The 47500-nt window shown below is 60.6% G+C and carries 39 protein-coding genes, 2 rRNA genes and 1 pseudogene (1 of these 42 cut by a window edge); 18 read left to right on the top strand and 24 right to left on the bottom strand.

Going from position 1 to position 47500, the window contains the following annotated elements; all coding sequences use genetic code 11:
• The 5 genes from F753_RS46735 to F753_RS46720 form a co-directional block, all read left to right on the top strand.
• Positions 1–1776, top strand: a 23S ribosomal RNA gene (locus F753_RS46735) (it extends 1115 nt beyond the left edge of the window).
• A 133-nt stretch (positions 1777–1909) separates the two neighbouring features.
• Positions 1910–2025 (top strand): 5S ribosomal RNA (rrf, locus tag F753_RS46730).
• A 332-nt stretch (positions 2026–2357) separates the two neighbouring features.
• On the top strand, positions 2358–2714 hold the full coding sequence (queD, locus tag F753_RS49380; RefSeq protein ID WP_014820063.1) for a 6-carboxytetrahydropterin synthase QueD: 357 nt from the start codon (positions 2358–2360) through the stop codon (positions 2712–2714).
• A 221-nt stretch (positions 2715–2935) separates the two neighbouring features.
• Positions 2936–4252 carry a Na+/H+ antiporter family protein gene (locus tag F753_RS46725; RefSeq protein ID WP_014820064.1) on the top strand — a complete coding sequence of 439 codons (1317 nt, stop codon included), beginning with the start codon at positions 2936–2938 and terminating at the stop codon, positions 4250–4252.
• Positions 4253–4374: 122 nt separating this feature from the next.
• Positions 4375–5424 (top strand): AI-2E family transporter, encoded by a 1050-nt coding sequence (locus F753_RS46720; protein ID WP_023446966.1) that lies wholly within the window; start codon positions 4375–4377, stop codon positions 5422–5424.
• A gap of 54 nt (positions 5425–5478) precedes the next feature.
• Here F753_RS46720 and F753_RS46715 read toward each other — a convergent pair whose 3' ends face one another.
• The 11 genes from F753_RS46715 to F753_RS46665 form a co-directional block, all read right to left on the bottom strand.
• Positions 5479–7473, bottom strand: a complete 1995-nt coding sequence (locus F753_RS46715) for a PhoX family protein (protein WP_031298400.1) — start codon at positions 7471–7473, stop codon at positions 5479–5481.
• Positions 7474–7665: 192 nt separating this feature from the next.
• Positions 7666–9261, bottom strand: a complete 1596-nt coding sequence (locus F753_RS46710; RefSeq protein WP_014820067.1) for an isocitrate lyase — start codon at positions 9259–9261, stop codon at positions 7666–7668.
• A 482-nt stretch (positions 9262–9743) separates the two neighbouring features.
• The gene (locus F753_RS46705; protein ID WP_023446964.1) at positions 9744–10553 is read right to left on the bottom strand and encodes a secretin N-terminal domain-containing protein; all 810 of its coding nucleotides are present in this window, start codon (positions 10551–10553) and stop codon (positions 9744–9746) included.
• Positions 10550–11179: a DUF7931 domain-containing protein gene (locus F753_RS46700; protein ID WP_023446963.1), complete on the bottom strand. Its 630-nt coding sequence runs from the start codon at positions 11177–11179 to the stop codon at positions 10550–10552. The genes F753_RS46705 and F753_RS46700 overlap by 4 nt, the downstream gene beginning before the upstream one ends.
• Positions 11180–11185: 6 nt before the next feature.
• A complete protein-coding gene (locus F753_RS46695) occupies positions 11186–11611 on the bottom strand; it encodes a GNAT family N-acetyltransferase (RefSeq protein WP_023446962.1) in 426 nt (141 codons plus the stop codon).
• A complete protein-coding gene (locus F753_RS46690; RefSeq protein WP_023446961.1) occupies positions 11604–12770 on the bottom strand; it encodes a ribosomal protein uL16 3-hydroxylase in 1167 nt (388 codons plus the stop codon). Before F753_RS46690 ends, F753_RS46695 begins: the two co-directional genes overlap by 8 nt.
• A gap of 76 nt (positions 12771–12846) precedes the next feature.
• Complete coding sequence (gene purB / locus F753_RS46685) at positions 12847–14217, bottom strand: adenylosuccinate lyase (protein WP_023446960.1); 1371 nt, start codon at positions 14215–14217, stop codon at positions 12847–12849.
• 87 nt (positions 14218–14304) lie between these two features.
• Positions 14305–14943: a high frequency lysogenization protein HflD gene (gene hflD, locus F753_RS46680; RefSeq protein WP_014820073.1), complete on the bottom strand. Its 639-nt coding sequence runs from the start codon at positions 14941–14943 to the stop codon at positions 14305–14307.
• Positions 14940–16067, bottom strand: a complete 1128-nt coding sequence (mnmA, locus tag F753_RS46675; protein WP_125898361.1) for a tRNA 2-thiouridine(34) synthase MnmA — start codon at positions 16065–16067, stop codon at positions 14940–14942. Before mnmA ends, hflD begins: the two co-directional genes overlap by 4 nt.
• Positions 16068–16135: 68 nt before the next feature.
• Complete coding sequence (locus tag F753_RS46670; protein WP_023446959.1) at positions 16136–16576, bottom strand: NUDIX hydrolase; 441 nt, start codon at positions 16574–16576, stop codon at positions 16136–16138.
• Positions 16577–16680: 104 nt separating this feature from the next.
• Positions 16681–18909: an NADP-dependent isocitrate dehydrogenase gene (locus F753_RS46665; protein WP_023446958.1), complete on the bottom strand. Its 2229-nt coding sequence runs from the start codon at positions 18907–18909 to the stop codon at positions 16681–16683.
• 362 nt (positions 18910–19271) lie between these two features.
• On the opposite strand from F753_RS46665, the gene icd reads away from it, so the two are divergent.
• On the top strand, positions 19272–20528 hold the full coding sequence (gene icd / locus F753_RS46660) for an NADP-dependent isocitrate dehydrogenase (RefSeq protein WP_014820077.1): 1257 nt from the start codon (positions 19272–19274) through the stop codon (positions 20526–20528).
• Between the two features lie 62 nt (positions 20529–20590).
• Here icd and cspD read toward each other — a convergent pair whose 3' ends face one another.
• Positions 20591–20854, bottom strand: a complete 264-nt coding sequence (gene cspD, locus F753_RS46655) for a cold shock domain-containing protein CspD (protein WP_003298830.1) — start codon at positions 20852–20854, stop codon at positions 20591–20593.
• Positions 20855–21072: 218 nt separating this feature from the next.
• Between cspD and clpS the strand changes: the two genes are divergently transcribed.
• Together clpS and clpA are read left to right on the top strand one after the other, a co-directional pair.
• Positions 21073–21435 carry an ATP-dependent Clp protease adapter ClpS gene (gene clpS / locus F753_RS46650; RefSeq protein ID WP_003298832.1) on the top strand — a complete coding sequence of 121 codons (363 nt, stop codon included), beginning with the start codon at positions 21073–21075 and terminating at the stop codon, positions 21433–21435.
• 29 nt (positions 21436–21464) lie between these two features.
• Complete coding sequence (gene clpA, locus F753_RS46645; RefSeq protein ID WP_023446955.1) at positions 21465–23735, top strand: ATP-dependent Clp protease ATP-binding subunit ClpA; 2271 nt, start codon at positions 21465–21467, stop codon at positions 23733–23735.
• A gap of 141 nt (positions 23736–23876) precedes the next feature.
• Here clpA and infA read toward each other — a convergent pair whose 3' ends face one another.
• The 4 genes from infA to trxB form a co-directional block, all read right to left on the bottom strand.
• Entirely contained in the window at positions 23877–24095 is a 219-nt protein-coding gene (gene infA / locus F753_RS46640; protein ID WP_002553999.1) for a translation initiation factor IF-1, read from the bottom strand.
• Between the two features lie 100 nt (positions 24096–24195).
• Positions 24196–24903, bottom strand: coding sequence for an arginyltransferase (locus tag F753_RS46635; RefSeq protein WP_014820079.1), 708 nt, complete (start codon positions 24901–24903; stop codon positions 24196–24198).
• A 52-nt stretch (positions 24904–24955) separates the two neighbouring features.
• Complete coding sequence (gene aat, locus F753_RS46630; protein ID WP_023446954.1) at positions 24956–25636, bottom strand: leucyl/phenylalanyl-tRNA--protein transferase; 681 nt, start codon at positions 25634–25636, stop codon at positions 24956–24958.
• Positions 25637–25687: 51 nt separating this feature from the next.
• A complete protein-coding gene (gene trxB, locus F753_RS46625) occupies positions 25688–26635 on the bottom strand; it encodes a thioredoxin-disulfide reductase (protein ID WP_023446953.1) in 948 nt (315 codons plus the stop codon).
• A gap of 161 nt (positions 26636–26796) precedes the next feature.
• Between trxB and ftsK the strand changes: the two genes are divergently transcribed.
• From ftsK to cysG, 6 genes and pseudogenes are all read left to right on the top strand, one after another.
• On the top strand, positions 26797–29250 hold the full coding sequence (gene ftsK / locus F753_RS46620; RefSeq protein ID WP_185745748.1) for a DNA translocase FtsK: 2454 nt from the start codon (positions 26797–26799) through the stop codon (positions 29248–29250).
• A 17-nt stretch (positions 29251–29267) separates the two neighbouring features.
• Positions 29268–29894 (top strand): outer membrane lipoprotein periplasmic chaperone LolA, encoded by a 627-nt coding sequence (gene lolA, locus F753_RS46615; RefSeq protein WP_023446951.1) that lies wholly within the window; start codon positions 29268–29270, stop codon positions 29892–29894.
• Between the two features lie 73 nt (positions 29895–29967).
• Positions 29968–31294 (top strand): annotated as a pseudogene (locus F753_RS46610) (replication-associated recombination protein A).
• Positions 31291–31665, top strand: a complete 375-nt coding sequence (crcB, locus tag F753_RS46605; protein ID WP_023446949.1) for a fluoride efflux transporter CrcB — start codon at positions 31291–31293, stop codon at positions 31663–31665. The pseudogene F753_RS46610 and the gene crcB overlap by 4 nt, the downstream one beginning before the upstream one ends.
• Positions 31666–31737: 72 nt before the next feature.
• On the top strand, positions 31738–33018 hold the full coding sequence (serS, locus tag F753_RS46600; RefSeq protein ID WP_023446948.1) for a serine--tRNA ligase: 1281 nt from the start codon (positions 31738–31740) through the stop codon (positions 33016–33018).
• 120 nt (positions 33019–33138) lie between these two features.
• On the top strand, positions 33139–34533 hold the full coding sequence (gene cysG, locus F753_RS46595) for a siroheme synthase CysG (protein WP_023446947.1): 1395 nt from the start codon (positions 33139–33141) through the stop codon (positions 34531–34533).
• A gap of 27 nt (positions 34534–34560) precedes the next feature.
• Here cysG and F753_RS46590 read toward each other — a convergent pair whose 3' ends face one another.
• From F753_RS46590 to F753_RS46555, 8 genes are all read right to left on the bottom strand, one after another.
• Positions 34561–35226: a response regulator transcription factor gene (locus F753_RS46590; RefSeq protein ID WP_023446946.1), complete on the bottom strand. Its 666-nt coding sequence runs from the start codon at positions 35224–35226 to the stop codon at positions 34561–34563.
• Positions 35227–35278: 52 nt separating this feature from the next.
• Positions 35279–35842, bottom strand: coding sequence for a PQQ-dependent catabolism-associated CXXCW motif protein (locus tag F753_RS46585; RefSeq protein WP_023446945.1), 564 nt, complete (start codon positions 35840–35842; stop codon positions 35279–35281).
• Between the two features lie 103 nt (positions 35843–35945).
• On the bottom strand, positions 35946–36737 hold the full coding sequence (locus F753_RS46580; RefSeq protein WP_020307413.1) for an ABC transporter permease: 792 nt from the start codon (positions 36735–36737) through the stop codon (positions 35946–35948).
• Positions 36734–37588 carry an ABC transporter ATP-binding protein gene (locus tag F753_RS46575; protein ID WP_023446944.1) on the bottom strand — a complete coding sequence of 285 codons (855 nt, stop codon included), beginning with the start codon at positions 37586–37588 and terminating at the stop codon, positions 36734–36736. The genes F753_RS46580 and F753_RS46575 overlap by 4 nt, the downstream gene beginning before the upstream one ends.
• Positions 37585–38562, bottom strand: coding sequence for a YVTN family beta-propeller repeat protein (locus F753_RS46570; RefSeq protein WP_023446943.1), 978 nt, complete (start codon positions 38560–38562; stop codon positions 37585–37587). The genes F753_RS46575 and F753_RS46570 overlap by 4 nt, the downstream gene beginning before the upstream one ends.
• An 18-nt stretch (positions 38563–38580) precedes the next feature.
• The gene (locus F753_RS46565; protein WP_023446942.1) at positions 38581–39069 is read right to left on the bottom strand and encodes a tetratricopeptide repeat protein; all 489 of its coding nucleotides are present in this window, start codon (positions 39067–39069) and stop codon (positions 38581–38583) included.
• Entirely contained in the window at positions 39066–40253 is a 1188-nt protein-coding gene (locus F753_RS46560) for an ABC transporter substrate-binding protein (protein WP_023446941.1), read from the bottom strand. Before F753_RS46560 ends, F753_RS46565 begins: the two co-directional genes overlap by 4 nt.
• A 138-nt stretch (positions 40254–40391) precedes the next feature.
• Positions 40392–42563: a methyl-accepting chemotaxis protein gene (locus F753_RS46555; RefSeq protein ID WP_023446940.1), complete on the bottom strand. Its 2172-nt coding sequence runs from the start codon at positions 42561–42563 to the stop codon at positions 40392–40394.
• Positions 42564–42954: 391 nt separating this feature from the next.
• On the opposite strand from F753_RS46555, the gene F753_RS46550 reads away from it, so the two are divergent.
• The 4 genes from F753_RS46550 to F753_RS46535 form a co-directional block, all read left to right on the top strand.
• A complete protein-coding gene (locus F753_RS46550) occupies positions 42955–43392 on the top strand; it encodes a cupredoxin domain-containing protein (RefSeq protein WP_014820096.1) in 438 nt (145 codons plus the stop codon).
• Positions 43393–43433: 41 nt separating this feature from the next.
• Positions 43434–44699 carry a HAMP domain-containing sensor histidine kinase gene (locus tag F753_RS46545; protein ID WP_023446939.1) on the top strand — a complete coding sequence of 422 codons (1266 nt, stop codon included), beginning with the start codon at positions 43434–43436 and terminating at the stop codon, positions 44697–44699.
• Positions 44696–45355 (top strand): response regulator transcription factor, encoded by a 660-nt coding sequence (locus tag F753_RS46540; protein WP_023446938.1) that lies wholly within the window; start codon positions 44696–44698, stop codon positions 45353–45355. Before F753_RS46545 ends, F753_RS46540 begins: the two co-directional genes overlap by 4 nt.
• A 367-nt stretch (positions 45356–45722) precedes the next feature.
• A partial coding sequence (locus tag F753_RS46535) for a TonB-dependent receptor (RefSeq protein WP_023446937.1) occupies positions 45723–47500 on the top strand: 1778 nt, incomplete at its 3' end.

The following is a 47500-nucleotide window of genomic DNA, read 5'->3' as shown; positions in this document are numbered from 1 at the left end:
AAGATGTAACGGGGCTCAAACCAGGTACCGAAGCTACGGGTTCAACGCAAGTTGAGCGGTAGAGGAGCGTTCTGTAAGCCTGTGAAGGTCAGTTGAGAAGCTGGCTGGAGGTATCAGAAGTGCGAATGCTGACATGAGTAACGACAATGCGAGTGAAAAACTCGCACGCCGAAAGACCAAGGGTTCCTGCGCAACGTTAATCGACGCAGGGTGAGTCGGTCCCTAAGGCGAGGCTGAAGAGCGTAGTCGATGGGAAACGGGTTAATATTCCCGTACTTCTAGTTACTGCGATGGGGGGACGGAGAAGGCTAGGCCAGCAAGGCGTTGGTTGTCCTTGTTTAAGGTGGTAGGCAGAGATCTTAGGTAAATCCGGGATCTTAATGCCGAGAGCTGATGACGAGCTTTCTTTTAGAAAGCGAAGTGGTTGATGCCATGCTTCCAGGAAAAGCCTCTAAGCTTCAGGTAACTAGGAACCGTACCCCAAACCGACACAGGTGGTTGGGTAGAGAATACCAAGGCGCTTGAGAGAACTCGGGTGAAGGAACTAGGCAAAATGGCACCGTAACTTCGGGAGAAGGTGCGCCGGTGAGGGTGAAGTATTTACTACGTAAGCCCATGCCGGTCGAAGATACCAGGCCGCTGCGACTGTTTATTAAAAACACAGCACTCTGCAAACACGAAAGTGGACGTATAGGGTGTGACGCCTGCCCGGTGCCGGAAGGTTAATTGATGGGGTTAGCGCAAGCGAAGCTCTTGATCGAAGCCCCGGTAAACGGCGGCCGTAACTATAACGGTCCTAAGGTAGCGAAATTCCTTGTCGGGTAAGTTCCGACCTGCACGAATGGCGTAACGATGGCGGCGCTGTCTCCACCCGAGACTCAGTGAAATTGAAATCGCTGTGAAGATGCAGTGTATCCGCGGCTAGACGGAAAGACCCCGTGAACCTTTACTATAGCTTTGCACTGGACTTTGAATTTGCTTGTGTAGGATAGGTGGGAGGCTTTGAAGCGTGGACGCCAGTTCGCGTGGAGCCAACCTTGAAATACCACCCTGGCAACTTTGAGGTTCTAACTCTGGTCCGTTATCCGGATCGAGGACAGTGTATGGTGGGTAGTTTGACTGGGGCGGTCTCCTCCTAAAGAGTAACGGAGGAGTACGAAGGTGCGCTCAGACCGGTCGGAAATCGGTCGTAGAGTATAAAGGCAAAAGCGCGCTTGACTGCGAGACAGACACGTCGAGCAGGTACGAAAGTAGGTCTTAGTGATCCGGTGGTTCTGTATGGAAGGGCCATCGCTCAACGGATAAAAGGTACTCCGGGGATAACAGGCTGATACCGCCCAAGAGTTCATATCGACGGCGGTGTTTGGCACCTCGATGTCGGCTCATCACATCCTGGGGCTGAAGCCGGTCCCAAGGGTATGGCTGTTCGCCATTTAAAGTGGTACGCGAGCTGGGTTTAGAACGTCGTGAGACAGTTCGGTCCCTATCTGCCGTGGACGTTTGAGATTTGAGAGGGGCTGCTCCTAGTACGAGAGGACCGGAGTGGACGAACCTCTGGTGTTCCGGTTGTCACGCCAGTGGCATTGCCGGGTAGCTACGTTCGGAAGAGATAACCGCTGAAAGCATCTAAGCGGGAAACTTGCCTCAAGATGAGATCTCACTGGAGCCTTGAGCTCCCTGAAGGGCCGTCGAAGACTACGACGTTGATAGGTTGGGTGTGTAAGCGCTGTGAGGCGTTGAGCTAACCAATACTAATTGCCCGTGAGGCTTGACCATATAACACCCAAACAATTTGGTTGTTAGACGGAAAGTCGACAAACAGACCGAAAATCTGCACGAACACGCAATACCGATTCATCACATACCCGATTGGCTGCAGCGGCTAAACCCCGAGGCAGCAACTGAATTGCTTGACGACCATAGAGCGTTGGAACCACCTGATCCCTTCCCGAACTCAGTAGTGAAACGACGCATCGCCGATGGTAGTGTGGGGTCTCCCCATGTGAGAGTAGGTCATCGTCAAGCTCCTTTCCCAAACCCCCGACCCGCGTAAGCTGGTCGGGGGTTTGCTTTTGGGGCAGAGAAAAGCACGAGGCGCTAAGGCGGTGCTGGAATTGCCGATAGTGCAACTGAACTGCAGTTATCTTGTGCTGTTTTCGTCTGCCTGGAGCCGGGGGGCGACCAACCACGTAGTCCTTTGCAGTTTTCCGGCTCCGCGTGCCGTTAGTGCTTCAGCACTTCCACAGCCATTCATTCGCTCATCGCCCAGCATCTACAGCTGGTGTAATGCATGTGCCACGCTGTCAAAATGCGTAAAATCGCCCCTCAATCTGGCGACCAGACTGTGAGTCTATCTAGTGGAAATATTCAAAGAGTTTACGTTTGAGTCAGCACATCGTTTGCCGAATGTACCGCAGGGACACAAATGTGGCCGACTGCACGGGCATTCTTTCCGGGTAGCGTTATATATCAGCGGTACGGTGGATCCGCATACGGGCTGGATCCGCGATTTTGGTGAAATCAAGTCTGTCTTCAAGCCGTTGTATGAGCTGCTGGATCATAATTATCTGAACGATATTCCTGGGTTAGAAAACCCCACAAGCGAGAATCTTGCGAAATGGATCTGGACTGAGCTCAAACCGCTTCTGCCTGAGCTTTCGCGCATCCGTATTCATGAAACCTGTACAAGCGGTTGTGAGTACTGCGGCGATTGAGCATTGCCCAGAGCGTGCGGTCTGATCATTCCTATGCTTGGCATCTATATCAGACAAAGTGGGCTAAGTAGGCATTTGGGTAAAGCATTCTCGTGCAGCGCGTTGCCCAGGTAGATACGTGTAAGTTGCTTATCGTGCAGATCTGCTTTTGACACCCCAGTTCCGTTATTGCAGAGTACGGCGTTTTTTTCGCGACGTTTGTCGTTTGTATGGAGAGTTCAATGAACGCAGTTGTTGCGGCTGTTGGCATCATGCTGATCCTGAGTCTTTGCCGCGTGCATGTAGTGGTCGCGCTCATCGCTGGAGCCATGGCTGGCGGTTTGATTGGTGGCTTGGGAATTGAGGGTAGCTTGGCGGCATTCAACAAGGGGCTAGGCGGTGGCGCAACAGTTGCCTTGTCTTATGCGTTGCTGGGTGCGTTTGCCGTTGCCATTGGAAAAAGCGGGTTGGCTCACGCCCTTGCTGACAAGGCGCTAGCTTTGGTTGGAAAGCAAGGAGCGCAAGGGGGCGGAGCGGTTAAGTGGATGATGATCGGCTTGCTGCTTGCCGTTGCTGTTTCATCACAGAATATCCTTCCTATTCATATCGCATTTATTCCCCTACTGGTTCCCCCGCTGCTTTTTGTGCTGTCGAAGATGAAGATCGACAGGCGTTTGATTGCATGTGTGCTCGCGTTCGGTCTGATTACCCCGTATATGTTTCTCCCGGTCGGGTTCGGCAATATTTTCTTGAACGAGATCTTGCTGGCAAACGTTGCTAAAAGTGGCGTGGATGTAACTGGGATCAAAGTCACGCAGGCAATGCTGATCCCCGCAATCGGGATGCTCGCGGGATTGCTGATTGCTTTTTATAGCTATCGAAAGCCCCGCGAATACGACCTCGTACGTGTCGAGCAGCTTGAAAAAACTACAGTGACCTACAGTCCCCTCACGCTGCTGGTGGCTGCTGTCGCAGTTGCAGCGGCCTTCGTGATTCAGCTTTGGCTGGACTCGATGATACTTGGCGCGCTTGCTGGGTTCGTGATCTTTTCCGTTTCCGGCGTGGTGCGCTGGCGCGAAGCGGATGACCTGTTCACCGACGGGATGAAGATGATGGCCATGATTGGCTTCATCATGATCGCGGCCGCTGGTTTTGCCGAGGTGATGCGTGAAACGGGCGAGGTCAAGTTGCTGGTAGACGCTTCGACTCAATGGATCGGCGACAGCAAGGCTGTCGGCGCGCTGTTGATGCTCTTGGTGGGATTGCTGGTAACCATCGGAATCGGGTCTTCTTTTTCCACAGTGCCGATCATTGCCGCGATTTTTGTTCCCCTAGGTGTCGAGCTGGGTTTTAGTCCGTTGGCGATCGTCAGTCTGGTCGGGACTGCCGGTGCTCTGGGCGATGGCGGTTCTCCCGCATCCGACTCCACTCTCGGTCCGACCGCCGGGTTGAATGCGGACGGCCAGCACAATCATATCTGGGATACTGTCGTGCCGACGTTTCTACATTACAACCTGCCACTTCTGGCATTTGGTTGGTTGGCGGCAATGACGCTGTAACGCATCAAATTCAGTGTCAGCTGTACGCCTAACTCCGGCCTGACACTGAATCATCTGCCAGACCCGCACTCGTACCGTCGCTCGTTGACTAAACAGAACCAAACGCAGCGACAGGGTCAACAATGGACAATTCGAGGCTCGAGCAGAAGGTCTTTCTTGCGCTGCTGGTGGTGGTGTCTCTGGCTTTTGGCTGGATCCTGCTGCCGTTCTATGGGGCAGTCTTCTGGGCGGTGATACTGGCGATCATCTTCGCCCCCTTGCAGCGCTATCTTTACAGACGGTTTAGCCAGCGACGCAACCTGACAGCTCTGATCACCTTGCTAGTTTCGTTGCTGGTCGCCGTACTGCCGGTGATTCTGATCGCCGGGATGCTGGTTCAAGAGGGGGCGATCCTCTACAAGCAGATCGAAAGTGGCGAGCTGGACATCGGCAGCTGGGTCGTCAACTTCCGCGAGCTCCTGCCTCAATCGATCCAGCTGCAGCTTCAGCGCTTCGGTTTCGGTGACCTCGATTCCATGCGTGACCGGCTGGCCTCTGGGGCGCTCGAGGGAAGTCAGTTCCTCGCGACAAAAGCGTTCAGTTTTGGCCAGGGGACATTCCAGTTCCTGGTCAGCTTCTTTGTCATGCTGTACCTGCTGTTCTTCCTGATTCGCGACGGGCGTGATCTGGTGGCGCGTATCAGGAAGGCCATTCCGCTCAGCGATGCTCAGAAGCGGCGCCTGTTCAGCAAGTTCACGCGAGTCGTACGCGCGACGGTAAAAGGAAACATTGTCGTCGCCGTTACCCAAGGAGCGCTCGGCGGAATCATCTTTGCCGTGCTTGGGATCTCCGGGGCGCTGCTGTGGGGCGTGCTGATGGCATTCCTGTCATTGTTGCCCGCTGTCGGGGCGGGCCTGATATGGACGCCGGTAGCCATCTATTTCCTGATGACCGGCGCGATCTGGCAGGGCGTGATACTCACGCTTTATGGTGTGTTGGTAATCGGCCTGGTGGATAACATCCTCAGACCGATTCTGGTTGGAAAGGATACAAAGATGCCGGACTACGTCGTGCTTATCTCGACGCTGGGGGGGCTGGCATTGTTCGGACTGAATGGTTTCGTGATCGGCCCGCTGGTCGCGGCGCTATTCATATCGACCTGGGGCCTTTTCACCTCACCAGATGAGCCTTGAGTGTGGTCAGTGGATTGATAGGGGGGCCAGCCTTGCGGCTTGGCCCCTCCGCAGTTACATCAGGCGCTTTCCGTCGTCCCGCGTGACGATGACGGTTGCTGAGCGGGGTCTGCGACCCGGCCCGTCCGGCCACGTGCTCGTGTAGTTCGTCGCGGTCGAGTCTTCGCCAGGGTGCTGGATGTTGACGAACAGGGTCCGGAAGTCCGGTGTAGCTGTGATTCCGGTTACCTCAGCGCCCTGAGGCCCGACGAGAAACCGTTTGGTCTCACCGGTTCTGGGGTCGGAAACCAACATCTGATTGTTACCAAACGGCCCGCTGCGCAGTTGGCTACCGCTCATGTCAGTCTGAATCCACAGTCGACCCTCGTCGTCGAACCACAACCCATCCGGGCTGGCCATGATGTTGCTTTCATCCAGCGCTCGACCCTTCGGCCCCCGGCTGTTGTCCTGTGGCCCGGCAAGCAAATAGATATCCCAGTTGAATCGCGTGCCTGCAAAGTCGCGGCTCGCTTCACGCCAGCGAATGATGTGACCAAATGCGTTTGGTGCACGCGGATTGGAGGCGTCGGTTTCCTTGCGTCCGCTGTTGTTGGTGAGGGTGAAGTAGACCTCACCGCTATCTGGGTTAACCGCCCCCCATTCTGGGCGGTCCATCTTGGTGGCTCCGACGATGTCGGCGGCCAGACGGGTGTTGATCAGGACTTCACCTTGATCTGCAAATTGAACGCCGGCGGTCTCGCAGGCCCGCTGGAAGGCCGGATCGGCATGATCGAGAGCGAGCCAGTCACCACTGCCGTCGGTGTTGAAACGCGCGACATAGAGAGTCCCCTCGTCCAGCAGCCGCCCATCGCTTCGCTGCGGCCGATAGCGGTCGCGGCTGACGTACTTGTAGATATATTCGTTCTGCGAATCGTCGCCGGAATAACAGACAACGGGGCGGCCCGGCCTGACGGGGGCAAACACCAGTCCTTCGTGGGCGAAACGGCCGAGGGCCGTGTGCTTGACTGGTGTTGAGTTCGGATCGAACGGATCTATCTCGACGATCCAGCCAAAGGTGTTGGGCTCGTTACGATAATCCGCTTGTGGATCGGTCGCGATGCGCGAGGCGTTGAAGCGCTCGAACTCATCGCCGGCAACTGTCTCCCAGCCATAACGACCGCTACCGCGCACACCATAGCGGCTAAGTTCACGAGGTAGGTCGCTGTCGGCGGTGGCGAAGTAACCTGCCCAGTTTTCCTCACAGGTGAGGTAGGTACCCCAAGGCGTATGCCCGTTGGCGCAGTTGTTAAGGGTTCCGCGGGTTGAGGTGCCGCTCGGGCTGTAGCGGGTGCGCATCAGCGCATGGCCGCGCGCGGGGCCTTCAATGCGCATCGGCGTGGCACCCGTAATGCGGCGGTTACGGGCTGTCGGCAAGACCGACCAATCGCCACGCGGGCCGCGGCGGATTTCTACTACCGAAACGCCGTGGGCGTTGATTTCCTTGCGGACCTCGTCGACATCGACACGCTTACCATCGACCACCGTCGGGCCGTTGGGGTGGAGCAGAGGCGCTTGAATGTATTCGTGATTTAGCACCAGCAAGCCGTGATCGCTCTGGCGCCCGCCGAGTTTTGCGTTCATCGGGAAGAAATGCATTCCGTCGTGATGCATGCCGACTTGTTGAGCCTGGTCTTCGGCGCTATTGCTCGCGTCTTCCATCCAGGTCGGATAGCTACCGGTAATCGGGGTGCCCCATGGAATGAAAGTGGTCGCGGAATAGCCAGCAGGAACGGTAATAGCATCGGCCCGCGTTACCGCCACTGGCGAAAACGGCAGACGGGTACGGCGTCGGAAGGGGAGGTCCTTGAGTCCTTGCGCGGATGGTTCAGCCGCTTGCGCAAGTCCGGGAATAGCCGCACCTAGAAAGGCCATGGCTCCCAGGGCTGCGCCGCCAACCACTACCTTTCGACGGCCAGCAGAGATCACATCCTGAATGTGTGGGTTCGTCGAGTGGTTACTGGGCAACTCGTCCCCGTTGCCAAACAAAATGTCGTTGTTCTCAGTAGTCACGGCGCAGCTCCATTACGATTTTTGTCGGAGCCATGACGCTAAATTCGATATGCGACAACAGAATGACAGGTAGGGGTCGTGCCGACGAAATGTGGCCTCGTCTACGCAGTCTGCTTGCTCGCAAAAAAAAGCCTCGGCAGATGCCGAGGCTTTTTGTTAACACCTGCGGCCGGTGAGGCCGCGAACCGATTTTTAGTGGAACTGGTTCATGGTGTTGTCTTTACCGCTTGCCTTCAGAGCGGCTTCGCCAGCGAAGTACTCCTTGTGGTTGTCGCCGATGTCGGAACCAGCCATGTTCTGGTGCTTGACGCAGGCGATGCCCTGACGCAGTTCCTGACGCTGAACGCCCTTCACGTACGCCAGCATACCCTGGTCGGCGAAGTAGCCCTTGGCCAGGTTGTCGGTGGACAGCGCGGCGGTGTGGTAGGTCGGCAGGGTGATCAGGTGGTGGAAGATGCCGGCGTGAGCTGAACCGTCGCGCTGGAAGGTGCGGATCTTCTCGTCTGCAACCTGGGCCAGTTCGGTTTCGTCATACTCGACGCTCATCAGCTTGGCGCGGTCGTAGGCGGAAACGTCTTTGCCTTCGGCGACGAACGCATCGAAGACCTGCTGACGGAAGTTCAGGGTCCAGTTGAACGACGGACTGTTGTTGTAGACCAGCTTGGCGTTCGGGATGGTCTTGCGGATTTCGTCAACCATGGCCGCGATCTGACCAACGTGCGGCTTCTCGGTTTCGATCCACAGCAGGTCAGCACCGTTCTGCAGCGAGGTGATGCAGTCCAGTACGCAGCGTGCTTCACCGGTGCCAGCGCGGAACTGGAACAGGTTGGACGGCAGACGCTTCGGACGCAGCAGCTTGCCTTCGCGGTTCAGAACCACGTCACCGTTGTTCAGATCGGCAGCGGAGACTTCTTCACAATCCAGGAAGGAGTTGTACAGGTCGCCCAGGTCGCCCGGCTCTTTGGTCACGGCGATCTGCTTGGTCAGGCCGGCACCCAGGGAGTCGGTACGAGCAACGATCACACCGTTGTCGATGCCCAGCTCGAGGAAGGCGTAACGCACAGCTGCGATCTTGGCGAGGAAGTCGGCGTGGGGAACGGTCACTTTACCGTCCTGGTGGCCGCACTGCTTCTCGTCGGAAACCTGGTTCTCGATCTGGATGCAGCAAGCGCCTGCTTCGATCATGCGCTTGGCCAGCAGGTAGGTGGCTTCCGGGTTACCGAAGCCAGCGTCGATATCTGCGATGATCGGTACGATGTGGGTTTCGTAGTTGTCGATCTGGTTCTGGATCTCGGCAGCCTTGGCGCTGTCGCCAGCTTCGCGAGCGGCGTCCAGAGCGGTGAACAGCAGGTCCAGCTCGCGGCTGTCAGCCTGACGCAGGAAGGTGTACAGCTCTTCGATCAGGTCGGAAACGGCAGTCTTCTCGTGCATGGACTGGTCCGGCAGCGGGCCGAACTCGGAGCGCAGAGCAGCAACCATCCAGCCGGACAGGTAGAGGTAACGCTTGTTGGTGGTCTTCAGGTGCTTCTTGATGGAGATCAGCTTCTGCTGACCGATGAAGCCATGCCAGCAACCGAGGGACTGCGTGTAGACGGACGAGTCGGCGTCGTACTCGGCCATGTCCTTGCGCATGATGTCGGCGGTGTACTGAGCAATTTCCAGACCGGTCTTGAAGCGGTTCTGGGCGCGCATGCGAGCGACGGACTCAGGGTTGATGGCGGCCCAGCTGCTGCCGTATTGCTCTTTCAGGGCGGCAACTGCCTTGATGTCGTCTTGATATGCGGACATGTTCAATCCTTCAAAAATGAGTGTGGTTGAGCACCGACTTTTCCCACCGAAACCTACGTGCTATCGCTGATCATTGCGGGCAACACGCGGCAGAGCGTCGAAATATCGACCGGGACGAGGATTGAACCAAGAGAAGGGGGATACGACCGCCGGGCTGGTTCCGGTTGCTGCGCCCACAGCCGGCGTGGCTGCCGTGTGCGCTACAACAACGAGAAGCTTTCAGTCTGGCTGATGCGTCAATCGCTACCCCGTCCCTCAGGACGACTCGTTCCAGTCGCAACCTCGTCAGTCCGCCTTGTGGGCAGTACAGTCACGGAACGGCTCGGCTGGTTGGCTTGAGCACGCCCCGGAGACCCTTGCCAGGGCCCCTGGTTAGCGGGAGCGGGGCAATAATGCTCCGCTGAAATTGCATCGTCAATCGTTTTGTAGTGTTTTTTTCGGGGCACTACATCGTGGCGTGGCTGTCAGGGACCTGCTGATGTTCAGTCCAGAACATCGACCTTGAGGCGCATCGACAGGTTCTGGCCGCCCTGGGTGGAATAGCGACGTAACGTGCCTTGCTGCTCGGAGCTCGCGCTTTCATCGACGCCGCCGATGGTGATCCATTCACCGATACGACCGCTTACCCGAGTGTCCGCGTTCTGAACCTCCACCACGCCACCACGGCCTTGCGCAAGCCGGTCTCGGGTACTGCTTATGGTGACTTGCACCCGGTCGCCGTGCACTGTGGCAGTGGCGTAGAAGCCGCGGAGAACGTCGCGATATTGCGTCTGCTGGTAGATCTGGCCGTAGCCATCTGTGCCCTGGGTGGTCAGCGGCACACTCTGGCCCACCTGAATCAGCGCCGGATAACCCTCGCTGGCCTGAACCTGCTGAACGCCGCCATCCCTGCTCTTCGTGCTGCGGCGGATGATTCGCACCCGATCACGCCCACCAATCTCTCCGCGTCCGGTTTCAAACTCCACGTCGCCGGAGCGTACCGAACCGTCCACCTGATAACCGCCTGCGGAGCTGCTGGCCGAGTCCTGAGTATCGACACTGATGAGCAGACGCTTGGGCTCGACGTCCAGCTGATCGATCACCTGCCGCAGTTCGCTGATGAGCGCGTCCGGTGCATTGACGATCAGCTGGCTGCCGTAGGCTGTGACCCGTCCCTGGCCACCGAGCACCGACTCCGCTACGGGAATAACGTCTTCGGCCATGCGGTTGTCGAGCTGAATGACTTCGGTCGCCGCTTGTAACGGAAGACAGATGCTGACAGCAACGGACAGCAGAAAGATTCGAGGGCTCATAGCAGAAAACTCCGCAGGTTTGCATCCGCTAATCCATGTTCCCAGGCCTTGTCGAATTCCGCTTGGCGTATGCGCACCCGGGCGAGGTCGTGGTACAGGGCATAGCCGGCGTATTGGTCAGCCTTGGGGCGTTGCAGCAGACCACAATCATCGGCGATCAGATAGGCGCCGCTCTGCTCGGGATAATCGGGGTTCAGCTTGCGGATATGTACATTGCTGGTCAATCGCCGAGCAAGCTGCAGAAGACGGTGGCCTTCTTTGATCGCTCGTGTCGGGTCGCCGACCAAGATACGCAGGCGGTTGCGCGGGTGGGCCAGCAGTAGGCGAGTGCAAGCCTGCTGAACGCTGCTGTGATGATAAAGCCAGGGTTCCAGATCCGTGCTGTAGATGCACAGCGAGCGAGTCGCCTGCTGCAGCATGGCCAAAGCATGCTGGCGAACCTCACTGGGTTCGCTGAAGCGTTGCAGTTCGGTGTCCTGTCCAAGCTCAAAGGCGGCCGCTCTCCAAGCGAGAGGCTCGGGAAGGTCGGCTTGGGGGTTGTGAACGGCAAAACGCCCCGGAGAGTGAAAGTCTATGGCCGGGAGTTCGGCCTGATCGCTACTTTCGTCAGGGGCGCTGTCGCTCATACGGCCTCAGTGGCTCCGGCGGAGCATGTCGACGTGGGGGATTCCGGCTTCGAGAAACTCATCGCTGACCACTTCAAAGCCAAGTCGCTCATAGAAGGCGGTGGCGTGAACCTGCGCAGTCAGTGTCTGCTCCGTCAGGCCCCGGCGCTCCGCCTCCGCAAGGACGGCGCGCATCAGCGCATCGCCCACGTTCATGCCGCGCCAGTCGCGCAGGACTGCTACCCGGCCAATCTGCCCGTCGGCCAGCAACCGTGCGGTACCGATCGGATAGTCGCCCTCGAGGGCGAGAAAATGCACGGCTTCGCTATCGTCGGCATCCCACTCCTGCTCGGGCGGAACGGCCTGCTCGGCAATGAACACGGCCTCCCGAATGCGCCGCAGTTCGGCGTTGTCCTGCTGCCAGTCGGCGATCCGTACCTGAACGCTATTCATCAGCAAACTCCAGACTTCCTTGTTTGACCAGTTCGCACAAAAGCCCCCGGCCATCGTCGTCGCTCAGCCAGTCGCCGATATTATCGGCGTGCAACGCATCAGCCGAGCAGATCAGTTTCAACAGTTCGCGCAGCTTGGAGGGAAGCAGGCGACTCTGGCCACTGGCGAACAGTAGCAGGCCGATGTCGACTTCGCTCCAGGCCAGGCGTGCCGCCGGGTTGCGGACCAGCAGGGCGCCATCTTCGATTGCCGAGCGCAGATCGATCTCCTCCAGCTCAGGCCCCTCCACCCGCTCCGGATAGCGCGGCTCGGTCATGAACTGGCCGAACCAGGTGAGCAACAAACGCTCGTCGCTCATGTGCTCGGCAAGCAGCGCTTTCAATCGGTCCAGTGCGTCGCTCTGGATCTGGTAGGGGTCGTCGCTCGGTTGCAGATCGGCGTCGCTGTAACGATCCTCGTCCGGCAGGAACTGCGCCAGGAAGTCGGTGAAGTGGGTCAGTACCTCGGCAGCGCTAGGGGCACGGAAACCGACCGAATAGGTCATGCAGGCATCCTCTGCGGTGCCGAAGTGGGCCAGGCGAGGCGGAAGGTAAAGCATGTCACCGGGTTCCAGCACCCATTCATCGGTGCCTTCGAATTCGGCCAGGATGCGTAGATCGCCGTGGCTCAGCATGGGGCTTTCGCTGTCGCACATCTGCCCGATGCGCCAGCGGCGCTGACCATGCGCCTGCAGCAGGAATACGTCGTAGTTGTCGAAATGCGGGCCGACACCGCCGCCCGGTGCGGCATAGCTGATCATCACATCGTCGATGCGCCAGTTGGGAAGGAAGCGGAAGTGCTCGATCAGATCGGCGACTTCCGGTACCAGCTGGTCGACGGCCTGGACCAGCAGGGTCCAGTCACGCTCGGGCAGCTGCTGGTAGGTGTCTTCGGCAAAGGGACCGCGACGCAACTCCCAGGGGCTTTCGCCGTGCTCGATGATCAGGCGGGATTCGACTTCCTCTTCCAGCGAAAGGCCAGCCAGTTCGTCCGGCGAGATGGGGCTCTGAAAGTCTGGGATGGCCTGGCGAATGAGCAGCGGTCTCTTCTGCCAGTAGTCGCGCAGAAATTCCCGGGCGCTGATGCCGCCCAGAATTTGAAGTGGAATATCAGAAGTCATGCGTAACACCTTGCTCTATATACAGAGCTGAAAATAAAAACGCCCGGCACAGCCGGGCGTGCATACATGGTCGTACTCAGATGCGCTTGGCCTGGGCAACGGCGTTGCCGATGTAGTTGGCCGGCGTCAATTTGCGTAGTTCGGCCTTTGCTTCGGCAGGAATATCCAGACCGTCGATGAAAGACTGCAGGGCTTCGGGCGTAATTCCTTTGCCGCGGGTCAGGTCCTTCAGTTTTTCGTAGGCGTTTTCCACGGCGTAGCGGCGCATGACCGTCTGTACCGGTTCGGCCAGCACTTCCCAGCAGGCGTCGAGGTCTTCGGCGATGCGGGCGATGTTGAGCTCCAGCTTGCCGATACCCTTGAGGCTCGCTTCGTAGGCTATGACGCTGTGGGCAAAGCCGACGCCAAGATTGCGCAGCACGGTGGAGTCGGTCAGGTCACGCTGCCAGCGGGAGATCGGGAGCTTGCTGGCCAGGTGCTGGAACAGTGCATTGGCGATACCCAGGTTGCCTTCGGAGTTCTCGAAGTCGATCGGATTGACCTTGTGCGGCATGGTCGACGAGCCGATCTCGCCAGCAACGGTCTTCTGCTTGAAGTAACCGAGCGAGATGTAGCCCCAGACGTCGCGGTCGAAATCGATGAGGATGGTGTTGAACCGGGCGATGGCATCGAACAGTTCGGCAATGTAGTCGTGCGGCTCGATCTGCGTGGTGTAGGGGTTCCATGTCAGGCCGAGGTCGCCTTCGATGAACTCGCGGGCGTTGGCTTCCCAGTCGATCTCGGGATAGGCGCTCAGGTGGGCGTTGTAGTTGCCCACTGCGCCGTTGATCTTGCCCAGCAGCGGAACGGCGGCGACCTGGGCGATCTGGCGCTCCAGACGGTACACCACGTTTGCCAGCTCCTTGCCGAGCGTCGTCGGCGACGCCGGCTGGCCATGCGTACGCGAGAGCATCGGTACGTCGGCGAATTGCACGGCCAGGCTGCGGATCGATTCGGCAAGTTGGCGCATCAGCGGCAGCAGAACGCTGTCGCGGCCTGCACGCAGCATCAGCGCGTGGGAGAGGTTGTTGATATCTTCGCTGGTGCAGGCGAAGTGGATGAATTCGTTGACCTTGGCCAGTTCCGGCAGCTGCTTGGCCTGCTCCTTGAGCAGGTACTCAACGGCTTTTACGTCGTGGTTGGTGGTTCGCTCGAATTCCTTCACGCGCTCGGCGTGCTCCAGCTGGAAGTTCTCGGCCAGCTGGTTCAGCACCGAGTTGGCTTCGGCGGAGAAGGGGGGGACTTCCGGAATGCCTGGGTGGGCTGCCAGGCGCTGGAGCCAGCGGACTTCGACCTGGACGCGGCAACGAATCAGGCCGAATTCGCTGAAGATCGGGCGCAGGGCGCTGGTTTTGCCGGCGTAGCGGCCGTCGACGGGGGAAACCGCCGTGAGCGAGGAAAGCTGCATAGAGGGCATTCTCGGACAGTCAGGCAACGAAAAGAGGGCGCAGATTATACACGAATGGACCGGGTGGGCCCGGTACATTCGCCACCGTTAGCGGTCGTCATCCTGGGTCGAGCGCAGCCGTGGATAGAGCGCATCGAGCAGCTTGCGGCGGCTGAAGATCATTTGCCAACGGTGCCCGCCGAGCTGGCGCCACAGACGTGCCGAGCGAATTCCGGAGAGCAGCAGGGCGCGAATCTTGGCTGCATTGTCCGTCTGCTGCAGGTGCCGCATGTCGCCTTGAACCTGAATGCGCTGGCGAAATGTGCTCAGGGTGTCCTGGTACAAACCGCCGAACGAGGCCACGACATTTTCGTGGGTGATGCCGAAGTGCTCGACCTGCTGTTGAATCTGATCCAGACGGCTGCCAATGACCTGAAGCATGTCGTCGCGCTTGTCCAGCTGGCGCTCCAGACCGATCATCGCCAGTGCGTAACGCAGTGGTTCTCGCTGCAACGCGCTGCTGTCGCGCTCCAAGGCACCGACCAGAGCGCGATAGCCATCACGTAGATTGAGGTCATCACCGCCGTAGATTTCCAGTGTGGTTTCCGGATTGCGGGCCAGCAGGCTGCCCAGCATGCAGCCGAGCGAGGCGTTCGGAACCTGGCCGGTGCGAGCGATGCGGTCCACCAACGTTGCGGCTTCGAACACTGCGCCGAGTGCAATCAGTTGTTCGTCGAGCGTATTCATGCTCGACCCTCGAACCAGGGTTCGGCCTGCTCGATCACGCCGCCGCCAAGGCAGACTTCGCCGTCGTAGAACACGACCGACTGGCCCGGTGTCACCGCCCGTTGTGGCGCTTCGAAGACGGCACGATAGCCGTCTGCCGTCTTTTCCAGCGTGCAGGCCTGATCGCTCTGGCGATAGCGGACCTTGGCGGTCAGCTGGAGCGGAGCGCTGAGGTCGATGGGGTTCACCCAGTAGATTTCCGATGCCAGCAACGCGCGCGAGAACAACCACGGATGATCGTTGCCCTGGCCGACCACCAGCACGTTGCGCTGCAGGTCCTTGCTCAGCACGTACCAGGGCTCGTCGGAAGCATCCTTGAGGCCACCGATGCCCAAGCCCTGGCGTTGACCGATGGTGTGATACATCAAGCCGTGATGACGGCCGATCACTTCACCATCGATGGTTTCGATATTGCCGGGCTGGGCCGGAAGGTATTGCTTGAGAAAGTCGCTGAAGCGCCTTTCGCCGATGAAGCAGATGCCGGTGGAATCCTTTTTCTTCGCCGTGGCAAGCCCGTACTTTTCGGCGATCGCCCGTACTTCGGGCTTTTCCAGCTCGCCGACAGGAAACAGCGTCTTGCTCAGCTGTTCACCGCCGACCGCATGCAGGAAGTAGCTCTGATCCTTGTTCGGGTCCAGTCCTTTGAGCAGCTCGCTACGATCATTCACGTCGCGACGACGCACGTAATGGCCGGTCGCGATGAGGTCCGCCCCCAGCATCAATGCGTAGTCGAGAAAGGCTTTGAACTTGATCTCCCGGTTGCAAAGGATGTCCGGGTTCGGCGTGCGTCCCGCCTTGTATTCGGCAAGGAAGTGTTCGAAGACGTTGTCCCAGTATTCGGCTGCAAAGTTCGCCGTATGCAGCTTGATACCGATTCGATCGCACACCGCTTGGGCGTCGGCCAAGTCTTCCTTGGCGGTGCAGTATTCCGTGCCGTCGTCCTCTTCCCAGTTCTTCATGAACAGGCCTTCGACCTGATAGCCCTGCTCGAGCAGCAGGAGGGCGGAAACGGAAGAGTCCACTCCGCCGGACATGCCGACGATGACACGTGTTTTTTCCGGGGCGGTGAGGGTGGTTACAGACATAGGAACACGCTGAGGCTCTGCAAAGGGGCGAATTCTATCAGGCTGCAGCAGGCATGACGAAGCCGCGTTCAGTTGCGAATCACGTCAAGCGAATGCAGCGGCCCGGTCAGATAATCATCGATGCAGCGGGGCACCAGTTCGCTGCGCCAGCGTTCAGGTTGCGCCTCCAGCTCGTCGCGGCTCAGCCACCGAGCCGCGACAATGCCCTCGTCGAGCTGACGCTGCGGATCATGCTGCAGGGCTCTGGCGGCGAAGCATACGCGCTGATAGGTCACGCCATTGCTGGGCGCGGTGTACAGATAAATTCCCACAACGCCAATGAGCTCGACCTCCCAGCCGGTTTCTTCGAGGGTTTCCCGTACAGCCGCCTGGCGCAGATTCTCATTGGCTTCGAGATGCCCGGCAGGCTGATTGAGTACGAGTCGGCCCGCCTTGAGCTCTTCTACCAACAGAAAGCGCCCCTGGTCTTCGATAACGGTCGCGACGGTGATATGCGGTTGCCAGTCCATAAGAGCTGCCTTGTGTAAATGACGGGATGATAACAGTCACCTCCGTTCAGAAAGCACGAACCCCGGCACCAGGCCGGGGTTCGTGATAACACTCAAGCGTCGATTCAGGCGTTCAGCGCGGCCAGGGCTGCGTTGAAGGTTGCGCTGGGGCGCATCACCTTGCTGGTCAGTTCCGGGTTGGAGCGATAGTAGCCACCGATATCCACCGGCTTGCCTTGCACCTCGGCCAGTTCGGCGACGATGGTCGCTTCCTGCTCGGTCAACTGCTTGGCCAGCGGGGTGAAGTGGGCCTTCAGTTCGGCGTCTTCGTCCTGCGCGGCCAGAGCTTGCGCCCAGTACAGAGCCAGGTAGAAGTGGCTGCCGCGGTTGTCCAGCTGACCAACCTTACGCGCCGGTGACTTGTTGTTGTCCAACAGTTTGCCGGTGGCCTGGTCAAGGGTCTTGCCGAGGATCTTGGCCTTGATGTTGTCGGTCTTGATGCCGGTTTCTTCCAAGGACACAGCCAGAGCAAGGAACTCACCCAGGGAATCCCAGCGCAGGTAGTTCTCTTCTACAAGCTGCTGCACGTGCTTTGGTGCGGAGCCGCCGGCGCCGGTTTCGTACATGCCGCCGCCCGCCATCAGCGGAACGATTGAGAGCATCTTGGCCGAAGTGCCCAGTTCCATGATTGGGAACAGGTCGGTCAGGTAATCGCGCAGAACGTTGCCGGTCACCGAAATGGTGTCCTGGCCACGAATCATGCGCTCCATGCTGACGCGGATGGCTTCGTTGTAATCCATGATGCGGATGTCCAGACCGCTCAGGTCGTGATCCTTGAGGTAGGTTTCGACCTTGTTCTGCAACTGACGATCATGGGCGCGCTCCGGGTCAAGCCAGAAGATCGCCGGGGTGTTCGACTGGCGAGCACGGGTCACGGCCAGCTTGACCCAGTCGCGGATCGGAGCGTCCTTGGTCTGGCAAGCACGCCAGATGTCACCTTTCTCGACTTCGTGCTGCATCAGCACGGTGCCGTCGGCCAGAACGACGCGCATGGTGCCGTCGGCCTGCATCTCGAAGGTCTTGTCGTGCGAACCGTATTCCTCGGCTTTCTGTGCCATCAGGCCGACGTTCGGGACGCTACCCATGGTTACCGGGTCGAAGGCGCCGTTGGTCTTGCAGAAGTTGATCATCTCCTGGTAAATGCGGGCATAGGTGCTCTCCGGCATTACCGCTTTGGTGTCCTTCTGCTTGCCGTCCTTGCCCCACATCTGACCGGAGTTACGGATCATCGCCGGCATCGAGGCGTCGACAATTACGTCGCTCGGGATGTGCAGGTTGGTGATGCCCTTGACCGAGTCGACCATCGCCATTTCAGGGCGGTGGCTGTAAACCTCATGGATGTCATGCAGGATTTCTTCCTGCTGCGAGACCGGCAGCGACTTGATCTTGTCGTAGACGCTGCTGATACCGTTGTTCGGGTTGACGCCCAGTTCCTTGAACAGCTCGCCGTACTTGTCGAACACATCCTTGTAGTAAACGCTGACCGCATGACCGAAGACGATCGGGTGCGAGATCTTCATCATGGTGGCCTTGACGTGCAGGGACCACATCACGCCGGTTTCCTTGCAGTCCTGCAGGGTGTCTTCGAAGAAGGCGCGCAGCTTGTTGCAGCTCATGAACATGCCGTCGAGCACTTCGCCTTCCTGCAGAGACAGCTGCTTCTTGACCTCGACCTTGCCGTCCTTGCCGACGAACTCAATGCGCACATCACCAGCTTTGTCCATGGTGATCGACTGCTCGCTGGAGAAGAAGTCGCCACCACGCATGTAGTCGGCATGGGACTGCGAAGCCTTGCTCCACTTGCCCATCGAGTGCGGGTGCTTGCGAGCGTAGGCTTTCACGGCGGCCGGAGCGCGGCGGTCGGAGTTGCCTTCGCGCAGCACGGGGTTCACGGCGCTGCCGAGTACCTTGCCATAGCGGGCGCGGGTATCTTTCTCCGCATCGGTCTGCGGGTCTTCCGGGAAGTTGGGGATGTTGTAGCCCAGGGCCTGCAATTCGGCGATGGCGGCCTTGAGCTGCGGCACGGAAGCGCTGATGTTGGGCAGTTTGATGATGTTGGCATCGGGCTGAACGGTCAGCTCGGCAAGCTTGGCCAGGTCGTCGTCGACTTTCTTGTCGGCGTCGAGCTGGTCGGCAAAGCTCGCAAGAATGCGCCCTGCAAGAGAGATGTCACGTGTTTCGACGGCTATGTCAGCGGAGGCGGCGAAGGCTTCTACAATAGGAAGAAGCGAATAGGTAGCCAGCGCAGGGGCTTCGTCGGTGAAGGTATAGATGATCTTCGAAGGGGTGGACATTTAGCGATAACTCTCTTCTTGCAGGGCGTGCACAGAATCCCGAGTGCGCCGGGTAGGCGCTCTGGCTCTCCGTCTAGATGAAACCAGAAGGGGGATTCGCCGCGGTGATGATGGATGCACCAATAGAGTGTCGAGCATTTGAACCGCCGAGCCGCGGTAGCGACTCTGAGGTTTCAAGGGGCGGGACTTGTACAAGACAGGTTCGTCCCTTATGACTTGTGAGTCATCGCGGCAGTATACCATCGAGCCAGCCTCGGGCAGAACGGCATTGCGCATACGACGAACGAACATGTAGTTTCAGGCAATTCGAGTGGGTTACCCTCAAAGATGATCGATGTCTAACCACGAAGACGGAGTCCAGCATGGGATACCAAAAGATCCAGGTGCCATCCAGCGGTGACAAAATTACCGTTAACGCCGATAACACCCTGAACGTCCCCGACAACCCGATCATCCCTTATATAGAAGGGGACGGTATCGGCGTCGACATCAGCCCGGTGATGATCAAGGTCGTGGATGCCGCTGTTCAGAAGGCCTATGGCGGCAAGCGCAAGATTGCCTGGATGGAGATCTACGCGGGCGAGAAGGCTACGCAGGTCTACGATCAGGACACCTGGCTGCCGAAGGAAACCCTCGAAGCTGTCCGCGATTACGTCGTGTCGATCAAAGGCCCCCTGACCACTCCGGTCGGCGGTGGCATCCGCTCCTTGAACGTTGCGCTGCGCCAGGAGCTTGATCTCTATGTCTGCCAGCGTCCGGTTCGCTGGTTCACCGGTGTGCCGAGCCCGGTCAAGAAGCCGGGCGACGTGGATATGGTGATCTTCCGGGAGAACTCCGAAGACATCTACGCCGGTGTCGAGTGGAAGGCAGGCTCCCCGGAAGCGGAGAAGGTCATCAAGTTCCTTACCGAGGAAATGGGCGTCAAGAAGATCCGTTTTACCGAAAACTGCGGAATTGGGGTCAAGCCGGTTTCACTGGAAGGTACGAAGCGTCTCGTTCGCAAGGCGTTGCAGTACGCCGTCGACAATGACCGCAGCTCCGTCACCATTGTCCACAAGGGCAACATCATGAAGTTCACCGAGGGTGCCTTCAAGGAGTGGGGCTATGAAGTGGCCCGCGACGAGTTTGGCGCCGAGCTGCTGGATGGCGGGCCCTGGATGCAGTTCAAGAACCCTAACACCGGCAAGAACATAGTAGTCAAGGACGCCATCGCCGATGCCATGCTTCAGCAGATCCTGCTGCGCCCGGCCGAGTACGACGTCATCGCAACACTCAACCTGAACGGTGACTACCTGTCCGACGCGCTTGCCGCTGAGGTCGGCGGTATCGGTATTGCCCCCGGGGCAAACCTTTCTGACACGGTCGCCATGTTCGAAGCTACGCACGGTACCGCGCCGAAGTACGCCGGTCAGGACAAGGTCAATCCGGGCTCGCTGATTCTCTCGGCTGAGATGATGCTGCGCCATATGGGTTGGGTGGAAGCGGCAGACCTGATCATCAAGTCGACCGAGAGCGCTATCGCCGCCAAGACCGTCACCTACGACTTCGAGCGTCTCATGGAGGGCGCCCAGTTGATGTCATGCTCGCAATTTGGCGACGCGATGATCAGCCATATGTAAGGTGTGGAATGAAAAAGGCCGATCAGATGATCGGCCTTTTTTTTGTTTTGTTTCAGGACAAATCAGGCATCTACCGTCGAGACGCCTTGGGCAGCAGCAGGGGTCGTCGCCTCGGACACGGCCTGCTGTGGCCTGATGTCGGTTGCGTGAAGGCCTTTCGGACCCTGCAGGATGTTGAACATGACCGCTTGCCCAGCTTTCAGAGTTCGATAGCCTTCCATCTGGATGGCCGAGTAGTGGGCGAACAGGTCCTCATCGCCGCCGTCTGCTACGATGAACCCGTAGCCTTTGGCGTTGTTGAACCACTTGACCTTACCGCTTAGCATGCTGTTATCCCTCTGCAAAGGAGTCCATTACTGGAGTAACATCCATTTCATTCCGCGCTTATGCAGCCCGAGGCCTCATGTTGCGCAACCCGTTTGCCCTTGTAGGCACATACTGTTTGTATCACCGTTTTGCCGATAGTCAAGGCGACTCGTCAGCTGGCTGCGAAGCTGTCCATATTTATCTGGCCCCCGCGCCACGACCTAGAACCGTTATGCGCATGCATGCATTTGCTCAGATTCGACTAACATTCAATCAGGACCGGCCTCAACGGGACGAAGACGACGCGTCTGGTCTCGCTGTCCAGGAGGCCAAGCCGGAATTAAAGGCACCACCGATGTATAAAGTTGTCATGTTCAATGACGACTACACACCGATGGATTTCGTCGTCGAGGTGCTGGAAGGCATTTTCAATCACAGCAGGGAGCAGGCCACCAAGATCATGCTGGCCGTCCATACCGAGGGGCAGGCCGTCTGCGGGCTCTATACGCGCGACGTAGCCGAAACCAAAGCGATGCAAGTGAATCAATATGCAAGGGAATGCCAGCACCCGCTGCTCTGTGAGATCGAGAAGGACGGTTAACTCCGACTGCTGGAGAAGAGGTGAAAGCTATGTTGAACCGTGAGCTCGAAGTCACTCTGAATCTGGCTTTCAAAGAGGCACGTACCAAACGTCATGAATTCATGACGGTTGAACACCTCCTGTTGGCCCTACTGGACAATGAAGCGGCAGCCACCGTGCTGCGGGCCTGTGGCGCGAGCCTGGACAAGCTGCGCCATGATCTGCAGGAGTTCATTGATTCCACCACTCCACTAATTCCACAGCACGATGAGGAGCGCGAAACCCAGCCTACGCTTGGCTTTCAGCGCGTACTGCAGCGTGCCGTATTCCATGTCCAAAGCTCTGGCAAGCGGGAAGTGACCGGGGCAAACGTGCTGGTCGCGATTTTCAGCGAGCAGGAGAGCCAGGCCGTATTCCTTCTCAAGCAGCAGAACGTCGCGCGTATCGACGTCGTCAACTACATTGCTCACGGTATTTCAAAGGTGCCTGGCAATGCTGGTAGCCCGGAGAACGATGCGGAGATGCAGGATGAGGACGGTGGCGAGCCGGGTGCGTCAGGCAGTCCTTTGGATGCCTATGCGAGCAATCTGAACGAGCTGGCGCGCCAAGGACGGATCGACCCGCTGGTTGGGCGTGAGAACGAAGTCGAGCGTGTCGCGCAGATTCTCGCGCGTCGGCGTAAGAACAATCCGCTTCTCGTAGGTGAAGCTGGCGTCGGTAAGACCGCCATTGCTGAAGGCCTGGCAAAACGCATAGTGGATAATCAGGTTCCGGACCTGCTCGCTGATAGTGTCGTCTACTCGCTAGATCTGGGTGCGCTGCTGGCGGGTACGAAGTATCGAGGTGATTTCGAGAAGCGCTTCAAGGCGTTGCTCGGAGAGTTGCGCAAGCGGCCGCATGCCATTCTTTTTATTGATGAGATCCATACGATCATCGGTGCCGGAGCTGCGTCTGGCGGCGTGATGGACGCGTCGAACCTGCTCAAGCCCTTGCTTTCTTCCGGTGAAATCCGCTGCATCGGTTCTACGACCTTCCAGGAGTTCCGTGGGATCTTCGAGAAGGATCGCGCCCTCGCGCGTCGCTTCCAGAAAGTCGATGTCAGCGAACCTTCAGTCGAAGACACGATCGGCATTCTGCGTGGCCTTAAGGGGCGTTTCGAGCAGCATCACAACATCGAATACAGCGATGAGGCGCTTCGTGCCGCGGCAGAATTGGCCTCGCGCTACATCAATGATCGGCATATGCCTGACAAGGCCATCGACGTGATCGATGAGGCGGGCGCCTATCAGCGCCTGCAGCCGGAAGAGCAGCGGGTCAAGTGCATTGATGTCGAACAGGTCGAAGACATCGTGGCAAAGATTGCGCGGATTCCTCCGAAGCACGTCAGCAGTTCTGATAAGGAGCTGCTGCGTAACCTCGAGCGCGATCTGAAACTCACGGTTTTTGGCCAGGATGATGCGATCGACTCGCTGGCCACAGCCATCAAGCTTTCACGGGCTGGATTGAAGGCTCCGGACAAGCCGGTTGGATCGTTCCTTTTTGCCGGGCCTACCGGCGTGGGTAAGACAGAGGCTGCACGCCAGCTGGCTCGAGCGCTGGGTGTCGAGCTGATCCGTTTCGACATGTCCGAGTACATGGAGCGTCACACTGTATCTCGTCTGATCGGTGCGCCTCCGGGATACGTTGGGTTCGACCAGGGTGGCTTGTTGACTGAGGCCATCACCAAGCAGCCGCATTGCGTGTTGTTGCTGGACGAAATCGAAAAGGCGCACCCCGAGGTCTTCAACCTGCTGCTGCAGGTCATGGATCATGGCACGCTCACGGACAATAACGGTCGCAAGGCCGACTTCCGCAACGTGATCATCATCATGACCACCAATGCTGGTGCGGAGACCGCGGCGCGGGCTTCTATCGGTTTTACCTTGCAGGATCATGCCTCTGACGCGATGGAGGTCATCAAGAAGAGCTTTACGCCAGAGTTTCGTAATCGTCTGGATACCATCATCCAGTTCGGCCGTCTGAGTCACGAAGTCATCAAGAGCATCGTCGACAAGTTCTTGATCGAGCTGCAGGCGCAGCTCGAAGACAAGCATGTGACGTTGGAGGTGTCAGATGCTGCGCGCAGCTGGCTGGCGGAGCATGGCTACGATGCGCAGATGGGTGCGCGGCCGATGGCACGGCTTATTCAGGACAAGATCAAGAGGCCGTTGGCTGAGGAGATCCTGTTCGGTGAGCTGGCCGAACATGGTGGCGTGGTTCACATCGATATTCGGGGCGGCGAGCCGTTCTTCGAATTCGAGACCACTGCAGAGCTGGCCTGACCTTAGGTGGTATCGAGCGCCCGGCTTCGGCCGGGCGTTTTTCGTTCCGGCATTACGTGCGGCCGTTCCCGGCTGTTTCCGGCTGTTTGCTGCTGCAACAAAAAAGCCCGGCATAAACCGGGCATTTTTCTCGCGGCTCGCTTAGCGGGCGCGGTAGGTGATGCGACCCTTGCTCAGATCGTAGGGGGTCAGTTCCACGCGAACCTTGTCACCGGTAAGAATCCGGATGTAGTTCTTGCGCATCTTTCCGGAGATGTGCGCAGTAACGACGTGCCCGTTTTCCAACTCCACACGAAACATGGTGTTAGGCAGGGTGTCGACGACAGTACCTTCCATTTCGAAGCTGTCTTCTTTCGACATTCAGTAAAGTCCTCGGTGTCCAAATGAGTGACCCGGCGCATGCATGCGCGGGCAAAAGCGGCAAGCATTGTGCCCGAAATGGGTCGATGAGCCAAGGACTTCAGCTGAGCGTCACCCAGCGCTGGTTGACTAGCAGTTCGATGGGGCGATATTCGGTCTTGTAATTCATCTTCCGGCAGTTCTTGATCCAGTACCCGAGGTACACCGCCTTCAGGCCGAGACGCGCTGCTTCGCCGATCTGCCAGAGAATCGCGTAGCGCCCGAGGCTGCGCCGTTCTTCTTCGGGATCGTAGAAGGTGTAAACGGCGGACAGTCCATTGGGCAGTACATCGGTGACGGCGACTGCGAGCAGTCGTCCATCCAGCCTGAATTCGTAGAATCGACAAAACGGTAGGTCACGCACCAGGAAGGTATTGAACTGCTCGCGGCTGGGGGGGTACATGTCGCCGTCCGCATGGCGCTTTTCGATGTAGGTCGCGTAGAGCGCGTACAGCTCCTCGCTGAACGCCGGGCGAACACAACGTACCTGCAGGTCAGCGTTGCGTTTGAGGATTCGTTTCTGTTGCCGGCTGAGCTCTGGCGAGCTTGCCGGAATGCGAGCTGGAATGCAGGCCGAGCACCGCTGGCAATGGGGGCGGTAGAGGTGATCGCCGCTACGCCGGAAGCCCATCTCGGAGAGTTCCGCGTACACCTGCGCGTCCATCGGCTGGCTAGGGTCGAGGAACAGCGTGGTGGCCTGTTCATCGGGCAGATAGCTGCACGCATGGGGCTGTGTGGCGTAGAACTTGAGGCGAGCCAGTGAAGTCATGGTCAACTCTCAGAAATCATGAGCTGAGTGTAGGTCAGCTTGCGGTAGCCGACTAGGCGCGCCAGTCGGCTGTGCTGGGCTGATCCAGATGCTCGGCAAGTGCGGCGGCGAATTGCTCACGCGCAATGCTGCGGGCGCCAAAACTTTCCAGATGACGTGTCGGCATCTGGCAGTCAATCAGGACAAAACCCCAGTCACGCAGCTGTTCCACCAGTGTGACGAATCCAACCTTGGACGCATCGGTAGCGCGACTGAACATCGACTCGCCGAAAAATAGCTTACCGATTGCCAGTCCGTAGAGTCCGCCGACGAGATGCTGCTCCTGCCAGACTTCTACCGAATGCGCGACACCCATTTCGTGCAACTGAACATAGGCTTGCTGCATCGGTGTGGTGATCCAGGTTCCGTCCGAATAGCTACGAGGCCCGGCACAGCCTTGGATCACGTCGGTAAACGCTTGATCAAAGGTCACCTGAAATTCGCCCTGACGGATGCGCTTGCGCAGGCTGCGCGACACATGCAGTTCGTTCGGGAACAGCACCGTTCGCGGATCGGGAGACCACCACAGCAACGGTTGCCCATCCTGATACCAGGGAAAGCAGCCGTGGCGATAGGCGGCCAGCAGGCGTTCGTGGCTAAGGTCACCCCCAGCAGCCAAAAGGCCGTTGGGTTCTCGCAAAGCCGCTTCGAGAGGGGGGAAGCAGAGATCGTCGCGCTTTAGCCAGGTCAGCATGTCGCCACGCAAATGCAGGTAGGGGAGGGCGGGCCGAGGCCCGCCACTAGATCAGTTGTCGAGGTACTTTTCTGCGTCCAGAGCGGCCATGCAGCCGGCACCGGCCGAGGTGATCGCCTGGCGATAGACGTGATCAGCCACATCACCAGCAGCGAAGACGCCAGGGATGCTGGTGCAGGTGGCATCACCCTCGCCGCCACCTCTAATCTTCAGGTAGCCATCCTTCATTTCCAGCTGGCCCTGGAACAGGTCGGTGTTCGGCTTGTGGCCGATGGCGATGAATACGCCGGCGAGGTCCAGCTTGTTATCTTCGCCGGTGAGAGTGCTCTTCAAGCGGACACCGGTCACGCCGCTGGCATCGCCGAGTACTTCCTCGAGGGTATGGTTCCAGTGCAGGCGGATGTTGCCGTTGGCCGCCTTGTCCATGATCTTGTCCTGCAGGATCTTCTCCGACCGCAGTTTGTCGCGGCGGTGGATCAGGTGGACTTCCTTGGCAATGTTGGACAGGTACAGCGCTTCCTCGACCGCAGTGTTGCCGCCGCCGATCACCGCGACGACCTGGTTGCGATAAAAGAAGCCGTCGCAGGTGGCGCAGGCCGATACACCACGGCCAGCGAATGCATCTTCAGAGGGCAGGCCGAGGTATTGCGCCGAGGCGCCCGTGGCGATGATCAGCGCATCGCAGGTGTAGACGCCGCTGTCGCCGCGCAGGGTGAACGGGCGCTGCTGCAACTCTGCGGTATGGATGTGATCGAAGACGATCTCGGTGTCGAAGCGCTCGGCGTGCTTCTGCATGCGGACCATCAGGTCCGGGCCGGTCAGACCTTCGACATCGCCGGGCCAGTTGTCGACTTCGGTGGTGGTGGTCAGCTGACCGCCGGGCTGGATGCCAGTGATCATCAGTGGCTTCAGATTGGCGCGGGCAGCGTATACCGCAGCGGTATATCCGGCCGGGCCGGAGCCGAGGATGATCAGACGCGAATGCTTGACTTCACTCATAAAAAGCCCTCATAAGCCTTTGTTGCAAATAGAGAAGCGTGCTCCAGTCGAGCCGCGTCGGGAAATCGGGCGTTTATGCTACACCGAAGCATCGGCAAAAGCCCAAGCCGCCGCGGAACCTGCATGCCATCGAATCGACAAACCCGTACAATGCCGGGGTTCTGGCTGACTACGGTTCATCGCGCCGCAGGCGCAGGAAAGAAAGCGTTTTGAAGAATTCCTCATCTACCGCGCCGGCAACCGTCTGGCGACAACAATTGCACTATCGCCTCAAGGAAGGCGCGTTGATAGCGCTCGGTGCGCTCTGCGTCTACCTGTGGATGGCTTTGCTTACCTACGACCCGGGCGATCCTGGCTGGACCCACACCAGCAATGTCGATCAGGTCCGCAACGCTGCCGGCCGTGCCGGCGCCTGGTTTGCCGATGTTCTGTTCATGGCGCTGGGCTATTTCGCCTATTTGTTTCCCCTGCTGCTTGGCGTCAAGGCCTGGCAAGTGTTCCGCGCGCGTCATCAGCCCTGGGTGTGGAACGGCTGGCTGTTCTCCTGGCGCCTGATCGGTCTGGTTTTCCTGGTCCTGTCCGGGTCCGCGCTGGCCTATATCCATTTCCAGGCCGCTCCTGGCTTGCCCGCGTCTGCCGGCGGTGCGCTGGGAGAGAGCCTCGGTCAGTTGGCCGTTCTGTCCCTTAACGTACAGGGCAGCACCCTTGCGCTGTTGGCGTTTTTCCTGTTCGGCCTAACGGTGTTCACCGATCTGTCCTGGTTCAAAGTGATGGACATCACCGGCAAGATCACTCTCGACCTCATCGAGCTGATCCAGAGCTTCTTCAGTCGCTGGTGGAGCGCCCGCGCCGAGCGCAAGCAGATGGTCGCCCAGTTGCGAGAAGTCGACGATGTCGTGAGCGAGGTGGCTGCGCCGATGGTGCGCGACCGTCGTGAGCAGGCCAAGGTCAAGGAGCGCATCATCGAACGTGACGAGTCCCTGGCCAAGCACATGAGCGAGCGCGACAAGCGCGTGGCTCCGGTGATCGCTCCGCCTGCTCCTGCCAAAGCCGCCGAACCGAGCAAGCGCGTGCTGAAAGAAAAGCAGGCCAACCTGTTTGTCGATCCGCTGATCGAGGGCAGCCTGCCGCCGATCTCGATACTTGATGCTGCCGAGAAACAGCAGAAGCAATACTCGCCTGAGTCGCTGGAAGCGATGTCGCGGCTGCTGGAGATCAAGCTGAAGGAGTTCGGTGTAGAGGTCATCGTCGAGTCGGTACATCCAGGCCCGGTGATCACCCGCTTCGAAATCCAGCCGGCGGCCGGTGTGAAGGTAAGCCGTATCTCCAATCTGGCCAAAGACCTTGCGCGCTCACTGGCAGTGATCAGCGTGCGGGTGGTCGAAGTGATTCCGGGCAAGACCACTGTAGGTATCGAGATTCCCAACGAGGATCGTCAGATCGTGCGCTTCTCCGAGGTGCTTTCTTCGGCCCCCTACGACGACGCCAAATCACCGGTCACCCTGGCACTCGGCCATGATATCGGCGGTAAGCCGGTCATCGCCGACCTGGCGAAGATGCCGCACCTGCTAGTGGCTGGTACCACTGGTTCCGGTAAGTCGGTGGGCGTCAACGCGATGATTTTGTCGATCCTGTTCAAGTCCACGCCGGAAGAGGCGCGGTTGATCATGATCGATCCTAAGATGCTTGAACTGTCGATCTACGAAGGCATTCCGCACCTGCTTTGCCCCGTCGTCACGGACATGAAGGAGGCGGCCAACGCACTGCGCTGGAGCGTCGCCGAGATGGAGCGGCGCTACAAGCTGATGGCGGCCATGGGCGTGCGTAACCTCGCGGGCTTCAATCGCAAGGTCAAGGAAGCCGAAGAGGCGGGCACACCGCTTACCGATCCGCTGTTCCGTCGCGAGAGCATGGATGACCAGCCGCCGCCGCTGAAATCCCTGCCGACCATCGTCGTGGTGGTGGACGAATTCGCCGACATGATGATGATCGTCGGCAAGAAGGTCGAAGAGCTGATCGCGCGTATCGCACAGAAGGCACGCGCGGCGGGTATTCACCTGATCCTTGCCACCCAGCGTCCGTCGGTGGATGTGATTACCGGCCTGATCAAGGCCAACATTCCCACCCGCATGGCATTCCAGGTATCCAGCAAGATTGATTCGCGCACCATCCTCGACCAAGGTGGTGCCGAGCAGTTGCTGGGGCACGGTGACATGCTCTACCTGCCGCCGGGCACCGGCCTGCCGATTCGTGTCCATGGCGCGTTCGTTTCCGATGAGGAAGTGCACCGGGTGGTCGAGGCCTGGAAGGCCCGTGGCGCGCCTGACTACATTGAAGACATTCTTGCTGGCGTCGAAGAGGCGGGTAGCGGCTTCGATGGTAGTAGTGGCGAAGGCAGCGGAGAGGGCAGCGAAGAAGACCCGTTGTACGACGAGGCCGTTCGCTTCGTCACTGAAAGCCGCCGTGCGTCGATTTCCGCCGTGCAGCGCAAACTCAAGATTGGCTATAACCGCGCCGCGCGGATGATCGAGGCCATGGAAATGGCTGGCGTGGTGACATCCATGAACACCAATGGCTCGCGCGAAGTCATCGCGCCGCCGCCTATGCGCGATTGAATCGCTTCGAGGGCTAAATGCAATTGATCCGTTTGCTGTGTGCATCTGTCCTGATGGTTGTCCTGGCCCCGGCACACGCCGACCAGGCTGCATCTACCAAACGACTGACTGATTTGCTTAACCAGGCTGAAACCCTGACTGGCCGCTTCTCGCAGCTGTCGCTCGACGGCAGCGGCACCCAGCTGCAGGAAACCTCCGGTGAACTGGCGCTCAAGCGCCCCGGGCAGTTCCGCTGGCACACCGATGCACCGATGGAGCAGCTGCTGGTCTCCAACGGCGAGAAGGTCTGGCTGTATGACCCCGACCTGGAGCAGGTTACCGTCCAGCAACTCGACCAGCGCTTGACGCATACCCCGGCGCTACTGCTCTCCGGTGACGTATCGACCATCAGCGAGAACTTCGAGGTTTCCCACAAGGAGGCCGGTGAGGTTGTGGATTTCACCCTCAAGCCCAAGGCCAAGGACACGTTGTTCGATAATCTGCGCCTGTCGTTCCGTAGCGGCGTGATCAACGACATGCAGCTGATCGACAGCGTCGGTCAGCGCACCAACATCCTCTTCATGGGCGTGAAGATGAATCAGCCGCTCAAGGCCGACACGTTCACCTTCGAGATTCCTGAGGGTGCCGACGTCATTTCCGAGTGACCCTCATCTGACATTCGTATCAGGCGGCCTGCGCAGCGGCTGGCCGCTGCAATCGAGGTAACCGTCCGCAATAATGGACCTGTTCAGCCGCGAGCCTGTCGCTCAACCCCTTGCCGCGCGTCTGCGTGCAGCCAGCCTCGACGAGTACGTCGGGCAGGAGCACCTGCTCGCGCGCGGCAAAGCCGTTGCGCGAGGCGCTGGAACAGGGCGCGCTGCATTCCATGGTGTTCTGGGGGCCGCCCGGGGTTGGTAAGACCACTCTGGCGCGGCTTCTGGCAAAAGTCTCCGATGCCCATTTCGAGACGGTTTCCGCCGTGCTCGCCGGGGTCAAGGAGATTCGCCAGGCGGTCGAGATCGCCAAGCAGCAGGCCGCCCAGTACGGACGGCGCACCATCCTGTTCGTCGATGAAGTGCATCGCTTCAACAAGTCCCAGCAGGACGCCTTCCTGCCTTACGTCGAAGACGGCACGCTGATCTTCATCGGTGCGACCACCGAGAATCCCTCCTTCGAACTCAACAACGCCTTGCTCTCGCGCGCCCGCGTCTACGTGCTGAAAAGTCTCGACGAGGCGGCGCTGCGTAAACTGGTCACCCGCGCATTGAGCGATCCAAAAGGGCTGGGTGATCTGCATCTGGAACTGCCGGAAGAGAGCTTCCAGATGCTGCTGGCTGCTGCCGATGGTGACGGTCGTCGGCTGCTCAACCTGCTGGAGAACGCATCGGACCTGGCCGAGGAGGGCGGTAGCATCAGCACCGACTTGCTGCAGGATCTGCTGGGTGACAGCCGTCGCCGTTTCGACAAGGGCGGTGAGGCGTTCTACGACCAGATTTCGGCATTGCACAAGTCCGTGCGCGGCTCCAATCCCGACGCGGCACTGTACTGGTTCGCGCGTATGCTCGATGGTGGCTGCGACCCGCTGTACATCGCCCGGCGCGTCGTGCGCATGGCCAGCGAGGAGATCGGCAATGCCGACCCGCGCGCGCTGCCGCTGTGTCTGAACGCCTGGGATGTGCAGGAGCGCCTGGGTAGCCCGGAAGGGGAGCTGGCCGTAGCGCAGGCCATCGTCTATCTCGCCTGCGCGCCGAAGAGCAACGCCGTCTACACCGCGTTCAAGTCAGCCATGCGCGATGCTGCCGAGAACGGCTCGCAGGAAGTGCCGCTGCATTTGCGTAATGCACCGACCAAGCTGATGAAAGAACTCGGCTACGGCAACGAATACCGCTACGCCCACGACGAACCGGATGCCTATGCTGCAGGCGAGGATTATTTTCCCGAAGCGATGCAGCCGCGGCGTTACTACCATCCGGCCCCGCGCGGGCTGGAAAGCAAGATCCGCGACAAGCTCGAGCACCTTGCCCGGCTCGACCGCGAAAGCCCGAAACAACGGAGAAAGGAATGATCCGCATGGCCTTCGCCGTCGCCTGTGGCGGCGTGATCGGAACCCTGTTGCGCTTTGCCCTGGCGACCTGGGTCAGCAATCAATGGCCACGGCATTTCTATCTGGCCACGCTGGCCGTGAACCTGCTGGGGTGCCTGCTGATCGGCTATCTCTATGCAACCTTTCTCGCCCGACCGGACATTTCACCCGAGCTGCGTGGCGCACTGATCATCGGCTTTCTTGGCGCACTGACGACCTTCTCCAGCTTCTCACTGGACGCACTGCGGCTGCTAGAAAGCGGTCAGCTGGCGACTGCCTTCGCCTATGTCGGCGGCAGCGTGTTCGGTGGCCTGTTGGCGGCCTGGGCCGGTCTGGCGCTCGCCAGGTTATGAACCGGCGCGCGTTCACAGTAAACTTCGCTCCCTCTTCGCCCTTCATCCAAGCTTTCACAGACGAGACCCACCATGCTTGATTCGAAACTGGTACGCACTCAGCTACAGGACGTGGCGGCCCGCCTGGCCACCCGTGGCTACCAGCTGGACGTGGCGCGCATCGAAGCGCTGGAAGCTCAGCGCAAGACCGTGCAGACCCGCACCGAACAACTTCAGGCCGAGCGCAACGCGCGCTCCAAATCCATCGGCCAGGCCAAGCAGCGCGGTGAGGACATCGCGCCGTTGCTCGCCGACGTGGATCGCATGGGCTCGGAGCTCGACTCCGGCAAGCAGGAGCTGGACCGCATCCAGAGCGAACTCGACCAGCTGATGCTGAGCATTCCCAACCTGCCGCACGAGTCGGTGCCGGTCGGTGCGGATGAGGACGAGAACCTCGAGGTTCGCCGCTGGGGCACGCCGAAGGCCTTCGACTTCCCGGTGCAGGATCATGTTGCCCTGGGCGAGCAGCATGGTTGGCTGGACTTCGAGACCGCTGCCAAGCTGTCCGGCGCTCGCTTCGCCCTGATGCGTGGGCCGATCGCCCGCCTGCATCGCGCCCTGGCGCAGTTCATGATCGATCTGCACACCCGTGAGCATGGCTATGAAGAGGCCTACACGCCGTATCTCGTGCAGGCTCCGGCGCTGCAGGGTACCGGCCAGTTGCCGAAGTTCGAAGAAGATCTGTTCAAGATCAGCCGCGAAGGCGAAGCCGACTTCTACCTGATCCCGACCGCCGAGGTGTCGCTGACCAACATCGTTGCCGGCGAGATCCTCGATGCCAAAGCGCTGCCACTGAAGTTCGTCGCCCATACGCCGTGCTTCCGCAGCGAGGCCGGCGCCTCCGGGCGCGATACCCGCGGCATGATCCGTCAGCACCAGTTCGACAAGGTCGAGATGGTGCAGATCGTCGAGCCGTCCAGGTCCTTCGAGGCGCTGGAGGAGCTGACCGGTAACGCCGAGAAGGTGCTGCAGCTGCTGGAACTGCCTTACCGCGTGTTGTCGCTGTGCACCGGCGACATGGGCTTCGGCGCGACCAAGACCTATGACCTGGAAGTCTGGGTGCCGAGCCAGGACAAGTACCGCGAGATTTCTTCCTGCTCCAACTGCGGTGATTTCCAGGCGCGGCGCATGCAGGCGCGTTATCGCAATCTGGAAACCGGCAAGCCGGAGCTCGTGCACACCCTCAATGGCTCCGGCCTGGCGGTCGGTCGTACCCTGGTCGCCGTATTGGAGAATTACCAGCAGGCTGACGGAAGCGTTGTGGTGCCCGACGTGCTGAAGCCATACATGGGTGGTATCGAAATCATCGGCTGAGGCTGCGGCGCTGCGTCATCGCGGTTCGGCATCAGGCCGGATCCTTGATATTCGACAAGGGGCATCGCGGCCGTAATGGCTGTCATGCCCATACCACCAACGACCCTCCAGGATTCGCCCATGGAATACCTCCCGCTGTTCCACAACCTCAAAGGCCGCACGGTGTTGATCGTCGGGGGTGGCGAGATTGCGCTGCGCAAGGCTCGGCTGCTGAGCGAAGCCGGAGCACGGCTGCGGGTGGTGGCGCCGAGCATCGAGGCGCAACTGGCCGAACTGGTAGAAGCGGGCGGTGGCGAATGCCTCGATCGCGGCTATGACCCGCAGGACCTCCAGGGCTGTGTGCTGGCCATCGCCGCCACCGATGACGAGCCGCTGAATGCCGCGGTTTCGCAGCATGCCAACGCGCTGGGTATGCCAGTCAACGTGGTCGACTCGCCGCAGCTGTGCAGCGTGATCTTTCCGGCGATCGTCGACCGCTCGCCGCTGGTGATTGCGGTTTCCAGTGGTGGCGATGCTCCGGTGCTGGCGCGGTTGATCCGCGCGCGTATCGAGACCTGGATTCCAGCGGCCTACGGGCAGCTGGCGGGGCTGGCCAAGCAGTTCCGCGCTCAGGTCAAAGCCAAGTTCGCCAATGTTCAGCAGCGGCGGGTGTTCTGGGAGGAAACCTTTCAGGGACCGATCGCCGAACAGGCGTTGGCTGGGTGCAGCGCCGAAGCCGAGCGCCTGCTGGCGGAGAAGCTTGCCGGTGCAGCGCCGCGCGCGCTGGGCGAGGTTTATCTGGTAGGCGCTGGCCCAGGCGATCCTGACCTGCTGACTTTCCGCGCCCTGCGCCTGATGCAGCAGGCTGATGTCGTGCTCTACGATCGCCTGGTGGCGCCGGCGATCATCGATCTGTGCCGGCGCGATGCAGACCGCATCTACGTTGGCAAGCAGCGCTCGGAGCATGCAGTGCCGCAGGAGCAGATCAACCAGAAGCTGGTGACCCTGGCCAAGGAAGGCAAGCGCGTTCTACGGCTCAAGGGCGGTGATCCATTCATCTTTGGCCGCGGTGGCGAGGAGATCGAGGAGCTGGCAGCCAACGGTGTGCCGTTCCAGGTCGTGCCGGGTATCACTGCCGCCAGCGGCTGTGCAGCCTATGCCGGCATTCCGCTCACTCATCGCGATCATGCGCAGTCGGTGCGTTTTGTCACCGGTCATCTGAAAGACGGCAGCTGCGATCTACCCTGGGCGGAACTCGCTGCGCCGGCACAGACGCTGGTGTTCTACATGGGCCTGGTGGGCTTGCCGGTGATCTGTCAGCAACTGATTGCCCATGGGCGTTCGGCGGATACGCCTGCGGCGCTGGTGCAGCAGGGTACCACCACCAATCAGCGAGTCTTCACCGGAACGCTGGAAACCCTAGCCCAGCGTATCGCCCAGGAACAGGTGCAGGCACCGACCCTGCTGATCGTCGGTGAAGTGGTTCAGCTACGCGAGAAACTGGCCTGGTTCGAAGGCGCCCAGGCGAACGCCTAGCGGGAGATCGAGGCTATCTGCGCCGTTTCAGCGGCGCAGATAAGCGGTGAAATCGATGTCGCCGGCAGAAAGGATCGCCTGTACACGGTTGTGCACGTTGAGCTTGCGCAGAATCGCCGAGACATGTGCCTTCACCGTGGTCTCGGCGATGTCGAGGTTGTAGGCGATCTGCTTGTTGGATTCGCCCTTGGTCATGCGTTCGAGCACCAGCAGCTGCTTGCGGGTCAGCGCCTGCAACAGCTCCGGCGGGATCGACGGCTCGTTGTGATGCGCATGGCGGCTGGCGCTCTTCTGGCTGCGGATGATGTCCGAGGGCAGGTAGACGTTGCCGTTGAGAATCTGTTCGATGGCCTCGGTCATCTGCGCCCGCGGCGAGGATTTGGTGATGAAACCGACCGCGCCGTAGGTGATCGCCTGCAGCACGATCTGCTTGTCCTGCTCGGCCGAGACGATCACCACGGGAATCGTCGGGGCCTCGTTGCGCAGGTTGATCAACCCGTTCAGCCCGTGCATGCCGGGCATGTTGAGGTCGAGCAGGACCAGATCGAGGTCGTCGTGCTCGAGCGTCAAGGCAAGGGCGCTGTCGAGGTCGGCAGTTTCGAGAATTTCGCTGTCGGGGAAGCCGTCGCGAATGACGTTATGGATGGCTTCACGGAACAGCGGATGGTCGTCCGCAATCAGGATCTTGTACAAGGCCGGTCACCTCTTTGTTGTGATTATGGTGGGGGCATGCTGGTCAGGTGAACTACTCGTCGCCAGGCAGGGGCTCCGGCGTAGCAGGGTGCAAGCGCAGGCCCGCCTGTTCCCAGCCATCCACCCCGTCTCGATACCAGTACAGTCGTTTGTAGCCCAGCCCATGTGCGCGCCTGGTGGCGTTCCAGCCGAGCCAGCAGTCCGAGCGGCAGTAGAAAACCAGTGGCCGCTCCTGATCGCCCCCGCTCACGCGGGCCAGATTATCGCTGAAATAGCTGGCCCACTGCGGTTGCAGATTTCCATCGCCGGTGTTCGCCAGCCAGATGCTGCCCGGCAGGTTGGCGTGGGGCTCGCTGTCGACGAAGCGACCAGCCAGCCACTGGCTGCGATACACGTCCACCAGCACCACGTCAGGCTCCTTCGCGAGCAACGCCTGCAGAGCCGCGGTGTCCAGCGTTTGCGCGCCCTCGGCGGTTGCCGGCGTCGGGCTGCGGTATTGCGTCTGGCGGTAACCCTCGGCAGAGAACAGCGCGAGCTGCTCTTCGGCCACGGCAGTCACGGACATGCCGAAACCAGGCAGCGCGGCGATCAGCAACGGCAGCAGCGACCTGAACATAGTCCGTATTCCATGGCGTTTTGATAGGTCGATTACAGAGCAAAGGGCCTGTCTTTTAAATCCTACGATGGAGGGGAAAACCGATACCAAAGTAGTAGATCGCTCAGGCTGAGCGGCGCAAGGCCGCATGTTGTGGGTTGAAACTGATTACTGCGAGAAGACTGAACAGCAGGGTCAGTCCGAGGCAAACCATCAGTGCGGTCGGCGCCAGGCGCAGATAAAGCGCATGACGAACCAACTCCGCAGCGTGGGTGAAGGGGTTGAGGGCGCAGATCCAGTACAGCCACTCGCTTGCCTCACGCATCTTCCACAGCGGGTAGAGCGCCGACGAGAGAAAGAACATCGGAAAGATCACGAAATTCATCACGCCGGCAAAGTTCTCCAGCTGACGAATGCCGTTGGAGAGCAGCAAACCCAGGGCGCTGAGCAACAGCGCCACCAGCAGCAGGGCGGGCAGGGCGGCGATCAGCCCAAGCGGTGGAGGCTGTACGCCGTAGAACCAGGCGATGGCGAGAAACGCATAGACCTGCAGCAAGGAGATCAACGCCGTGGCGACGAGCTTGCTGGCCAGCAGAAAGCTGCGCGGCAACGGGCTGGTCAGCAACACGCGCATGCTGCCCATCTCGCGGTCGTAGACCATCGAGAGTGAACCCTGCATGCCGTTGAACAGCAGGATCATGCAGGCCAGCCCCGGCACGATGTAGGTTTCGTAGGTAATGTAGGTGTCGTACGGCTCGATGATCGCGATGCCGAGCGCCGCGCGAAAGCCCGCGGCAAACACCACCAGCCAGAGTAGTGGCCGTACCAGGGCACTGAAGAAGCGCGAACGCTGTTGCACGAAGCGCAGCCATTCGCGCAGAACGATGCCGCGCAGGCATTCCCAGTAGATGATCATGAACTTTTCCGCCCGGAATCGAGGGTCGCGCGCGTGCCGGGAGCAGCCCCAGGGTTGGAAGCCGGCGTCGCAGACGCCGCGTGCCCGGTTTCGACTGCTCGCGGCGCGCTGTTGAGCAGGGCGCTCTGGTGATCGAGGCCGCTGCCGGTCAGCCGTGCAAAGCTCGCGGCCAGGTCTTCGCCTTCGGTGGCCAGGGTCGCGGCACGCCCCTGAGCCACCAGGCGGCCGCGGTTGAGTATCAGCAGATCGTCGTCTTGGACTTCATCGAGCAGGTGCGTGGTCCACAGCACGCTCATACCCTGCTCCTGGCAGAGTAGGCGTACATGCTGGTTAAGCCCCTGGCGGCTGGCGGGGTCGAGGCCGGCGCTGGCCTCATCGAGCAACAGCAGCTCCGGTCGGTGCAGCAGGGCACGGGCGATTTCCACACGGCGACGGTGACCACCGTTGAGTTCGCGCACCTTGCTGCGTCGCCGCTCGCCGAGCTGCTGGCGCTGCAGTTCCAGCTCGATACGTTCGTTGGCCAGGGCCCGCGGCATGCCATGCAGCGCCGCGTGGTAGCGCAGGTTCTGCTCCACCGTAAGGTCCAGGTCCAGCGTGCTCTGCTGGAACACCACGCCAAGACGCGCAAGGGCCTTGCGCGGCGTTTCACGCAGATCGAAGCCAGCGATACGGATCTGCCCCTGCTGTAGATCGTACAGGCGGGTCAGCAACGCGATCAGTGTCGATTTGCCGGCTCCGTTCGGACCGAGCAACGCCGTAAAACGCCCCTGCGCTGCGGTAAAACTCCCCCCGTCCAGCGCCCGCCGCTCACCATAGGAGAACGCGACGTCGCTGACCTCCAGCGCGTTCATGGAGTGACCACCACGCCCCATGGATAGCGGCCGACCTTGATCGACTTGGTGACCTTGAGCTTGTCGACGTCGATCACCGAGACGTCGCCGCTGACACCGTTGGTGGTCAGCAGCAGGCTCTCGTCAGGGTTGAATGCCATGTGCCAGACACGGCGACCCACCAGCAGGTAGTCGAGCACCTCGTAGGTTTTGGCATCGACTACGGCGATGTGATTGGCCGGGCCGAGTGCAACGAAGGCGTACTTGCCGTCGGAGCTGAGTTTGATGCCCACCGGCTGGACCTTGTCCGGGTGCACGCCCTTGATCTTGAACGTCAGGGTCTTGAGGATCTCGCGTTTATCCACGTCCACCACGCTGACCGTGCCGCCGATCTCGGCCGAGGCCCAGAGCTGCTTGCTGTCTTTGGTGAACTCGACGTGTCGTGGGCGCTGGTCGACCAGGGTGTTGTCCACCAGCTCGTTAGTGCTGGTGTCGATCCAGTGCAGCATGTTGGTGGTTTCGCTGGTGTTGACCGCCCACTTGCCATCCGGGCTCACCGCCATGCCTTCCGGCTCGACACCCACATCGATCTGCGCCAGCACTTCCTCCTTGTCGACGTCGACCACAGTCACCAGGGCGTCGTCCTCGTTAGAGATGTACAACCATTTGTTGTTGGGATGCAGGGCGAATTGTTCGGGGTCCGCGCCAGATGGCAGCTGCTTGATGATCTGCCGCGTGGCCAGGTCCATCACCTGCACGGTGTCCGAGTCGCTGGCGCAGATGTACAGCAGCTTGTTGTCATGGGAGAGCGTGAGGCCGCGCGGGCGCATGCCGACTTCCAGGGTCTCGACGGTTTCCATCGTGTCCAGGTTGATCACGCTAATGCTGTCGTCTTTCTCGTTGGAGACGTAGGCCGTGGCGGCGGCAGCCGAACCTGCGGCAAGGCTGAGGGCAATGGCAATGGCGATGGCGGAGGCAAGGGCAGTTCTGGGCATGGTTGGGCTCTCTTGTCGTTATTGTGTGATGGGGGCAGTGGTGTCGTTGTGGTCCAGCTGGCGCAGGTATTCTTCGGCTTCTTCCTGGCCGCCGGCGGCTGCTCGCTGCAACCAATGGCGTGCTGCGACGGAATCGGCTTCGACGCCACGCCTTTCGGCCAGGGCGACGCCCCAGTGGTAGCGCGCCAGGCTGACGTAGCTGGCGTCGTCCGACTGCTCCGCGCCTTTCTTCAGTAGCGCGGCGGATTTGCTCAGATCCGGCTCCATGCCGCTGCCGCTCTCGTACATTTGCGCCAGCGAAATCATCGAGTAGACGTCGTTCCAGCGCGCCACGCAGTCTTCGAAGATGGCTTTGGCGGCATCGAAGTTACCGGTCTTCGCCGTCACGTAGCCGTAGAGGCATTTGATGCGCTTGGGGCTGTCGACATAGGCCTCATAGCCCAGCTCGTCGGCGCTGGCGGGCAGAGTGGCAAGGCCAAGCAGCGCGGCTGCAGTGAGACGAATCACGGGCGCGCCTCGCTCAGGCGGCAGCTGCTTTCCGGTGCGTCGAAGCCCAGGGTGTCCAGTTCGCTGGTGGGATGCAGAAAGCCGTCCTGCGGCGAGTTCGATACCAGCGCCCGCGGGTGTATCAGCGGGATCGGCTGGCGTAGCTGGCCATTCCACGGGCGGAAGCTCAGCTTGCGGCCCTTGAAACCATCCAGCGGAAGCTCACCGCTAAGCGACAGCTGACGGATTGCTGCGGCGTCCGTGCTGCGCAGGCGAGTGACCGCCGCTGCAAGGCTGCGTACGCCCATCCAGGCGGCGAAATCACGGTCGTTCATCCAGCGCTTGGCATGCGCCTCGAAGCGTTTCTGCAATTGGGCGGCACCGTAGGTTTCCACCGTCTTGTGCCAGCCGGTGGCGGTCAGGCCCTGGGTGCCTGCCACCGGGCGAGGCAACCAGGTGTGATATGGCACGTACTCACCGAAGTCGCCACGTTCGTCGGCCACCAGCACCACGTCGTATTCGGCACCCTGGGTGAACAACGGCATCTCGGCCTGGGCGCTGCGGCGCTGGTCGTTATCGAAGCTCCAGGGCTTCTCCACAACGACGCGGTGACCGAAGCGCTTGGCCGCGCGGCGCAAAGCATCGGCATAGGCCTTATCCTCAGCGGTCGGACCGACGATCAGCATCCAGCGATTCCAGCGGCGTGCCGCGAGGAACTGGCCGAGCGCATCGGCGAGCATGCTGCGGCTGGGCAGGGTGTGCAGGACATTCGCCAGGCAACTCTGGCTGCGCAGTGCATCGTCGGCACTGCCGGCGTTGATCAGCAGCGCTTCCGGCATGGCGTCCGACAGCTGGCGCAGGGACGCAGCCGGAGCGTTGACCACGAACAGGCGCAGACCGTCGGCGTATTGCTTGCCCGCCTGTTCCAGAAGTTCTTCCGACGTTTCGCTGGTGGCCGCTTCGAGCACATAGCTGTGCTTGAGAAAACGTCCCGTGCTGTTGCTGTCGGTGATCGCCAGTTCGGCGCCGCGCAGGCCGGCGTCCTCGGGCTCAGGAATGACGTTGGAGAGCACCGGGCCGGTGTCTGGGCGATAACCGAGATAACCGATGCGTATCGCCAGCTCCGTGCTGGCAGCCGCTGCAGCGAACTGCGTGCAGCAAGTGAGGGCGATCAGGAAACCGGCTCGTCGTAATACATGGCTCATGGGCAGCTCCTGTGACGTTGCAGGCAGCATAGGAACCATGGCAGAGCGGGGGAATATGCAGAAAGTACCAGTCGCTGTGTACCAAGGTCGTAGAAGTGACGATGAAAAGGCGGCGCAGGCCCTGCGCCGCCCCGGTCCTTAGCGGACTCGCCTGACCTTGAATCGGCCGACCTGCACGATCATTTGCTGCGCTTGCTGCGTCAGCTCCTGTGCGGCCTGCGTCGATTGCTCGGAGTTGCTGCTGTTGTGGTGCACCACTTCATCGATCTGGCCGATGGCCAGGCTGACCTGTTCGATACCGGACGCCTGCTGGCTCGACGCCGACGCGATCTCGTCGACCAGCTGCGAAACCTGTGCCGCGCCCTGAACGATCGCTTCCAGCGCCCGTGCCGTGTCGTCGGTGAGCTCCATGCCCTTGATCGTCCGCGCATTGGACTCCTGGATCAGGCGGGTAGAGCGCTGTGCGGCCTCGGCACTGCGGGCTGCCAGCTGACGGACTTCATCGGCGACCACCGCGAACCCGCGGCCGTGCTCGCCGGCACGGGCCGCCTCGATGGCCGCGTTCAGTGCGAGGAGGTTGGTTTGCGTGGCGATCTTTTCGATTGCCCTGATGATGTTGGTGATATCCAGGCCCGACTGGTTGATCTCCTGCATTGCCGCTTTCAGGGTGACCATCAACTCGTTGCCACCGCGGGCCGAATGCTCGGAATCGCGCGAGAGGGAGTTGGCTTCGCTGGCGTATTCGGAGGTCTGGCGAATCTGCGCAGCCATCTGGTTGATGGTGGCGCTGATCTCAGTCACCGCGGAGGCCGATTCCGTTGCGCCGCTGGAAAGATCCTGGCTGAGGCTCGTCACCTGGCCGGCCTTGTCGTTGATCAGCCCTGAGCTCTGCTGGACCTGGGATACCAACTCGTTGAGGTTGTCGACCATTCGCCTGAGCGCAAGCCCGAGCTGGTCGTGCTCCGAGGCCAGACGGACTTCCACCTCCAGGTCGCCCTGGGAGATGCGTTCGGCCACGTGTACCTGCTCCTGCAGGCTGTCGGCCATCCGGTCGAGGCTGGCGGATAGCTGGCCGACTTCGTCCGCGGACTGGTGCGTCAGGCGCTGGGAAAAGTCGCCTTTCTGAATGGCACCGGCCAGCTGCGCGGCTTTGCGAATGGGCAGGGCGACCGAGCGGGAAGAAAACCACAGCGCAAGCACGGCGAGGATCGAGATGAGCACGCCTGCGCCGATCTGCTGCAGCATGCTCCGATCGCTCTTGGCGTCCATCTCGGTCTTCAGCTCGGTGGCCTTGGCCAGCACGATTTCCTTGTTGATCTTCAGCATCATCGACCAGGGTTTGCCGGTACGACCCAGCTCGATGGGCGCGAACACCACGATCGTGCCGTCTGCGTCCAGACGGGCGAGTTCTTCGCCTTTCTGCACGGCGCTCAGGGCGGTCTGCCACTCGTTCGGCAATACCTTCTGGAAGTGCTGGCCAATCAGGTCTGGCGAGCGGCTCTCCGCCACGATCAGCCCCTGGTCACTGATGATCGCCACTTCGCCTCGGCCCTCGAACAGCTTGCCGGATACTTCCTGGCTGATCTTCTGCACGAAGTCGAGGTTGTAGTCGGTGCCCGCCACACCCATGAAGCGGCCATCGACGATAATCGGAACCGAAAGCGTCGCCAGCCATACCTGCTTGCCCTGCACGATGTAGGGCAGCGGGCCGAGCACGCTTTCCTTGAGCGTTTCCCGCGGCCCGATGTACCAGCCGCCCTTGAGTACGCCGTTGGGGTGCTTGTCCATGGTGTCGTACTCGACCAGCGGCTGCACCGCGATCTTGCCGTCTGCACCCCGCGTCCAGTAGGGCGTGAAGCGACCGGTCTGCTCGTTGTTACCGTTCTGGCCGCCAGTGAATAGGAAATCCTGGCCGTCGATTGCGTCCGGCTCCCAGCACGAGTAGGTGCCGTTGAAGTCCGGATAGCTTTTCAGCACGTTGAGCAGAATCGAGTTCACCTCGTCCCGGCCAATCTGCAGCCCGCCCGAACCCGTCGGGTTCAGCTTGCCGACCGCGAAGGTCGTCGCCATGCCACGGGCCGCTTCCAGCGCTTCGGTGAACTCGGAACGGATTTCTCCAGCGTATTTTCCGCCGAGGTGCTGCAGGGTCTGCAAGGCATCTTCCTGCGCCTGCTGACTGACCCGGTTGGACACCAGGTGCTGGGTCGAGCTGGCAAGGTAAACGCTGTAGCCGATCAAGATGCCGGCGGTCGCCAGCAGGCATAAGCCGCCGGTGATCGCTATTCGCTGCTGTATGGATTTGAGAGACATCACGGTTCCTACTCCTGATAACACAAAAGAACCAGCGGTGGCGGGCCCAGGGACGTGGACGGTCTCACGTGGGGCGGCCAGAGATCGGATGATGTCCAATCGGCATCATGCATACCTGGATATGGCGGCCGCGCTGGCAGGAAGTTGATCGATACCTTGGTACTGCGACCTTGGTACTGATTCGGCTCGCTCGGCACTCGAGGTGTGCGCCGTCAGGCTGCCGAAACGGGTGACGCAGCCGGCGTTTGCGCAGATTTGGATCGCCGCCACTGCCATGAAAGAGTCTGGAGCCGCCCGATTCAGTGGCCCCTGAACGCTACCAAGGTAGGAAGCTGGGCAGGGCGGGGCGCCTTAGGATGGCGACACCGAAAACAATAACGAGGCCATTCCCATGCCCACTTACAAAGCGCTGTTGCTCAACCTGCTGTTCGTTGGCAGCCTGGTCGGATTCGATCACAGCCACGCCGCTGGCGACCTGACCCGTCGTACGCAGGCTTTGCCGGATCTGAAGTTCGGTTCCGAGCAGAGCGATTACGCGGTGTCGCAGAAGGAATATCAGCTGGAAACCGGCGTCGCCTACCAGCTCAAGGTCAGCTCCGATGGCCAGAAGGAGTGCGCGTTCCAGGCGCCCGAGTTCGCCCAGTCGATCTATCTGCGCAAGGTCGAGGCCGGTGGTGTGGAGATCAAGGCGATCACGCTGGTCGAGCTGGAGTTCGAGGATGCCGGCGAGGCAGAAATCTTCTTCCTGCCCGTCAAGCCGGGCAGCTACCCGTTCTACTGCAAGGGGCTGCAGAACAAGGGCATGGAAGGCCGGTTCGTGGTCAAGTGAAGCGGACTGGCGCTCGGCGCTGATCACGGGGAGTTGCCGATATGTCCGCACTCTGGCGAATCAATCTGCTGGTCACGTTGCTCTTCACCCTGATCACCATGGTCTGTCTGGCGGTGTTGCTGCGCCAGGCCGCCCACGATGTAAAGCGTGAGCTCGATGCCGCGGCGGCGGTGGTTGGCTATCTCGGCGAGATGGCCGAGCGCGATCCCGACTCGCTGCGCCCGGGCCTGACCGATAGCCTGCGCCACATTCGTGTGCGCTGGCTGGACGCCACTGAATCGATGCCTGTCGGGGTCGATCCAGCGCTCGACGACTTGCTCAGCTCCTGGCTGTACCCCGCCGAACTGTCGTCACCCAGCGTCCTTAAGCTTTCCAACGGCCAGCGGCTGCACATCAGCGTCGATCCGCATGACGAAGTCGAAGAGGTCAGCGATTCGTTGTTGCAGTTGCTGGTGCTGTTCGGCCTGGCGCTGCTGCTCTGCCTGCTGGCGATCCGCTGGGCCGTGCGTCCGGGCATGCGAGTGCTCAGCGAGTTGCTTGGTGCACTGGTGAGCATCGCCGACGGCCGACTCGACACCCGCCTGCCATCGCATCGCTTCGCCGAGTCGCGCAGGCTCGCCGAACGCTTCAATCACATGGCCGCTGCACTCGAAGATGCGCGGGCCGACAATGAGCAACTGACCCAGGCGCTGCTGGCGCTGCAGGAACGTGAACGCACCCGTCTGGCGCAAGCGCTACATGACGACCTCGGCCAGTACCTGGCCGGTATCCGTGCCCGGGCCTGTCTGCTGCGCGTCCAGGCTGAGCAGCCCGACGCCGTTCGCGAGACCGCGGCGCACCTTGAGCAGCACAGCCTCGATCTGCAGAACGGCTTTCGCACGCTGGTGCGAGACCTGTATCCGGTGATGCTCGATCACCTGAACCTGGAAGACGCCATCGGGCAACTCGCTGAGCAGTGGCAGAACACTCAAGGTATCCAATGCGATGTCCAGCTGCGTGGAGCTATTCCAGCACTGTCGATGGACGCCAAGGTGCATCTCTATCGCATGGTGCAGGAGGCGCTGACCAACGTGGCGCGGCATGCGCGTGCGACTCGCGTGTGCCTGCATCTGTGTGGGAATCACAACGGGCTGCGCCTGTTGCTGCGAGACGATGGCCATGGGTTGCCGCCAGAACGGCCGGGAGTCGGCCTGCGCTCGATGGTCGAGCACGCGCGCTGTCTGGGTGCCCGGCTGCGTGTGCGCCACCGCGCCGGCAAGGGTTGGGCGCTCTATCTCAAGTTGCCTTTGCAAGGAGCCACGTCATGAAGATTCTGCTGGTGGATGACCACGCGGTAGTGCGTCAGGGCTACGCGAGCCTGCTCAAGGCTCTGCTTCCCGAGGTGACAGTCAGTGAAGCCGCCAGCGGTGAGCAGGCGCTGGAGCAGGTGCAGGAATCGATTCCCAGCCTGGTCGTGCTCGACCTCGGACTGCCGGGAATCAGCGGACTGGAAACCTGCCGGCGCCTGCGTCAGCGGTTGCCGCTGCTGCCGGTGCTGGTGTTCAGCATGCACGACGAGCTGGCACTGGTCCGGCAGGCGCTGGATGCCGGTGCCTCCGGCTACCTGACCAAACGCTGCGCGCCGGACGTGCTGGTGGAGGCGGTGCGCAAGGTGCTTGCCGGGCAGACCTTCATCGAGCAGCCGCTGGCGACCGATCTGGCCTGCCAGCGGCCTTCGCAGTCGCCAATCAAGGGGCGACTGGGCGAAATGACACCTCGTGAGATGGAAATCTTCATCATGCTCGCGCGTGGCATAGGCAATCGGGAGATTGCCGAGCGGCTGTGTATCAGCAGCAAGACCGTCTCGAACCATATGGCCCTGCTGAAAAGCAAGCTGGAAGTCAGCTCCCAGGCCGAACTCGTGCACCTGGCCATCGATCAGGGCTTGCTTCGCGTCGGCGACCGCATGGTGTGCGAGGCCTGATCGGCCTTAACCGTTTCGGATATTCCTGGCTCCCTGCGGCGATGCGGCGCATGCCTGTCTGCTGAGTCCGCAGCACCTCTTCAATCTACTCTCAAAAAAGCCTGCCTCGCCTGTACAAGGTGGGCGGGGCGCTTGTGCCTTGCGAAAGTCGTGGGCCCCAGCTAGTGCGCTGGTCGTAAGACCAATCTCCATGCGGCCGGGAATTTTTCCCGCTAGAGCCGGGAATTCTTCCCTGTCGGCACCGCGCTGCGGCTCTTGATAATCGCGTCTGGCAGGTTGCCAGCATGCGGTTGTCCGCGGTTCTTGCCGCGTCGCGAATGCGGGTGGCCTGGCCAATCCGATTGGCCAACAAGAACAAGGACCACCCATGCCGTACCAGCTCTGTTGCAGCGCGACGCCCCGACGTACGTTGCTGTCCCTCGCCATCGCCGCACTGTTGCCGGCGTCCGTTCATGCCGAGCAGACGCTCGATCTCGGCAGTCAGGAGGTGGTCGGTACCACGCCGCTGCCGGGCATCGAGCTGCCAAAGGATCAGGTACCGTCCAACATCCAGTCGCTGGATGACGAAGACCTGCGGCGGCTCGGCGGCCAATCGCTAGCCGAGAAACTGCAGCGCGGGTTGCCCAGCGTCAACGTCAACGAGATCCAGGGCAATCCGTACCAGGCGGACCTCAACTATCGTGGCTTCACCGCCTCGCCGCTGCTCGGTACGCCGCAGGGTCTTTCGGTTTTTCTCGACGGCGTGCGGGTCAACGAAGCATTCGGCGATGTGGTGCACTGGGACCTGATCCCGAACACCGCCATTGCCAACATGGCCCTGGTGCCGGGCTCGAACCCGCTGTACGGCCTGAACACCCTGGGCGGCGCACTGGCGCTGCAAACCAAACGTGGCGATACCCATCCAGGTGGCTCGGCGGAAATCTACGGCGGCTCGTTCGGACGCCAGGGAGGTGCAATCGAACAGGGTGGTAGCCATGAGGAGTTCTCCTGGTACCTGGCCGCCGAAGGCATGGATGAGGACGGCTGGCGTGACCATTCGCCGTCCGAGGTGCGCCAGCTGTTCGGCAAGTTCGCCTGGACTACCGACACCACCGATCTGGCCCTTACGCTGGCGCATGCCGACAACGATCTGATCGGCAACGGCCTGATCCCGGAGAGCATGTACGACCAGCGGCGCGAGTCGATCTTCACCTATCCCGACCAGACCGAGAACCGCAGCCACCTGATGGCCCTGTCCGCCAGCCACTGGCTCAACGACAACGATCGCCTTTCCGGCACGATCTATCTGCGCCGCACACGTACCGCGACGCTCAATGGCGACGGCAACGATGAGTACGAGGACGAATACGAGGCGTGGGAAGACGGCGGCTTTATCGGCGTAGGGCCGGAAAGCGGCGTGCTGAACCGTACCCGCACCGCGCAACGTGCCTACGGTCTGGCGCTGCAGTGGGCGCGGCATGTAGGTGCGCATCAGTTCGCCTTCGGACTGTCCCACGACAACACCCGCGCCAGCTTCCACCAGAGCGAGCAGGGCGGCGAGCTGACCGACGAGCGCGGAATCGCCGCCAGCGAAGAGGAGGAACAGGCCAACAGCCTGCTGGGGCGCACCCGTACTTCCAGCCTCTATGCCACCGACACCTGGGCGCTGACCGACGCGCTGCAGCTGACCGGCTCGCTGCGCTACAACCGCACCCGCGTGGTGAACACCGATCGCATGGGCGATGCACTAAATGGCGACTTCACCTATCGCAAACTCAATCCCGCGCTGGGCTTTGCCTGGCAGCTGCGACCGGCGGTCACAGTCTACGGCGGCTTTTCCCAGGGTAACCGTGCCCCGACACCAATCGAGCTGGGCTGCGCGGACCCTGCAAACCCATGCAGCCTACCAAACGCCATGGCGGCCGACCCCTTCCTCGAGCAGGTTGTCACCCGCACGCTGGAGGTCGGTGTACGCGGCGAACTGGCTGGCGGCACCCGCTGGAACCTCGGGGCCTTTCGCAGCATGAACCATGATGACCTGCTGTTCGTCGGCACCGGCGGTAGCATGGGCTACTTCACCAACTTTGGCCGCACCCGTCGTCAGGGCATCGAACTGGGTCTGGCTGGCGAGCTGGGGCCATTCGACTGGCGGGGGGGCTACACCCT

It is taken from the genome of Stutzerimonas chloritidismutans AW-1 (assembly GCF_000495915.1).
In the GTDB taxonomy this organism is placed as follows: domain Bacteria; phylum Pseudomonadota; class Gammaproteobacteria; order Pseudomonadales; family Pseudomonadaceae; genus Stutzerimonas; species Stutzerimonas chloritidismutans.
The sequence above is the reverse complement of the archived record's forward strand: the minus strand, read 5'-3'. Positions and strand labels throughout refer to the sequence as shown.

Bases quoted from the DNA above. Each gene is read 5' to 3' on its own strand.
- F753_RS46725 (WP_014820064.1), top strand. From the start codon at position 2,936: ATGAACGCAGTTGTTGCGGCTGTTGGCATCATGCTGATCCTGAGTCTT.
- F753_RS46720 (WP_023446966.1), top strand. From the start codon at position 4,375: ATGGACAATTCGAGGCTCGAGCAGAAGGTCTTTCTTGCGCTGCTGGTG.
- F753_RS46710 (WP_014820067.1), bottom strand. From the start codon at position 9,261: ATGTCCGCATATCAAGACGACATCAAGGCAGTTGCCGCCCTGAAAGAG.
- F753_RS46705 (WP_023446964.1), bottom strand. From the start codon at position 10,553: ATGAGCCCTCGAATCTTTCTGCTGTCCGTTGCTGTCAGCATCTGTCTT.
- F753_RS46700 (WP_023446963.1), bottom strand. From the start codon at position 11,179: ATGAGCGACAGCGCCCCTGACGAAAGTAGCGATCAGGCCGAACTCCCG.
- F753_RS46695 (WP_023446962.1), bottom strand. From the start codon at position 11,611: ATGAATAGCGTTCAGGTACGGATCGCCGACTGGCAGCAGGACAACGCC.
- F753_RS46690 (WP_023446961.1), bottom strand. From the start codon at position 12,770: ATGACTTCTGATATTCCACTTCAAATTCTGGGCGGCATCAGCGCCCGG.
- purB (WP_023446960.1), bottom strand. From the start codon at position 14,217: ATGCAGCTTTCCTCGCTCACGGCGGTTTCCCCCGTCGACGGCCGCTAC.
- hflD (WP_014820073.1), bottom strand. From the start codon at position 14,943: ATGAATACGCTCGACGAACAACTGATTGCACTCGGCGCAGTGTTCGAA.
- mnmA (WP_125898361.1), bottom strand. From the start codon at position 16,067: ATGTCTGTAACCACCCTCACCGCCCCGGAAAAAACACGTGTCATCGTC.
- F753_RS46670 (WP_023446959.1), bottom strand. From the start codon at position 16,576: ATGGACTGGCAACCGCATATCACCGTCGCGACCGTTATCGAAGACCAG.
- F753_RS46665 (WP_023446958.1), bottom strand. From the start codon at position 18,909: ATGTCCACCCCTTCGAAGATCATCTATACCTTCACCGACGAAGCCCCT.
- icd (WP_014820077.1), top strand. From the start codon at position 19,272: ATGGGATACCAAAAGATCCAGGTGCCATCCAGCGGTGACAAAATTACC.
- cspD (WP_003298830.1), bottom strand. From the start codon at position 20,854: ATGCTAAGCGGTAAGGTCAAGTGGTTCAACAACGCCAAAGGCTACGGG.
- clpS (WP_003298832.1), top strand. From the start codon at position 21,073: ATGCATGCATTTGCTCAGATTCGACTAACATTCAATCAGGACCGGCCT.
- clpA (WP_023446955.1), top strand. From the start codon at position 21,465: ATGTTGAACCGTGAGCTCGAAGTCACTCTGAATCTGGCTTTCAAAGAG.
- infA (WP_002553999.1), bottom strand. From the start codon at position 24,095: ATGTCGAAAGAAGACAGCTTCGAAATGGAAGGTACTGTCGTCGACACC.
- F753_RS46635 (WP_014820079.1), bottom strand. From the start codon at position 24,903: ATGACTTCACTGGCTCGCCTCAAGTTCTACGCCACACAGCCCCATGCG.
- aat (WP_023446954.1), bottom strand. From the start codon at position 25,636: ATGCTGACCTGGCTAAAGCGCGACGATCTCTGCTTCCCCCCTCTCGAA.
- trxB (WP_023446953.1), bottom strand. From the start codon at position 26,635: ATGAGTGAAGTCAAGCATTCGCGTCTGATCATCCTCGGCTCCGGCCCG.
- lolA (WP_023446951.1), top strand. From the start codon at position 29,268: ATGCAATTGATCCGTTTGCTGTGTGCATCTGTCCTGATGGTTGTCCTG.
- crcB (WP_023446949.1), top strand. From the start codon at position 31,291: ATGATCCGCATGGCCTTCGCCGTCGCCTGTGGCGGCGTGATCGGAACC.
- serS (WP_023446948.1), top strand. From the start codon at position 31,738: ATGCTTGATTCGAAACTGGTACGCACTCAGCTACAGGACGTGGCGGCC.
- cysG (WP_023446947.1), top strand. From the start codon at position 33,139: ATGGAATACCTCCCGCTGTTCCACAACCTCAAAGGCCGCACGGTGTTG.
- F753_RS46585 (WP_023446945.1), bottom strand. From the start codon at position 35,842: ATGTTCAGGTCGCTGCTGCCGTTGCTGATCGCCGCGCTGCCTGGTTTC.
- F753_RS46580 (WP_020307413.1), bottom strand. From the start codon at position 36,737: ATGATCATCTACTGGGAATGCCTGCGCGGCATCGTTCTGCGCGAATGG.
- F753_RS46575 (WP_023446944.1), bottom strand. From the start codon at position 37,588: ATGAACGCGCTGGAGGTCAGCGACGTCGCGTTCTCCTATGGTGAGCGG.
- F753_RS46570 (WP_023446943.1), bottom strand. From the start codon at position 38,562: ATGCCCAGAACTGCCCTTGCCTCCGCCATCGCCATTGCCATTGCCCTC.
- F753_RS46560 (WP_023446941.1), bottom strand. From the start codon at position 40,253: ATGAGCCATGTATTACGACGAGCCGGTTTCCTGATCGCCCTCACTTGC.
- F753_RS46555 (WP_023446940.1), bottom strand. From the start codon at position 42,563: ATGTCTCTCAAATCCATACAGCAGCGAATAGCGATCACCGGCGGCTTA.
- F753_RS46550 (WP_014820096.1), top strand. From the start codon at position 42,955: ATGCCCACTTACAAAGCGCTGTTGCTCAACCTGCTGTTCGTTGGCAGC.
- F753_RS46545 (WP_023446939.1), top strand. From the start codon at position 43,434: ATGTCCGCACTCTGGCGAATCAATCTGCTGGTCACGTTGCTCTTCACC.
- F753_RS46540 (WP_023446938.1), top strand. From the start codon at position 44,696: ATGAAGATTCTGCTGGTGGATGACCACGCGGTAGTGCGTCAGGGCTAC.